The 57,671-nt window shown below is 45.3% G+C and carries 54 protein-coding genes (1 of these 54 running past the window's edge); 18 read left to right on the plus strand and 36 right to left on the minus strand.

Annotated features, from left to right (window positions below):
- On the minus strand, positions 1 to 266 hold a 266-nt coding region (locus DFR44_RS01195), incomplete at its 3' end, for a hypothetical protein (RefSeq protein ID WP_133618890.1).
- Between the two features lie 554 nt (positions 267 to 820).
- On the opposite strand from DFR44_RS01195, the gene DFR44_RS01200 reads away from it, so the two are divergent.
- Complete coding sequence (locus DFR44_RS01200; protein ID WP_133618891.1) at positions 821 to 1,711, plus strand: LysR family transcriptional regulator; 891 nt, start codon at positions 821 to 823, stop codon at positions 1,709 to 1,711.
- Between the two features lie 12 nt (positions 1,712 to 1,723).
- On the opposite strand, the gene DFR44_RS01205 is transcribed toward DFR44_RS01200, so the two are convergent.
- The 5 genes from DFR44_RS01205 to prs all read right to left on the minus strand — a co-directional run bounded on the left by DFR44_RS01205 (position 1,724) and on the right by prs (position 6,785).
- Positions 1,724 to 1,912: a hypothetical protein gene (locus tag DFR44_RS01205; RefSeq protein ID WP_133618892.1), complete on the minus strand. Its 189-nt coding sequence runs from the start codon at positions 1,910 to 1,912 to the stop codon at positions 1,724 to 1,726.
- 162 nt (positions 1,913 to 2,074) lie between these two features.
- Positions 2,075 to 3,562 (minus strand): Rne/Rng family ribonuclease, encoded by a 1,488-nt coding sequence (locus DFR44_RS01210; protein WP_133618893.1) that lies wholly within the window; start codon positions 3,560 to 3,562, stop codon positions 2,075 to 2,077.
- 77 nt (positions 3,563 to 3,639) lie between these two features.
- Entirely contained in the window at positions 3,640 to 4,371 is a 732-nt protein-coding gene (locus DFR44_RS01215) for an NUDIX hydrolase (protein ID WP_133618894.1), read from the minus strand.
- A 50-nt stretch (positions 4,372 to 4,421) separates the two neighbouring features.
- Positions 4,422 to 5,912, minus strand: a complete 1,491-nt coding sequence (locus DFR44_RS01220; protein WP_133618895.1) for a nicotinate phosphoribosyltransferase — start codon at positions 5,910 to 5,912, stop codon at positions 4,422 to 4,424.
- Between the two features lie 9 nt (positions 5,913 to 5,921).
- Positions 5,922 to 6,785: a ribose-phosphate diphosphokinase gene (gene prs / locus DFR44_RS01225; protein ID WP_133618896.1), complete on the minus strand. Its 864-nt coding sequence runs from the start codon at positions 6,783 to 6,785 to the stop codon at positions 5,922 to 5,924.
- Between the two features lie 252 nt (positions 6,786 to 7,037).
- On the opposite strand from prs, the gene DFR44_RS01230 reads away from it, so the two are divergent.
- The 4 genes from DFR44_RS01230 (at position 7,038) to DFR44_RS01245 (ending at position 10,562) form a co-directional block, all read left to right on the plus strand.
- A complete protein-coding gene (locus tag DFR44_RS01230; protein ID WP_133618897.1) occupies positions 7,038 to 7,640 on the plus strand; it encodes a 2-hydroxychromene-2-carboxylate isomerase in 603 nt (200 codons plus the stop codon).
- A 7-nt stretch (positions 7,641 to 7,647) separates the two neighbouring features.
- A complete protein-coding gene (gene nth, locus DFR44_RS01235; RefSeq protein WP_133618898.1) occupies positions 7,648 to 8,277 on the plus strand; it encodes an endonuclease III in 630 nt (209 codons plus the stop codon).
- Positions 8,278 to 8,391: 114 nt separating this feature from the next.
- On the plus strand, positions 8,392 to 9,813 hold the full coding sequence (gene gltX, locus DFR44_RS01240; protein ID WP_133618899.1) for a glutamate--tRNA ligase: 1,422 nt from the start codon (positions 8,392 to 8,394) through the stop codon (positions 9,811 to 9,813).
- Positions 9,814 to 9,959: 146 nt separating this feature from the next.
- Entirely contained in the window at positions 9,960 to 10,562 is a 603-nt protein-coding gene (locus tag DFR44_RS01245; protein WP_133618900.1) for a peroxiredoxin, read from the plus strand.
- Between the two features lie 151 nt (positions 10,563 to 10,713).
- On the opposite strand, the gene DFR44_RS01250 is transcribed toward DFR44_RS01245, so the two are convergent.
- Entirely contained in the window at positions 10,714 to 10,920 is a 207-nt protein-coding gene (locus DFR44_RS01250) for a YgaP family membrane protein (protein WP_133618901.1), read from the minus strand.
- A gap of 302 nt (positions 10,921 to 11,222) precedes the next feature.
- On the opposite strand from DFR44_RS01250, the gene DFR44_RS01255 reads away from it, so the two are divergent.
- Together DFR44_RS01255 and DFR44_RS01260 are read left to right on the plus strand one after the other, a co-directional pair.
- Positions 11,223 to 11,645 (plus strand): CopD family protein, encoded by a 423-nt coding sequence (locus DFR44_RS01255; RefSeq protein WP_133618902.1) that lies wholly within the window; start codon positions 11,223 to 11,225, stop codon positions 11,643 to 11,645.
- Between the two features lie 17 nt (positions 11,646 to 11,662).
- Entirely contained in the window at positions 11,663 to 12,814 is a 1,152-nt protein-coding gene (locus DFR44_RS01260) for a THUMP domain-containing class I SAM-dependent RNA methyltransferase (protein ID WP_133618903.1), read from the plus strand.
- Positions 12,815 to 12,921: 107 nt separating this feature from the next.
- Here DFR44_RS01260 and DFR44_RS01265 read toward each other — a convergent pair whose 3' ends face one another.
- The 12 genes from DFR44_RS01265 to DFR44_RS01320 all read right to left on the minus strand — a co-directional run bounded on the left by DFR44_RS01265 (position 12,922) and on the right by DFR44_RS01320 (position 24,645).
- Positions 12,922 to 13,530 carry an OmpW/AlkL family protein gene (locus DFR44_RS01265; protein ID WP_133618904.1) on the minus strand — a complete coding sequence of 203 codons (609 nt, stop codon included), beginning with the start codon at positions 13,528 to 13,530 and terminating at the stop codon, positions 12,922 to 12,924.
- Between the two features lie 292 nt (positions 13,531 to 13,822).
- Entirely contained in the window at positions 13,823 to 14,593 is a 771-nt protein-coding gene (locus DFR44_RS01270; protein ID WP_133618905.1) for an ABC transporter ATP-binding protein, read from the minus strand.
- Positions 14,590 to 15,621 carry a FecCD family ABC transporter permease gene (locus DFR44_RS01275; RefSeq protein WP_133618906.1) on the minus strand — a complete coding sequence of 344 codons (1,032 nt, stop codon included), beginning with the start codon at positions 15,619 to 15,621 and terminating at the stop codon, positions 14,590 to 14,592. Before DFR44_RS01275 ends, DFR44_RS01270 begins: the two co-directional genes overlap by 4 nt.
- An 82-nt stretch (positions 15,622 to 15,703) precedes the next feature.
- Entirely contained in the window at positions 15,704 to 16,171 is a 468-nt protein-coding gene (locus DFR44_RS01280; RefSeq protein ID WP_133618907.1) for a DUF4149 domain-containing protein, read from the minus strand.
- Positions 16,172 to 16,217: 46 nt separating this feature from the next.
- Positions 16,218 to 16,694 carry a transcription elongation factor GreA gene (gene greA, locus DFR44_RS01285; RefSeq protein WP_133618908.1) on the minus strand — a complete coding sequence of 159 codons (477 nt, stop codon included), beginning with the start codon at positions 16,692 to 16,694 and terminating at the stop codon, positions 16,218 to 16,220.
- Between the two features lie 147 nt (positions 16,695 to 16,841).
- Positions 16,842 to 17,273 carry a preQ(1) synthase gene (gene queF, locus DFR44_RS01290; RefSeq protein ID WP_133618909.1) on the minus strand — a complete coding sequence of 144 codons (432 nt, stop codon included), beginning with the start codon at positions 17,271 to 17,273 and terminating at the stop codon, positions 16,842 to 16,844.
- A 3-nt stretch (positions 17,274 to 17,276) separates the two neighbouring features.
- On the minus strand, positions 17,277 to 17,903 hold the full coding sequence (gene queE, locus DFR44_RS01295; protein ID WP_133618910.1) for a 7-carboxy-7-deazaguanine synthase: 627 nt from the start codon (positions 17,901 to 17,903) through the stop codon (positions 17,277 to 17,279).
- A complete protein-coding gene (locus DFR44_RS11765) occupies positions 17,890 to 18,894 on the minus strand; it encodes a 6-carboxytetrahydropterin synthase (RefSeq protein ID WP_133618911.1) in 1,005 nt (334 codons plus the stop codon). The genes queE and DFR44_RS11765 overlap by 14 nt, the downstream gene beginning before the upstream one ends.
- A gap of 8 nt (positions 18,895 to 18,902) precedes the next feature.
- Entirely contained in the window at positions 18,903 to 19,634 is a 732-nt protein-coding gene (queC, locus tag DFR44_RS01305; RefSeq protein ID WP_425459557.1) for a 7-cyano-7-deazaguanine synthase QueC, read from the minus strand.
- Positions 19,635 to 19,793: 159 nt separating this feature from the next.
- Positions 19,794 to 21,191: a coniferyl aldehyde dehydrogenase gene (locus DFR44_RS01310; protein WP_133618912.1), complete on the minus strand. Its 1,398-nt coding sequence runs from the start codon at positions 21,189 to 21,191 to the stop codon at positions 19,794 to 19,796.
- A 73-nt stretch (positions 21,192 to 21,264) separates the two neighbouring features.
- Positions 21,265 to 23,586 (minus strand): ATP-dependent Clp protease ATP-binding subunit ClpA, encoded by a 2,322-nt coding sequence (gene clpA / locus DFR44_RS01315; protein WP_133618913.1) that lies wholly within the window; start codon positions 23,584 to 23,586, stop codon positions 21,265 to 21,267.
- A 420-nt stretch (positions 23,587 to 24,006) separates the two neighbouring features.
- Entirely contained in the window at positions 24,007 to 24,645 is a 639-nt protein-coding gene (locus tag DFR44_RS01320) for an NAD(P)H-dependent oxidoreductase (protein WP_133618914.1), read from the minus strand.
- A 218-nt stretch (positions 24,646 to 24,863) separates the two neighbouring features.
- Between DFR44_RS01320 and DFR44_RS01325 the strand changes: the two genes are divergently transcribed.
- From DFR44_RS01325 to DFR44_RS01335, 3 genes are all read left to right on the plus strand, one after another.
- The gene (locus tag DFR44_RS01325) at positions 24,864 to 25,226 is read left to right on the plus strand and encodes a DUF1304 domain-containing protein (protein ID WP_133618915.1); all 363 of its coding nucleotides are present in this window, start codon (positions 24,864 to 24,866) and stop codon (positions 25,224 to 25,226) included.
- A gap of 146 nt (positions 25,227 to 25,372) precedes the next feature.
- Positions 25,373 to 26,968, plus strand: coding sequence for a polyhydroxyalkanoate depolymerase (gene phaZ / locus DFR44_RS01330; protein WP_133618916.1), 1,596 nt, complete (start codon positions 25,373 to 25,375; stop codon positions 26,966 to 26,968).
- Positions 26,969 to 27,023: 55 nt separating this feature from the next.
- Positions 27,024 to 27,677, plus strand: a complete 654-nt coding sequence (locus tag DFR44_RS01335) for an RnfABCDGE type electron transport complex subunit B (RefSeq protein ID WP_133618917.1) — start codon at positions 27,024 to 27,026, stop codon at positions 27,675 to 27,677.
- Here DFR44_RS01335 and DFR44_RS01340 read toward each other — a convergent pair.
- The 8 genes from DFR44_RS01340 to xylB form a co-directional block, all read right to left on the minus strand.
- Complete coding sequence (locus DFR44_RS01340; protein ID WP_133618918.1) at positions 27,674 to 29,620, minus strand: beta-galactosidase; 1,947 nt, start codon at positions 29,618 to 29,620, stop codon at positions 27,674 to 27,676. The genes DFR44_RS01335 and DFR44_RS01340 overlap by 4 nt on opposite strands.
- 15 nt (positions 29,621 to 29,635) lie before the next feature.
- A complete protein-coding gene (locus tag DFR44_RS01345; protein ID WP_162845112.1) occupies positions 29,636 to 30,685 on the minus strand; it encodes an aldose epimerase family protein in 1,050 nt (349 codons plus the stop codon).
- 1 nt (position 30,686) lies between these two features.
- On the minus strand, positions 30,687 to 32,186 hold the full coding sequence (locus DFR44_RS01350; protein ID WP_133618920.1) for a UDP-glucose--hexose-1-phosphate uridylyltransferase: 1,500 nt from the start codon (positions 32,184 to 32,186) through the stop codon (positions 30,687 to 30,689).
- A complete protein-coding gene (locus DFR44_RS01355; protein ID WP_133618921.1) occupies positions 32,186 to 33,373 on the minus strand; it encodes a galactokinase in 1,188 nt (395 codons plus the stop codon). Before DFR44_RS01355 ends, DFR44_RS01350 begins: the two co-directional genes overlap by 1 nt.
- A gap of 163 nt (positions 33,374 to 33,536) precedes the next feature.
- On the minus strand, positions 33,537 to 34,568 hold the full coding sequence (gene mglC / locus DFR44_RS01360) for a galactose/methyl galactoside ABC transporter permease MglC (RefSeq protein ID WP_133618922.1): 1,032 nt from the start codon (positions 34,566 to 34,568) through the stop codon (positions 33,537 to 33,539).
- Positions 34,569 to 34,582: 14 nt separating this feature from the next.
- Complete coding sequence (gene mglA, locus DFR44_RS01365) at positions 34,583 to 36,112, minus strand: galactose/methyl galactoside ABC transporter ATP-binding protein MglA (protein ID WP_133618923.1); 1,530 nt, start codon at positions 36,110 to 36,112, stop codon at positions 34,583 to 34,585.
- Between the two features lie 248 nt (positions 36,113 to 36,360).
- The gene (gene mglB, locus DFR44_RS01370) at positions 36,361 to 37,425 is read right to left on the minus strand and encodes a galactose/glucose ABC transporter substrate-binding protein MglB (protein WP_133618924.1); all 1,065 of its coding nucleotides are present in this window, start codon (positions 37,423 to 37,425) and stop codon (positions 36,361 to 36,363) included.
- A gap of 305 nt (positions 37,426 to 37,730) precedes the next feature.
- A complete protein-coding gene (xylB, locus tag DFR44_RS01375) occupies positions 37,731 to 39,182 on the minus strand; it encodes a xylulokinase (protein ID WP_133618925.1) in 1,452 nt (483 codons plus the stop codon).
- Between the two features lie 200 nt (positions 39,183 to 39,382).
- Here xylB and DFR44_RS01380 point away from each other — a divergent pair, with 200 nt between their 5' ends.
- Positions 39,383 to 40,603, plus strand: a complete 1,221-nt coding sequence (locus DFR44_RS01380) for an ROK family protein (RefSeq protein ID WP_133618926.1) — start codon at positions 39,383 to 39,385, stop codon at positions 40,601 to 40,603.
- Between the two features lie 76 nt (positions 40,604 to 40,679).
- Here DFR44_RS01380 and leuA read toward each other — a convergent pair whose 3' ends face one another.
- The 3 genes from leuA to zwf form a co-directional block, all read right to left on the minus strand.
- Positions 40,680 to 42,410, minus strand: coding sequence for a 2-isopropylmalate synthase (gene leuA / locus DFR44_RS01385; RefSeq protein WP_246012013.1), 1,731 nt, complete (start codon positions 42,408 to 42,410; stop codon positions 40,680 to 40,682).
- Between the two features lie 392 nt (positions 42,411 to 42,802).
- Entirely contained in the window at positions 42,803 to 43,633 is an 831-nt protein-coding gene (locus DFR44_RS01390) for an SIS domain-containing protein (RefSeq protein WP_133618927.1), read from the minus strand.
- A gap of 230 nt (positions 43,634 to 43,863) precedes the next feature.
- Positions 43,864 to 45,309: a glucose-6-phosphate dehydrogenase gene (gene zwf, locus DFR44_RS01395; RefSeq protein WP_133618928.1), complete on the minus strand. Its 1,446-nt coding sequence runs from the start codon at positions 45,307 to 45,309 to the stop codon at positions 43,864 to 43,866.
- 347 nt (positions 45,310 to 45,656) lie between these two features.
- Here zwf and edd point away from each other — a divergent pair, with 347 nt between their 5' ends.
- From edd to DFR44_RS01420, 5 genes are all read left to right on the plus strand, one after another.
- A complete protein-coding gene (gene edd, locus DFR44_RS01400) occupies positions 45,657 to 47,480 on the plus strand; it encodes a phosphogluconate dehydratase (RefSeq protein ID WP_133618929.1) in 1,824 nt (607 codons plus the stop codon).
- 91 nt (positions 47,481 to 47,571) lie between these two features.
- Positions 47,572 to 48,204: a bifunctional 4-hydroxy-2-oxoglutarate aldolase/2-dehydro-3-deoxy-phosphogluconate aldolase gene (gene eda, locus DFR44_RS01405; protein WP_133618930.1), complete on the plus strand. Its 633-nt coding sequence runs from the start codon at positions 47,572 to 47,574 to the stop codon at positions 48,202 to 48,204.
- Positions 48,205 to 48,276: 72 nt separating this feature from the next.
- A complete protein-coding gene (locus DFR44_RS01410; RefSeq protein ID WP_211336878.1) occupies positions 48,277 to 48,789 on the plus strand; it encodes a DUF6998 domain-containing protein in 513 nt (170 codons plus the stop codon).
- On the plus strand, positions 48,786 to 49,190 hold the full coding sequence (locus tag DFR44_RS01415) for an ACT domain-containing protein (protein WP_133618931.1): 405 nt from the start codon (positions 48,786 to 48,788) through the stop codon (positions 49,188 to 49,190). Before DFR44_RS01410 ends, DFR44_RS01415 begins: the two co-directional genes overlap by 4 nt.
- On the plus strand, positions 49,187 to 50,158 hold the full coding sequence (locus DFR44_RS01420) for an SMP-30/gluconolactonase/LRE family protein (RefSeq protein ID WP_133618932.1): 972 nt from the start codon (positions 49,187 to 49,189) through the stop codon (positions 50,156 to 50,158). Before DFR44_RS01415 ends, DFR44_RS01420 begins: the two co-directional genes overlap by 4 nt.
- A gap of 42 nt (positions 50,159 to 50,200) precedes the next feature.
- Here DFR44_RS01420 and DFR44_RS01425 read toward each other — a convergent pair whose 3' ends face one another.
- From DFR44_RS01425 to clpS, 4 genes are all read right to left on the minus strand, one after another.
- Positions 50,201 to 51,451 carry a BaiN/RdsA family NAD(P)/FAD-dependent oxidoreductase gene (locus DFR44_RS01425; protein ID WP_133618933.1) on the minus strand — a complete coding sequence of 417 codons (1,251 nt, stop codon included), beginning with the start codon at positions 51,449 to 51,451 and terminating at the stop codon, positions 50,201 to 50,203.
- Positions 51,452 to 51,724: 273 nt separating this feature from the next.
- Positions 51,725 to 52,552: a hypothetical protein gene (locus DFR44_RS01430; RefSeq protein ID WP_133618934.1), complete on the minus strand. Its 828-nt coding sequence runs from the start codon at positions 52,550 to 52,552 to the stop codon at positions 51,725 to 51,727.
- A 178-nt stretch (positions 52,553 to 52,730) separates the two neighbouring features.
- Positions 52,731 to 53,288: a LexA family protein gene (locus tag DFR44_RS01435; RefSeq protein ID WP_133618935.1), complete on the minus strand. Its 558-nt coding sequence runs from the start codon at positions 53,286 to 53,288 to the stop codon at positions 52,731 to 52,733.
- A gap of 214 nt (positions 53,289 to 53,502) precedes the next feature.
- Positions 53,503 to 53,841, minus strand: coding sequence for an ATP-dependent Clp protease adapter ClpS (gene clpS / locus DFR44_RS01440; protein ID WP_133618936.1), 339 nt, complete (start codon positions 53,839 to 53,841; stop codon positions 53,503 to 53,505).
- A 347-nt stretch (positions 53,842 to 54,188) separates the two neighbouring features.
- On the opposite strand from clpS, the gene DFR44_RS01445 reads away from it, so the two are divergent.
- Positions 54,189 to 54,392, plus strand: a complete 204-nt coding sequence (locus DFR44_RS01445; protein ID WP_133618937.1) for a cold-shock protein — start codon at positions 54,189 to 54,191, stop codon at positions 54,390 to 54,392.
- A gap of 462 nt (positions 54,393 to 54,854) precedes the next feature.
- A complete protein-coding gene (locus tag DFR44_RS01450) occupies positions 54,855 to 56,573 on the plus strand; it encodes a DEAD/DEAH box helicase (RefSeq protein ID WP_246012014.1) in 1,719 nt (572 codons plus the stop codon).
- 97 nt (positions 56,574 to 56,670) lie between these two features.
- Here the strand turns inward: DFR44_RS01450 and panC are convergent, their stop codons facing one another.
- The gene (gene panC / locus DFR44_RS01455; protein WP_133618938.1) at positions 56,671 to 57,522 is read right to left on the minus strand and encodes a pantoate--beta-alanine ligase; all 852 of its coding nucleotides are present in this window, start codon (positions 57,520 to 57,522) and stop codon (positions 56,671 to 56,673) included.
- Between the two features lie 125 nt (positions 57,523 to 57,647).
- A protein-coding gene (gene panB, locus DFR44_RS01460) for a 3-methyl-2-oxobutanoate hydroxymethyltransferase (RefSeq protein WP_133618939.1) crosses the window boundary here: on the minus strand, positions 57,648 to 57,671 show its end. Its footprint extends 846 nt past the window's final position; 24 of the gene's 870 nt are visible here — the last part of the coding sequence; its start codon lies beyond the right edge, outside the window; the stop codon is at positions 57,648 to 57,650.

A 57,671-nucleotide genomic window follows, 5' to 3' on the forward strand; every position in this document is an offset into this window, starting at 1 on the left:
ACCCAGACTTTGCCTTTGTTGGGGAGGTTGAGGACTTTGGTGAGCGGTCGGACAACAGCAGGGGCTGCAGGGGCTGCTTGTGCCGTGGCTGCCGCGCCTTTGTCATTCGCTTGCGCAACTAGAATCGCTTCATGGCTTGCCGCCGCTTGCGTTTGTCCCGCTACATCCACACTCCCAGCGACCACTTCTTGCGCGTAACTGGGTAATACTCCCGATGAAATTAATAAACACATCGACAAAGACAATCTTATCCTATCTCGGTACATTTCAAACCTTATAAATTAAAACTAAAAATATGTGGCTAAAATTTACTATTTATAAATCACAGACAACATAAAAAACACTTTTATCAACTAACGAGTTAAAAACATTGCCTCTCCAAGGCAACAAGGCCTTAAATAAACTCGCAAAAAAGTGATTGGAAAGCCCTAGGCAGCATCGTTCTAAGTTACCCTTTTAAACGAACCCCCTCTGCAAACCAGCAGCCGCAACAATCGTGGCAATTGGTCGTGGGCAATAAAAAAATATACAGTGCAATTAACAAAGTAAATATTATTGACATTTGGTAAAATAAAGCCGCTATTAAAGCCGCAAAGCACTACTAAGGACTCGCCTTTCATTTGAAGAGTCTTTAGATAAGGCTACAATAAAAACAAATATTAATCGTCAGATTGCCTGCTTGAGCTTGCAGGTTATCTAAACATCCAACAAATATAGAATTTTTGCTTTTTTCATTTAGATAATAATTTTTAATTTTAATTCATTGAGTGAATAACAATTATGAATTAAAATAATTTAATTTATTCTAAAATGGAATGGTATGAATTTAAAAAACTTGAATGCGTTTATAGCGCTCGTTCAGTGCAAGAGCTTTACTGCAGCGGCAGATGCGTTATGTGTCACACAACCGACCATTAGTAAACAACTTCGTCAGTTAGAAGATGCTTTAGAGGTGAAACTTTTTATACGCCAAGGCCATCACTTAGAATTAACCCCTGCTGGGCAAGTTCTATATGAAAAAGGAGAGGAGATTCTGTATAAGACCAAGCAACTTAAGCTTGAGCTTAACGAGTTCAAAAATCACATAACAGGAAAAATCAAGCTAGGGCTGCCTCCAACAGTGGGAAGCTTTTTCTTTGGGCCGTTATTGGCAAAATTTGGTGTGATGTATCCCGGCATTCAAATTCAGCTTATTGAAGATGGTGCAGAAGCATTGACGAAGCAAGTGTTAGATGGTCATGTAGATGTCGCAGTTGCGATGTTACCAACCCACTCCATGCTTAATTTTCATGAGTTTATTTGTGATGATTTATATTTTATCAGCTTAAAGCCCAGCTCATGGCAGGCTCGCGAAGTGGTTAAACTTGAAGACATCACAGAAGAAGAGTTTGTTTTATTTAATGAAAATTTTATGTTGAGTACTCAGCTTGCGTCGGCTTTTAGTCTACGCAAACGACCATTGAAGGTGAATGCACGAAGCTCCAATTGGCAGTTTTTAGTTGCGCTTGTACAAGCTGGACGTGGTTGTACTGTTTTACCAGATACAATTGCAAAACAACTTGATGACTCAATATTTCACAAAGCATTTTTAGATGAGGATGGACAAAAATGGCATTTGGGCTTAATTTGGTCTCAGCAATCGTTTATTAGCAATGCTCTGATGGCATGGTTGGAGTATTGCAAAATACACCTACCCACTTTATCAAAATAAACAAACTCAGGCTTAAATTGTTTTTTTCATCATGGCATCTACTTTTGCGCGTACATTTTCGACACATTCTTTAAAGTCCAATGGTTGAAATGCTGGCGTAGTTTGCTGCGCTCTTTGCTTAAATGCGTCTACTTTGACTCGAATGTCTTGTACGCACTCTTTAAAATCTAAGGGTGTGAAAATTGTTTGTTTTTGACTCATGACAGTTCCTTTCGAAAATTAATCCGTTTAACCCCGTTGGAGTTCTGTCACCTCAGCACCTCTTATTTTGTTATGTGTGCATTATATTGCATTGCAACAAAAAAGGCACGCTCTTCTATTTCGTTTGTATTTTTTTAGCACTTTTGGTACTTTTAGCTGCTTTTACATCAAAATAATGTCGTATTGCTCTTGAAAGAACATATTTTGTGTTTGTAGAGAAATAGGCTTGGCAATTTGACTCGAGACGGCTGCCAAATGAGGTGCAACCTCATCGAGTAGCATGTCAACCACATCTGGATGAGCGACCACTCGGAATGCCGTGGCATTGAATTGACAGGCCTCTCGGCGAATTTCGCGCAAGATTTCATAGCATATTGTGCGAGTGGTTTTTATGACGCCTCGACCAGAACACATCGGACATGGTTCGCACAACAATTGCGCTAGAGATTCTCTGGTGCGTTTACGCGTAACCTCAATTAAACCCAATGGAGAAAATGGATATACGGCTGTGCGTGTTCGGTCTCGAGCAAATTCTTTTCGCAAAGTGTCCATGACGCTTTCGGCGTGTGTCGGATTACTCATGTCTATAAAGTCTAGAATAATCATACCGCCTAGGTTACGCAAGCGCAGTTGGTGCACTATTTCGCGGGCCGCTTCCAGATTGGTTTTGAGAATGGTGTCGGCAAAGTTTCGCCCTGACACATAAGAACCAGTATTGACATCAATAGTGGTCATGGCTTCCGTGGCTTCAATCACTAAATATCCACCAGACTTTAAGTCAACCCGCAGTTGCAAGGCGAGATTGATTTCTTCTTCCACTTTATAGGCGTCAAACAATGGTCGTTCAATCGGAGCCAACATGAGTTTGCCCGTCACTGAGGGCGTGTATTGTTCAGCGAACTCTTGTAATTCAGCTAAGGTTTGCGCGTCATCGGTGACCACCGATGCGGTATCTGTTGTGACCATGTCCCTTAAAACACGTTGCGCCAAACTCAAATCTTTATGAATTAAGTAAGGTGCGGGGTGTTTTTGCGCCAGTTGTTGAATATTTTTCCATGCGCAGTTTAAGTAGTTGATGTCGTTTTGCCACTCGTCAATCGGTGAGTCGCATGCGGCCGTTCGGATGATGTACCCACCTTGCGCATTGTTCTTATTTGTACCCAATAAATCAATCAAGCGGTTTTTCAAAGCCCAACGTTCTTCGTCATCTTCCACTTTTTGAGTGACGCCAATGCCCTGTTCTTTGGGTAGGTGCACCAAGAGCCGCCCAGCAATGCTGATTTTAGTTGAAAGCCGTGCGCCTTTTGTACCGATGGGGTCTTTGATGACTTGCACGAGTACTGTTTGACCATCAAATAAAATGGTTTCAATCGGCGGCAATGTATTCCCAGTGGAAACCTGACTGGCAGATGGACTGTGCGCGGCAACAACCATGTCCGCCACATGCAAAAACGCGGTACGTTCTAAACCAATTTCGATAAACGCTGATTGCATCCCAGGTAAAACACGGACAACTTTACCCAAGTAAATATTGCCAACCAAACCAAGATTGCTTTGTCGCTCAACATAAACTTCTTCTACACGGCCATCTTCAAGAATCGCAACGCGGGTTTCAGCACTATTGGTGTTAATAAGAATGTCTTGTTTCATGGGCAGCTTTAATATGTTTAATGTGTGAAGCACTTTTAACGGCTTGAATATGTTTTGTGAATTGCGTGGCTTTAGTGTTATAACGCCCTTGGAAACTCGAAGTTTTCTGCCATATCGCCAACTCGATAAAGTTGAGCATCTCGTTTACCACTTCGTTTATAGCATTCGGTGGGTTGTAAAACCCCCGCATCCAGCACTCGGCGACGAAAAGATTTTTTATCTAACTCATGCCCCAAAATAACTTCAAAAATACTTTGCAATTCTGTGAGCGTAAATAATTCAGGCATTAACCCAATGGGCAAGGCTGTGTATCGCGTCTTACTTTTTAACCTTGCGATGGCCTTTAGCAATAATTGGCTATGGTCAAAAGCCAATTGCAATTGAGTTGCCTCGCCAATATCCAGCCACTGCACTTCTGCTTTTGCACCATTTGCTTGATTTATCATGATATCTGAATAATCAATCAATGCAAAATACAAGACCGTCAATGACCAGCCTCTTGGGTCTCGGTGCACATCTCCGACAGTTTGCACCTGCTCAAGATAGGGTGAGCGTATGCCTGTTTTTTCAAAGAGTTTTCGGTGCGCAGTATCATCCAAGGTCTTGTCCTGATTGACATCGATGAAACCGCCAGGCAAAGCCCACTGCCCAAAGCTCGGATGTTCGTTGCGCCGAGTGAGTAAAACATGCAGCTTGTGTTGAATAATGGCAAAAATCACCATATCCACACAAGCCAACGGGATGTCGTAATCATGAATATTGTATTGACTTAAAAATTCAGCTTCACTTTTTAGCACTTCATTTGTCATTACGACTCCGCATTCAATCAAAGCAAATCATGGTTGGTTTGCCTAATCACTTAGACTGACAACAATGTGCGAATCTCGTCTAAACTGACTTCTTTAACCAAGCGACCATTTTCAAAAACAACGTCTAAAGCACCTTGTTTTTCTTGTTCAGCTGTTTGTTGGTCGTGCAGTTCAAATCCGTTCTGATTCGCTTCGACACGCAGCAAGCCTTTTGCCGATTTTTTAGTGCCACTGTCCGTGATGGGGTCTTTAAATAGCTCTCGCCCAACACCTTTAACTTGCCCCCATGTGGCTTTCATAGCGAAGCCAAAACTGTCTCGGGTGTTGTATTGGTAAGTAAAACTGCCTATGCCAAAAACCAAGTTGCTTGAAGCATAGCCCTTTGCTTTCAGACCTGCCAAAATGGCTTGCGCTCTGGACAAAGTAATTGAATCGCCATAAATTAAACCCACCCTTTCATGCAATTGTCTAAACCCTTTATCGGTCATTGTGCCGCCAAAGACTTCCCACAAACATTCAACCGCACCTTTATAAGCAGGACTGCCTTCTGGTGCTTCAGGGTCGCCACAAATAATTTTTACAGGGTCGCCACTGTCGGGACGAAACACTACTTTAGCCAAGCCCAAGGCATTGGGTTGACGATTTAAAATCGTCTGTTTGAGCTCTTTAGCAAAAACGGTGAGCACTTGCCAAAAATCCCACGTATCGGAGACGATGCTCACTATGCCTGACGGGTATAAATCTGTAACCAAACGGCGGAATGTGCTTAACTCATCATCCTGCGTACCCATGCACATGACACTATGCTCGGTTGCGGGGACGGAGACACCGACCACACCCGTGGCGTTGTAGTATTGTTCTGCATAATCAATCGCAGAAACGGCATCTGTGCCTATAAAGCTGGTTAAATGCCCCACTGCTGATTGAGTCGAATCATAAATACCACTCATGCCACGACAACTAAAATCATGGCCTTGCAATGACACAAAATCTAAAGGTGCACCCGTATCTTGCGCGTATTGCGTGAGTAAACGTTTATACTCGTAGGCAATGCTCGCGGTCGTGCATGACTTCCACAACTCCGCGCTCATCACGGTCTCAATGTAATTGGTCAACCAAAAAAAATCAGGATGCGTGTTCACAAGCGTGAGCATCGGCACTTTAACATTCACCCGACTGCCCTCAGGCAACGCTTTGATTTTTAAAGGCAAATAGCCCAAATCATGCAATGCTGCAATGTGGTCTACAGGCACAGCCCCCTCGCCCAATGAAGCATCCATACGCCGTTTGTAAGCGGCAAGCACTTTATCTTTAGGCTGTTTGAAAAACTCATCATTCCAAGTTTCAATTAAAAAATGCTTAATAAACCCCTGTAAACCAAAGAAAACAACCCGACCATCAAAATCGTCAAGCACAGGAGCCAAACGCGCTGAACGTGGGGTTAAATTTGAGTACACGTATTCTGTACCTTCTGGATACTGGCGGCGATGATCAGCTTTATAAAAATCAATGGCGTGAAGAGGATTGATGCGAATACCCATTTACAGCTCCTATTTTTTAAAATTAATATTCTTAAAATTAATAACGGTCAATTTAATTGAAGATTGACTCATGTTATGTGAAAAACTATCTGTCGTGTAAATGCGGTCAATCAAGCCTTCAAATACAGATAAACCTTTACTAAAAATACCGTGAGTGACGTATAAAACAATGTGCGCACAGCCGATTTTACGTAAGGCTTGCGCAATGCCGATAAACGTCATGCCGCCATCACAAATATCATCCGTAATCACCGCCGTTTTACCTGATAAATCATCAGTTAACACGGTTGTTTCTAAAATTTTCCCACTCACGGGGTCTCGCTTTTTTTCACAAAAAACAATTTGCTTTAAGTCAAATGCTCTAGCAATCGCCTCGCTGCGTGGTTTTGCCCCTTTATCTGGACAAATTAAAACGGTATTTGTATCTTGTAAAACGTCGACCAATTCAGGGCTATTACCAATTATTTGCCAAGACTCAATGTTAATTGCATCCAGTAACTGGCTACCAACACTGCTGTGACAATCCCAGACCGTTACACTTTTTTTGGGGCGAAGTCGCAACATTTCCGCCATTAATTGCATTGAAAAAGCCTGCCCTACCGCGCACACTCTATCCTGTCTGGCGTATGGTAAATAAGGAATTTCAAGGTTGATGGCAATGTCTGGATTGTGCTGAAATAAAGCATTTTCAAGCAAGAGATAGTCCATCAAATCATTTGATGAGCGAATATTCGCTTGAATATTCACAGTTTGAATGGGCTGTTCGGGCAAAAGCCCAATTTGTACATGACGCTCACCGCCCGAAAATTCTGAATACTGAACGTCTAAAATGCGGTTATTTTCAGACCATGACACTTTTATGCTTGAGTTCATATCATTTCAACTTTTGCTGTTAATTATTGGAATGTCGATATATTGGCATAAAGCCACTATATAAGTCAAGATTAAAATTTAAAAACTTTTCTGATGCATTGCAGACTAAACAACAAGGTCTTATTTAGTTTTAACAAAACACCAAGAATCTCAAGCCCCGCAAAAACAAACGCAAGCATATACCTCGTACACGCTGGCACTTTATTTTGCTAAAATGCCGCCTCGCATATTGAATATGAACAAAGGTTATACATGGCAAGCGCACTCAATTTTTATTTTGATTTTTCGTCACCTTATGGTTATTTTGCCAGCACACGCATCAATGAATTGGCACAAAAATATGGTCGTCGCGTCGACTGGCACCCATTTGCGGGGGCTCCTCTTAAACCATTAAACAGCGGAACCTCTTTAGTACATAACCCTGCCAAAAAAGCCTACACCGAGAGAGACTACGTGCGAACGGCCGCTTTTCATGCCATTCCATTTAAACTGCCCACTTTATTTCCCCTTGATACACGTTACGCCTCGCGTGCGACCATGTGGGTAGAAAGCACACAAGGCGAGGACAAAGGCATTGAATTTGCCCAAGCCATTTTTAAAGCCTATTATGTGAATGACCTGAATATTGGCGACCCAGCCGTCATCGTCACCATTGGCGAATCCATCGGATTAAACACTGAACAACTGACAGCTGGCATGCATAACTCATTTACCAAAGAACAGTTGCGTGCTGAAATTGATTTGGCCTCGGCCAAAGGCGTCTTTGGTTCACCTTTTGTTTTACTTGATGGTGAGCCCTTTTGGGGATTCGACCGCTTCGACCAACTCGAAGCTGCATTAAAAGCCAAAGCATAAACCGTCTATGAAACCAGCAGCGCGACAAGAGATATTCACTCGCTTTCGGGATTTAAATCCACATCCCACGACAGAACTCGTCTATAAAAGCCCTTTTGAATTGCTCATTGCCGTGGTTTTATCGGCACAAGCCACAGACGTCGGTGTGAATAAAGCCACAGCAAAGCTTTTTCCGATTGCCAATACACCCGAAACTATTTTGGCTCTTGGGGAAGAAGGCTTAATCCCTTTTATCAACACCATTGGGCTGTTTCGCAGCAAAGCCAAACATGTCATCGGCTTGTGCGCCATGCTGATTAACAAGCATAACGGCCAAGTACCCGACGACCGCGCATCACTCGAAGCCCTCCCTGGCGTCGGTCGAAAAACAGCGAATGTCATTCTCAATACAGTTTTTAGACAACCCACCATGGCGGTGGATACGCACATTTTTCGCCTTGGCAATCGAACGGGACTTGCAACGGGTAAAACCGTACTGGACGTTGAAAAAAAACTCCTGAAAAATATTCCCAAAGAATTTTTACTCGATGCGCATCACTGGTTGATTTTGCACGGGCGGTACGTGTGCCAAGCACGTAAGCCCAAATGCGGCGAGTGCATCATTCACGACTTATGTGATTACAAAGCAAAATCTTAATTTTTGCAGCATTAACATCCAAATAAGCCCCTGCTTTTTCACGCCGCCACATGGTGTTCTTGCCCCATGCCCGCTATAATGTCGCCTTACCGACGTTTTTTTGTAAAGGCATTCATGAGCACCTCTACCACTCCCATCCGCACCCGCTTTGCTCCTAGCCCCACTGGTGCTTTGCACATTGGCGGCGCACGCACTGCACTATTCAGCTGGGCTTTGGCCAAACATTTTGGCGGCACATTTGTACTGCGCATTGAAGACACCGATGTTGAACGCTCAACACCTGAAAATGTAGCTGAAATTCTTAATGCTATGAAATGGCTGAATTTGGCGCATGACGACGGCCCTTATTATCAAATGCAACGCATGGATCGTTATCGCGAAGTCATCGCACACATGCTAAAGGATGGTTCAGCATACTATTGCTACACCTCAAAAGAAGAGCTTGAAGCCATGCGCGAAGCACAAAAATTGCGTGGCGAACGTGAAAAATACGACGGCACTTGGCGACCTGAAACAGGAAAACAATTGCCTACGCCACCAGCGGGCGTACAACCTGTTGTTCGATTTAAAAATCCATTAACAGGCAAAACTTCTTGGACGGATGTCGTCAAAGGCGAAATTTCGTTCAACAATGAAGAACTAGACGACCTCATCATCGCCCGTCCCGATGGCACGCCTACTTATAATTTTTGTGTTGTTGTTGATGACTGGGACATGGGCATCACCCACGTCATTCGAGGCGACGACCATGTTAACAATACGCCGAAACAAATCAATATTTTAAAAGCCTTGGGCGCGCCCCTACCCTTTTATGGGCATATCCCAATGATTCTTGCTCCAGACGGCTCTAAATTATCCAAACGCAAAAATGCAACTGCGGTCATGGATTACGAGCGCATGGGATATTTGCCAGAAGCCTTGTGTAATTATTTAGCCCGTCTTGGTTGGGGACATGGCGATGATGAAATTTTTTCACGTGAACAATTCATCGAATGGTTCAGCGTTGAACACCTGTCTTCCTCATCATCTCAATGGGATCCGAAAAAACTCAACTGGATTAACAACCACTATATCAACCAAAAAGACAACGCTGAGTTGACCGACTTAATCGCTCAACGCCTTACCAAACGCTTAGAAAGTCAGGCAGGTACTGTGCCTTTGGACTCTTACTCCTTGGCAGCCATCGTTGAACTATATAAATCACGTTGCGACACTTTAGAGGACGTCACGTCAGCCGCCGAAGGTTTTTATCTCAAATACACGCCCAATGCAGTGCTCATCGCTGAACACGTTAACGATGCGAATCGCCCAGCTTTACTTGACTTCGCTAACAAACTAAAAGAAATTGACTGGAGCAAAGACACCATCAATGCCCTTATCAAGAGCACTTTGGCTGAGCACAATTTAAAAATGCCCGCGTTCGGCGTTCCTTTGCGCGCCATCCTTCTGGGGCAAACACAAAGCCCTTCATTGGATGCGATTGTGCATCTCTTAGGTCGCTCCGAGTGCGTTTCTAGAATTCTGAGCGTTATTTAGTTTAGTCTTAGCATTCAAGTACACCAGCTTTTTCTGACAGCTCAATGGCGGTTCGCACGGTTGTTTAGCAAAGCCTGTACAATGTTAACTCTGTCTATAAAAGGCAGCCCATTTTTATTTATTTTTGATTTACTTTGGAGGTACTTATGGCCGTTTTAGTAGGAAAACCAGCACCAGACTTTACAGTAGCCGCCGTTTTAGGCACAGGTGAAATCGTCAATGACTATACGTTCTCAAAAGCATCCAGTGGCAAATATGCCATGGTTTTTTTCTACCCTCTTGACTTCACTTTTGTTTGCCCTTCAGAACTCATCGCCTTAGACCACAAAATGTCTGAATTTACAGCACGCGGTGTTGAAGTGGTCGCCGTTTCAGTCGATTCAGAATTCACTCATAATGCATGGCGCAACACCCCTATCAACAACGGTGGCATTGGCGCTGTCAAATACACCATGGCTGCGGACATCAAACGCGAAATCCAACAAGCCTATGATGTTGAATCAGCCGATGGCGTGGCATTCCGTGGTGCGTTCATCATTGATAAAAATGGCATCGTGCGCTCACAAATTGTCAATGATTTGCCACTTGGCCGTAGCATGGACGAGCTTTTACGCATTGTTGACGCTTTGCAATTCACCGATGAGCACGGCGAAGTGTGCCCTGCCAACTGGCAAAAAGGCGACAAAGGCATGACGGCCTCTCCAGAAGGCGTGGCGGCTTATTTGTCAGAACATGCTGACAAACTATGATTGAACTGTAATTGTTATGTGTGTTTATCCACACCATTCACAGTGTTACAGATAAAAAATGCAGCCTTGGGCTGCATTTTTTTAACCGACTAAGCGAACAAGAAGTTATTAATAAATTCAAGCTCCCCAAAAAAAGTTTCAAATTGTTGAACTAATCTTTCGGGCAGTTTTTATTCACGCCAAACAATGTGTACACAGGGCAAAACCTCATTAAACCCGTAAACAAAAGGATTATGCCCAGCCAGCCCCACGCACCAATTTGACCAAACATAGCCAGCAAAATCAATACAGCACCCACAACGACTCGCAAGACACGATCTACTCGACCTACATTTGATTTATTTGCATTCGATTCCACGATATTTCTCCCCAAACTAGATTGCTTGACGGCCAACTCGTGATTTTATTTTACACTTTTTTAACAATGAAGCAAGCATTTTTTACGTTGTTCTACTTATATCTTAAAAAATAATTTATGAAATAAAAAAATGCTTTATGAGCGTATTGATTCATCGTCCATTTTTTTAAAAATTTAGACGAACGGCTGTTTTTAACTCAACACCAAAATATCTACAAAGCTTTTCACTCAAACTGCCGTACAATATAGACCTAGCGTAAAAAAACACCCTGATTCAACACCACTTTTGAAAGCTCACGTCTATGCTTTATGCTTGGTTAAAAATATTTCACATCGTCTTTGTCATGTCTTGGTTTGCAGGTTTATTCTATCTACCACGAATTTTTGTGAATTTAGCGCAAGAAACTGAAGCATCGGTACAACAAAGATTAATCTTAATGGCAAATCGACTCTACCGTTTTATGCATATTCTTGCTGTACCTGCCATTGGCTTCGGACTCGCCTTATGGTTGTTGATTGGTTTTAAAGGCGGTTGGATTCACATCAAACTCACACTGGTATTGTTGGCATTAGCTTATCATCTGTTCTGCGGCAAGTTACTCAAAAAATTTAGTCTCAATCGCAATACACACCCTCATGTTTGTTATCGCTGGTTCAATGAAATTCCCGTTATATTGATGCTTGCCATCACGGCATTAGTGGTCATCAAGCCATTTTCCTCATAATTTTTAAAGATTGTTTTATGTCGTTATCATTTTTTGCCCCCTGCCCGCGCGGCTTAGAGCCTTTATTGGTACAAGAATTACAACAACTCAATGCGCAATACATCAAAGCCACACATGGCGGCGTGGCTTTCGCGGGCGATATTGCGCTGATGTATCGCGCCAACTTACACTCACGCATTGCTTCAAGGATATTACTTAAACTTAATCAAGCGGGTTATCGAAACGAGGATGATATTTACAAACTCGCCTCGCGCACACCATGGAGCAGCTACTTTACGCCAGACCACTCGATTAAAGTTGAGGTCAATGCCATCAAGTCGCCTTTGCGTAGTTTAGAATTTATCACCTTGCGCATAAAAGATGCGGTATGTGACTATTTCCGTGACCTCATGGACCGTCGTCCAAGCGTTGATACAGCCTATCCAGACGTTCGCATTTATGCCTTTTTAACAGAGTTTGAAGCCACACTTTATCTTGACACATCAGGAGAGGCCCTTTTTAAACGAGGCTGGCGAGAAGATAAAGGTCGAGCCCCTTTACGCGAAAATTTGGCAGCAGGACTTATTATGCTATCAGGTTGGCAGCCAAACCAACCCCTGTTTGACCCCATGTGCGGTAGCGGGACACTGGTCATAGAAGCGGGACTGATGGCCGCGAATATTCCACCAGGTTGGCAACGTCCTTTTGCTTTTGAGAACTATCACGGTTTTGACAAGACTTTATGGCATAAAATTTTAAATGATGTCAAAATCGACAAAACCCCGCGTGCATTGTATGCGTCCGATATCAGTGCCCACGCTGTAAATGACATTGCGCACAACTTAGAACGAGCGGAGTTGCCTTTCGCTGTTGCTTTTGAACAGCAAAATGTCCTCAATGCCATGCCGCCAGGTGAAAATGGCGTATTGGTCTGCAACCCCCCTTATGGTGAACGAATTGACGTGACAACATCTGAGGAATACTCTGTCTTTTTTAAACAATGGGCCGATCACTTGAAAGCGCATTTTTCAGGCTGGAATGCCTATATTTTAACGTCAGATCGCGACACACCAAAGTACATGCGTTTATCGCCATCGAAAAAAACACCGCTATTTAATGGTGCTTTGGATTGCCGTTTGTTTGAATTCAAGATGGTTCAAGGTAGCGCGCGTAAAGAAAAACCAAATTAACCACTCTAAACATGTACTGTATATAAACCGTTACTAAAATTTTTTAAAATAAAAAGCCCACATATTTTGCTATGTGGGCTTTTTTACAAACGTCACTTACGTGATTTTTAGAACGAAAAACGACGTCCGATACCTACACCAAAGACCAAAGGATTGACTTTTAAGCTACCTAAATTAGTAGAACCAATGTTGGCATTGGTACGAATATTCAAATACTTAACGTCAAAGTTAACAAAATATTTATCATTTAACATGACATCCGTACCTGCTTGAAATGCCAAGCCAAAGCTATTGTTATTAATTGAAACAGGCGTGCCTGCAACATTCAAGTCATTGTTGTAAAAATGTGTATAGTTGATACCTGCGCCAATGTATGGACGTATTTTGGCATCAGGTGAAAAGTGGTATTGCACGGTCAAAGTTGGTGGCAACACACTAACTTTACCCAAGCCACCCAAGTCACTAGACAAACTGTGGCGTGACGTGCCTAAAATCAACTCTGCACCAATATTTTTGGTTACCATATAAGTGAAGTCAAGCTCTGGCACTACTTTTGTATCTACAGAAGCATTAACAGTCGACAAAACACCCGCAGTACTATCTTGCGGCGCAACGGTGATGACACGCCCACGCACAATCAAATCACCTTGATCCGCCATCACGGTCGGTGCAAACAAGGCCAATGCTGACAAACCAGCGAGTACCGATTTTTTCATAACACACTCCAAAAATATTGAAAATAAACCGAAAAACAACTCTTATAAACAGCGTTTTTCAATGGCGAGTGTAAACACATAAACCACTTCAACCATGTGGTTATTATGCATCATTTCCACATAAATGATTTATGTTTTTTTAAACATTTCAGAAATTAGTGAAATAAACCAGGTGGTTTTGTACGGTTCACGTTAAAAATGAGACATAAAAAATACACTCGTGATTGCTATGAAACGATGGAATTGATGAATTTAATTTTTAATAATGAAAAACAATGCCATACCGCAGTATTTATGATTCGACTTGCCACCAGCAGCCTTGCTCTGCTTGAAGATAATTAAGTTGAACACCATACGCTTGACTCAAGATATCAATCTGCATAACTTCATCCAAAGTACCCGCTTTAATGACCTGAGCGGATTGATTGACGTTTTTTTTGATTAATAAAACGTGCGTTGCAAATTGTGAAACCTGATTCAAATCATGTACAGCAGCGATTACTGCGCATGGCGCACTATCCAAATACTTTAATAATGTGTCCTGCCAAGCCAAATCTTGCGCGGCAAAAGGCTCGTCCAATAACCATAGTTGTGTCTTTGCAGTCAACCGTGCCGCGCTCATTGCCCATGTTAAACGCTGCCGCTCCCCGCCAGACAAAGTGTGCACCCAGTGGTGAGCACGCTCAAATAGGCCATATTGTTTTAATATCAAGTCTGCAGCTTCTTGGTTCAAATCATCCGTCATGCAATTTAAAGCTTGCGCCACAGTTAGCGTAAAAGGCTCTTCATAACGCTGAGGCACCCACATCCTTAACTCGGCCTGCTGGCGTACTGACATTGTGTTTAGTTTGTGCCCATTCAATCGAATTTTTTGGGCTGATGGCGCATGAATACCTAATAAAGCATGCAAAATGCTGGTTTTACCTGCACCATTGGCACCTAAGATAGCCCAACGCTCACCCGTTTGTACGACCCAGTCAAAAGGTTCTAATATCATTTGTGCACCATGTTGAATGGATAACTGCTCAACCTGCAACAATGGCGAATCGCTGATTAAATTCATACCGCCCCACTTTCACGCGCCCGAATAATCAATTGCCATGCTAAAAAAGGAGCCCCCAACAATACGGTAAACAATCCCACAGGTAATTGTGTAGGGGCAAATAACAATCGAGCCACCACATCTGCCAACACCAACAAAATCCCGCCCCACAAAACGCATAACGGTAAAATCAAGCGCATGTTTGCACCAAAAAAACGCCCGCCCAAAGACTTGACCATATGCGGCACAAGTAAACCGACAAAACCAATAGCGCCCGCCTCCATTACCGCGACAGCGGTTGCCAAACCTGCCAACAACAAAAGCTGCCAACGTAATCGCGTCACGTCAACACCGACACTATGAGCCATCACAGCACCGCGCATCAAAACCGCCATTGGTCGCGCCAACCCCAAGGCCAATGCCAAAATCAACCAAACGCTACACCATGCAACATAATGAGAACCTGCGCCCGCTAAATCGCCCATCATCCAAAACAACGCGCTGCGTACATTGCGATCGGGCAAGACCAATAAAACTCCGCTGACCAAAGCATTAAGCAAAGCAGATAACACAATCCCCAATAATAACAACACCGTGACATCACCTTCTAAACGCGAATAGCGACGTAGAACCCACAACATCAGCCCTAAAGCAACCAAAGCCCCAAACAAAGCCAAACTTTGTTGCAGCCACCAAGAACCGCCCATTAACATGCCCAATAATACGCAAAACGATGCCCCAGAAGCCGCACCCAGCATGTATGGCTCAGCCAAAGGATTGCGTAATAGCACTTGCAACATCAAGCCCGCTAGAGCAAGCAACCCACCCACGCCAAATGATGCCAAGACACGGGGTAAGCGCAGCTGCCAAAAAACAGCCTCTGATAAATCAAGCGCTCCCGCCGTCAGCCCCAATACAATCACCGATATGGCAATCAATATGGACACAAACAGCACCACACCCGTACGGGCGTATGGTGGTGGTTTGATAAAATTAGAGTGATGAGAGTGGTCTGTAGGGCGCATTGGATAGAAAAGAAATATCAACAAATTCAGTCATTCATCCTCACCGAACCATCATGACAGAAAATAAAAAAATAGTGGGCATAGCCCACTTTACGACCTTAAAGGCTTATTTTGGACGCGACAATCGCCGCCATAACAAAAACACCAAGATGCTACTTTGTAGCAAGTAAATCACTTGTGAAACGGCATGTAATCGCCCGAATGAAGCCATCGCATACGCATCTGGAAATAAAATTTTAAGGGCTGCCATTTTTGGGGCAAGTCCTACATACTGAACCAAGACTAAAAACACCAAGCCAAGCAGCCACCATACTTCAGGTTGGTGGTGCAACCGTTGACTGAAACGCAGGCGTAAATCCAGCACCACCACCATGGCACAAGCCAACCCCATGACATTCACGGCTTTGAACATGACACCTGCCGCTTCACCCGCCAAAGCCGTTGGGAAAGATGCAAATAAAGCTGGGGCAAACACATAACCCGCCCCCCAAGTGGCTCCCGCCCACAACACCAGTGCAAAATGAGCGACAAGACTTAAAGCACCTTGGATTCGACTGGTTGTGGTTTCTTTCATTGTTCAGCACCCATTTTGATGGTAAAACAAATCCGTATTAAAAGTATTAAACGTATAAAACATCAATGATTTCATACTCACGTTTGCCAGATGGTGCTTGAAACTCAACCTCATCGCCTGCGTACTTGCCAATTAAGGCACGAGCAATCGGTGAGCTGATGGATATTTTACTCAGTTTAATATCGGCTTCATCGTCACCAACGATTTGATAACGCACTTCTGCGCTGTTATCCAAATCCTCAAGCACCACCGTCGCGCCAAAAACCACACGTCCTTCGGCATCCAACTCACTTGGGTCGATAATTTGGCAGTTGGACAACTTTGACTCCAACTCTAAAATTCGCCCCTCTACGAAGGCTTGCTTTTCTTTAGCCGCGTCGTAATCTGCATTTTCAGATAAGTCGCCCTGCGCACGCGCTTCTGCAATCGCATTAATCACCCAAGGGCGTTGCACAGATTTCAAATCGTGTAACTCATCTTTTAGCATTTGTGCACCGAGTTTGGTAATCGGAATGGCTGCCATATCTAATCCTTTAAATCTTGTTTCTGAACTTTAAATATACTCTAAAAAAAGCACCGCAGCCCTATGGGTTGCGGTGTGCATGTGATGGTGTATTGTACACAATTTTGCGCGAAAGGCTCAAGTGGATTACAAATTTTCAAATGCACGTTACGGTTGACGATATTCTGCTGACGGCCATAGTGGAATGCCACCGCGCGCGGTAAAACGCCCTTCAACTTTAATCCATTTGGGCTGTAACAATGTCACCAAGTCATTGCAAATACGACAAATACAAGATTCATGAAACTCGCCATGCATGCGAAACGAGCCTAAATATAATTTCAAAGATTTGGACTCAACACACCATTGGTCAGGTTGCATATCAATCACGATGGTTGCAAAATCAGGTTGACCCGTCACAGGGCAAAGACTGGTGAATTCAGGACATACCATATTTAAAGTCCCTGTCACACCATTTGGATTGATGTTGGCGTGAGCAAAAGGATTGGGAAAACGTTCGAGTAAAGAGGCATCTGGCTCGTCATAACGATATTGAGTCTTTTTATTGCCCAGCGATTGTAAATTTGCGTGTAGTTCCATGATTTATCGTATTCCTGTTAATTTGTGGGTCTGTAAAGAGAGCTGCCATTGGGGATGCGCCATGCAGTACTCAATACAAACTTGAGTATTATTAATGCCCGCTCTGTCATCAAGTGGCTGAATATAAAAGTGCTTAAAATCCAAATTTTCGAATAACTCAGGTTGAGCATTGAGTTGTGGATACACCAATTTCAGTTCTTGCCCTGAAGTTTGTACAAGTTTGGCGCTTCCTTTCGGGCTGACACACAACCAATCAATGCCTGTGGGCGCTGCTATCGTGCCATTGCTTTCAACACCAACTTCAAAACCCATGCCATGCATAAGTTCAATCAAAGCCTTGTCTAATTGCAACAACGGCTCTCCACCCGTAAACACCACATAAGGCACACCGCCCTCACCTTTCCACGTCGAACCAATACGAGAAGCTAAAGCCTCTGCTGTAGCGAACTTCCCGCCATCTTGTCCTGTGCCTATAAAATCAGTATCACAAAATGTGCATAGGGAAATAAGTCGGTCATCTTCGCGACCATTCCATAAGTTGCAACCTGAAAAACGACAAAATACCGCTGCTCGTCCTGCCTGTGCGCCTTCGCCTTGCAAGGTATAAAAAATTTCCTTAACAGTGTACATCGCAGCTCCTCTGCACATAAGCGGCCGCTCCGCGTTGCTCACTTTCAAAAACTTCTACCGCCCTCAGCTCAGGCAAAGTATCGTTCAATTGACCCACCAGCCATGCGGCCAAACTGCCGTTGTCATAAGTAGACAAATCGGAAATACAATCCAGCGCATAATGGTCCAGTTGCTGATAAATAGGCTTGAATATTGCTTTCACCTCAGCAAAATCCCTCAACCAGCCCGCATGCACATCCAGTTGCGAACCATGCAAGTACAAACGAGTCAAATAGCTGTGACCTGTATAACGTCCTGCATCATCAAACGGGCAAGCCGCTTCAAATCTCAACTCTTTCCAAATCGTAAAGCCAGAAGCATCACGACGAGAACCCGCTGTCGATGTTTCAAACACTTCCACGGCTCGCATCGGCAGCGCAGCACCTAAACGTTGCCATAGCCACTCTGTTAAATGTTCACTTGTTGGATTTTCAAGCCCTTCGATGTGGTTTAAGTAGGCATGGTGTAACTGCGCGCGCACATCCAACCATGCTTTTTCTAAAGCACTGGCATCCGATAAACGTGCATCGGCCCACAGTTTCACTTTAAAACCATGCCCATGCAAACGACCACATTGATGTCCCTCAGGTACATTGGGTAAGTAATGCGCTGCAGAAAAAGATGCGGTCAAGCCGTGAAAAATGGCATTTTCTGTACAAGCAACCCACACGTCAGGCGATGAACGCAACTCGACCTTCACAACTTGCCCCAACTGTTGCTGTAGCGTATCTGCAATGTGTTGTGCAATCAGAACGTCTGTCGGATTTGAAAAAAATGCATTTAAATCTTGCATCTGCCACGGCTGACAAACATCAGCCAAGGATTGTTCAAGCACATCTTGCTCAACACGGGCACGCGCCGTCACCTTAAAACTGTGACCATGTGTCGACGCAACGGATGAGAGCGTGCGTGCAGCTTCAAAATTGAAGCAACAAATAGATTCAATCGTCATGGGCACACTCAGCACAAAGTCAATTGATTGACAGTCTCATCGGCACGAGCCCGCCCCGTGCGTTCAATCAATGGGTCTATCGCCCCCGCTTGAGCAAAGCCTTGTGCACGCAACAAACAGGCAGCGCACTCACCACAAGGTGGCACCGCTCCGTTGTAACAAGTATGGCTCAATGCCAAAGCAGACATTGCCCCCACATCCTGCGCCAAGTGAACTGTTTGTGCTTTCGTCAGAAACATCAACGGCGTGTGCAAAGTCACGCGACTGTCCATGCCTAAGCGCAAAGCAAGTTCTAATGATTTAAGTGTGTTTTCACGACAATCGGGATAACCTGAATAATCGGTTTGTGCCACACCCGTTACAACGTGGGCAAGGCCTTTTTGATAAGCAAACGCAGCCGCGAATGTTAAAAAGATAAGGTTCCGTCCAGGAACAAAAGTATTGGGTAAGGCTGCATCATCGTCAGCACGAACCCCAGACTCAGGGATGATGTCGTCCGTCAAGGCGTTGCCACCCATACGTGCGAAAGTATCAATCGGCAATACCGTCTGACGCACGCCTGCCAACTCGGCGATAGCGCGGGCAGAGTCCAACTCAACGCGATGCCGCTGCCCGTAGTCAAAAGTCAAGGCTTGAACACGCTCTCGCCCCCAACGTTGAATGGCCCAGTACAAACATGTGGTTGAGTCCTGACCACCAGACAAGACCACCAGCGCGCCTTCATCTGGCGCGTTTTTAATTAAATTCATCATATGTCCTCGAAAACAGTCGAAGTAAAAAAACACGCCACCACTCAAGTTATCGCGGGGCGCGCAGGCGGATTATAAAACAAAAGACAAATCAATTTTGTTTATTGTTCATCATAATAAACAAGCAAAGCCTTAATCTAGGTCAACACATCAACGCAGCAAAAATTTAATAATCAACTCAAACCGCTTCCCGTAAGGCGGCATCATCCATTTAATCCCCGAAAAAGCAGGTTGTCGATAAATTGGGCGCAATTTAGAAAAAGTCATAAACCCCTCCTTGCCATGGTAATGCCCCATACCACTGGCGCCCACGCCACCAAATGGCATATCGTGCTGCGCCACATGAAACAAAGCATCATTTACCGTCACCCCGCCAGACATGATTCGAGAAATCAAAAAACGAATGGCTTTGTCATTGTTTGAAAATGGATAAAACGCTAAAGGACGGGGACGCGCATTAATGTAATGCACAACATCATTGATATTCTCAAAACCCCGAATGGGCAAAATCGGACCAAAAATCTCTCGCTGCATCAGCTCGCAATCCTCTGGGGCATTTAAAACAATGTGTGGCGCAATTTTACGATGCTCAGTATTCCAAGGCTCACCCTCAGTCAACTGTATCAAGGTGGCACCTCTATCTTTCGCCTCTTCTAAAGCCTGAATCAGTCGCGTAAAAGATTTGTCATCAATGATTGAGGTGTAGTCTGGCGATGCGATACTAGGGTAACGTTGAGAAACAATCTCTTTCGCCAAAGTCACAAACGCGTCAATGCTCTGGCTGGGTAAACATAAATAGTCAACGGTTGTGCAGATTTGCCCTGCATTCAAGTACTTAACAAATAAAATTCGTTCCGCCGCCTTGCGCAAGGAATAGTCCTCCAACACCACAGCAGGCGACTTCCCCCCTAACTCTAAAGTCACAGGGCATAGGTTTTTCGCCGCAGCGGCCATCACTGCCTGCCCTGTTTGCCCTGAACCTGTAAACAAAAGGTGGTCAAAAGGCAATTGTGAAAAAGCGATGCCAACATGCCCTGTTTCTTCAAAAATTTGTAATTTTTCAGGTGAAAAATAAGCGGGCAATTTATCAATCAGCAACCTTGCCAAAACACCAGAGTTTTCCGACATTTTAACCATCGCCCTATTGCCCGCAGCAAAAATAGAAATGAGGGGGACAAACGTTAAAAAAACTGGGAAATTCCAAGGCACAATCACACCCACCACGCCTAAAGGTTGTGGCACTGCTATGTTACGCCCACCAAAAAACATCTTAAAATCAACAGCTCGTCGTTGTACTTTCATCCATTTTTTTAGCTGTCTTTTGGCATATTTAATCCCCTCCAATATCGGCACAATTTCAGCAAATAAGGTCTCATGACGAGAGCGATGACCATAGTCTTGGCTCATTGCCAGCACAAGGTCATTTTGATTTTCTCTGATTAAACGTTCTAAGGTTTTTAAGTCCGCCATGCGCTGAATATAACTGGGCTCAGGCTGCTCAAAATAAGCCGCTCGTTGTAACGCCAATGCTTCTGTCAATTGTTGCATATCTACACCTCACGTCACCGATTCTTTCATATAAAAAAACACCACCAAAAAAATGGCGGTGTTTTTAAATTTTTTAAGCATCAGCATCAATCGTTTCAAGTTTTTCACTGGCTTTTTTTCGTGAAGATTTGATGCTCAACTTCACCGCCCGTGCCTCACCATCATAATCTACAGTGACAACACCGCCGTGCACCAGCTTACCAAACAACAACTCATCAGCCAAGGCTCGCCGCACCGTATCTTGAATCAAGCGCGACATTGGACGTGCCCCCATAAGCGGATCAAAACCTGCTTGAGCCAAATGCTTGCGCAAGCCCTCCGTGAAATGAATATCGACTTTTTTCTCATGCAATTGTTGCTCAAGCTGCATGAGAAACTTATCAACCACTTGCATGATGATTGTTTCGTCCAAGGCTGCAAATGGTACAACGGCATCCAAACGATTACGGAACTCGGGACTAAACGCCCGTTTGATTTCTTCACCATCGTCTTGGCTCACGCTTGACTTAGTGAAACCCAAACTGTGTTTCTGTGTTGCACTCGCCCCCGCATTGGTCGTCATGATTAAAATCACATTACGAAAATCAGCTTTGCGCCCATTGTTGTCGGTCAACGAGCCATGATCCATAACTTGTAAAAGGACATTAAAGATATCTGGATGGGCTTTTTCAATTTCATCCAATAAAAGAACCGCATGTGGCTTCTTAGTCACAGCATCGGTCAATAAGCCGCCTTGATCAAAACCGACATAACCTGGTGGCGCACCAATTAAACGGCTAACGGCGTGCCGCTCCATGTACTCCGACATATCAAAACGAATCAGCTCAATTCCCAAAACGAATGCCAATTGTTTAGCCAACTCAGTTTTACCCACGCCCGTTGGACCGCTGAATAAGAATGAACCAATCGGGCGGTCAACTTTACCCAAGCCTGCCCGACTCATTTTAATTGCGGCTGCAACTGCACTGATGGCTTTATCTTGACCAAACACGGTCGACTTGAGGTCGCGCTCCAAATGCTTCAATTGGGTGCGGTCATCTGAATTGATGTTTTTCGGCGGAATACGGGCAATTTTTGCAATCAACTCCTCAATATCAACCTTAGTGATACTTTTTTTACGCTGCGCTTCAGGCAATACACGTTGCGCAGCGCCCGCCTCATCAATCAAATCAATCGCTTTATCTGGCAAAAAGCGGTCATTCATATATTTCGCCGACAATTCAGCGGCCGCCACAATGGCAGAAGGCGCGTATTTGATGTGATGATGGCTCTCAAATTGTGATTTAAGTCCTTTCAAAATCGTAATCGTCTGCGCCACCGTTGGCTCTACAACATCGATTTTATGGAATCGACGCGCAAGAGCAGCATCTTTTTCAAACACACGGCGATATTCATCAAAAGTGGTCGCTCCAATACAACGTAAAGCTCCTGTCGCCAACGCAGGTTTAAGCAAATTACCCGCATCCATCGCACTGTTGCCTGTCGCCCCCGCACCGATGAGCATGTGAATTTCGTCAATGAAAAGAATCGCATCCTTCATCTCGCTCAGTTCGTCCACTAAGTCTTTTAAACGTTGTTCAAAATCTCCTCGATACTTCGTACCCGCCATTAATGCGCCCATATCAAGGGCATACACTCGCGCTTCTTTCAAGACGTCTGGGACTTCTTGCTTAACTATTTTCCACGCCAACCCTTCAGCAATCGCGGTTTTACCCACACCCGCCTCACCAACCAACACGGGATTATTTTTGCGGCGACGAGACAAAACTTGAACGGTGCGGATAATTTCAGCCTCGCGCCCGACCAGCGGGTCTAGTTTCCCTTCCTGCGCCATGCGATTTAAATTTAAAGCATATTTACCCAATGCCGTATTCGCCTCTTGGGCACGCGCCATCTCAGCCAGTTTTTCAGGGCTGGCCTCTTCTTTTGAACCATCAAAAAACTCTTCTTGCTTAGGTTCTTTACGGATGCCATGCGCAATGTATTGAGTCACATCCACACGTTCAATGCCTTGTTTACTCAAAAAATAAACCGCATGAGAATCTTTTTCACCAAAAATAGCCACTAAAGCATCAACGCCCGTAACCTCTTTTTTGTCATTCCCACCCGATTGAACATGCATAATCGCACGCTGCATCACACGCTGGAAACCAAGGGTCGGCTGCGTATCCACATCCGCTGAACCATCAGCCATAGGGATATTTTGAGCGATAAATCGCGACAACTCCTGCTTGAGCTCAGAGATACTTGCTCCACATGCCCTCAAAACATCAGAAGCCAGTGGATTATCAAGCAAGGCCAACAATAAATGCTCTAAAGTCAAATATTCATGTCGCGCTTGCCGCGCCTCAACAAAAGCCAAATTTAAAGTTACTTCTAAATCTTGGGCAATCATATAGATATCCCTATAAAATCATATATTTACAATAAAAATCAATCTACAAACATTACAAATCAGCATCTCTACAACCCAGTACTGGCCTGTGCTTCGTAACTTTTGCAGAACAAAATCATCACTTTTTTTCTATTGTAACGCATATCGTGACAAGGCATAAATTTGACATTAATGTATCTATTTAAACGCCATACAATACTTATAAATTATGCTTGGAACTAGCGATAATTCGACATCAACTCATCATCGTATGAGTTAAGTCGGTTGGCACAAATGGTAAGGCAAAAAATGTCAAAAAGATGTCATTACTTTGTTTTCTATGGCATACCATTCTTGGGCAGATTCTACTTTTATCTATAAAGGATTACATAAAAGCACCTTGCTTACCATCAGAAAAAAACTGAACCAGCCATTTAACGATTAAGACAATTCCGAGATAAATTGCTCACGCGAGCGACGGACCTTTTTCAAATTGACCAGCCAATCATTTTCGCTCTCTCGGTATCCTAAAGGCAAAATCACAACACTTCTCAAACCACGGCTGCGCAAATCTAAAATTTCATCCAATGCCTCGGCATCAAAGCCCTCCATCGGTGTGCTATCAACTTCAAGTTCAGCTGCCGCGAGCAACGCTGTTCCCAAACCAATATAAGCTTGACGCGCTGCATGTTGGAAATTATCCGCTGCGTCTCGCTGAGGATACGTGCTTAACAATTTTTGGCGATACGCCTCCCACCCTTCATTCTTCATTTGACGCTCTTCATTCACAAGGTCAAACATCATGTTAATGCGCTGCTCTGTGTAATCATCCCATGCGGCAAAAACCAATAGATGTGAACCTTCTGTAATTTGCGACTGATTCCAAGCAATGGCGCGAATTTTTTCACGTACTTCAGGTTGTGTCACCACAATGATTTCATACGGTTGTAAACCGCTTGAGCTGGCGGTCATGCGAACTGTTTCAAGAATGTATTCTACTTTTTCAGCAGGCACAGGACTGTTTGGGTTCATTTTTTTGGTGGCATAACGCCATTTAAGCAAATCAAGTAGTTTTTTCATATTTCTCACTTTAAAATATTATTTTTAATCAAAAAACACAATACACAATACACAAACAACTGTAGCAGTTCATTGGCATTCAATAATTATAGCAGCCTTTAAATCTACCCACTTTAGACTAAATTTTTACGCTACAACGATTTGAGCCTCCACTCAAAGCCAACATCGCTCGATAAGGTCTGCTATCATCAAGCTCTCATAAAAAACACTGGAAAACCATGTCTACTCTCAGCATTTTTATTATTACGCTCATCGCACTCTTACATATCTATATTCTTGTTTTAGAAATGTTTTGGTGGAACACACCCAAAGGACAAAAAGCCTTTAATGTCAGCCCAGAAATGGCGGCACAAACCACCGTTTTAGCTGCCAATCAAGGGTTGTACAATGGTTTTCTCTCCGCGGGCTTGTTTTGGTCGTTATTTCACCCCAACCCGATGTTTGCAAAACAAATTGCGATTTTTTTCTTACTCTGTGTTGCTATCGCTGGAATTTACGGAGGATTAACCGCCGCAAAAAAAATCATTTATATTCAAACAGTTCCAGCTATTTTAGGGCTAACAGCTATTCTTTTTGGATAGTTTTGCGCAAAAACGCAATTTTTTGTGCAAGGCAACAACAAAAACGGCATAATAAGAAAACCATCTTTATACTAGATTGACCAAAGACAGCGCAATTCGCTAAGATTAACATCGCTTTTGCATATCTTTACTAAGGAATATCAATCATGCTTTATCAAGTTCGTGAATGGCAACGTGCCTTCCTAAAACCACTGACCAATGCTGCCCATCATGTGGCGCAATTTGCCTCAAACCCTCTCAATCCTTGGGCTTACACCACAGCGGGTCAACACATTTATGCTGGTTTTGAATTACTGCATCGACTTGGTAAAGATTATCAAAAACCAGCTTTTGGCATTGATTCCGTCGAAGTTAACGGTAAAACAGTGGCGATTCACGAGCGCGTGGCTTTGTCACACCCCTTCTGTCACTTGATTGAATTTTCACGCGATGTACCTGAGAACGTAGCTAAAAACAGTCCAACGATTTTAGTTTGCGCACCATTGTCTGGGCATCACTCCACTTTATTGCGCGATACGGTGCGCACCTTGTTGCAAGACCACAATGTATTTATCACCGACTGGATTGATGCACGAATGGTGCCTCTCGCACAAGGCTCTTTTGGCTTAAACGATTACATTCATTACATTCAAGACTTTATTCGTCACATTGGTAACCGTAAAGTGCATTTGTTGTCCGTATGTCAGCCAACGGTTCCCGTTTTAGCCGCAGTATCATTGATGGCGAGCAATAAAGAATACTTGCCTTTATCCATGACGATGATGGGTGGCCCGATAGATACTCGCCAAAGCCCGACTGAGGTCAACGATTTAGCCACTGAACGCCCACTGTCTTGGTTTCAAACCAACGTCATTTATACCGTTCCTGCGAAATACCCTGGCTACATGCGCCATGTCTACCCTGGTTTTTTACAACATGCGGGTTTTGTGGCCATGAACCCCGGCCGTCATGCAAGTTCTCATTGGGATTATTATCTCAACCTGCTCAAGGGCGACGATGAAGACACCGAGCAGCACCGCCGTTTTTATGATGAATACAACGCAGTCTTGGATTTACCTGCTGAATTTTATTTAGATACGATTCAAATTGTATTCCAAGAACACGCATTGCCACGAGGCACTTGGCACGTCAATGGTCAACGCGTTGCGCCCGAAGATATTCAAGGCGTCGGCTTATTGACCGTTGAGGGGGAGTTGGATGACATTTCAGGACCAGGTCAAACCAAAGCCGCGTTGGACTTGTGCAAAGGCATCAGCAAAACAGACAAGCGTCACTACACCGCAAAAGGTGCGGGTCATTATGGTATTTTCTCGGGTCGTCGTTGGCGTGAGCAGGTTTACCCTGAAATACGCTCTTTTATTGCGACATTTGAGCAAAAATCGAATGGCTCAAACGCCACAACAAGCGGTGCTAAGACTCCCCGAGCACAAACGCCCGCAAAACAAATCACAAGCAAAATCAACGCTAAAAAAGACGCTTCAGACACAATTAAAACGGCACAGCTGAAGCCGACACAACCTCTCTCAACGCAAAAAACGACTCAAAAAGCCGCTTCGCTGGCAGTACAGTCTAAAAACAAACCCGAATCAAAAACAGCTCAAATCAGCAAGCCTGCACCAGTCAAAACGAAAGCCGCTGCGAGCGTCAACAAAAAAGCGTCCCCAGCACCTGCTAAATCTGCTGTTAAAATAGATTACGCCGCTATTGCAAACATCAAAGAAGAAACAAAACCGAAGAAGTAAATTGTTTTAAAATCGTAGCTCTGCACATATTCACGTGCAGAGCTATTTTACTGCCATGCACACACACGACCTCGAAGAACTCTCAGCCCGCATCAATGATGTCCTGCCACAAACCCAATGTACGCAATGCGGGTTTTCAGGTTGTGCGCCCTATGCGCGCGCCATCGCTTTTGATAACACGCCGATTAATCAATGCCCACCTGGTGGAACCGCGGGCATCAAATTATTGGCTCAAATCACTGGGCGAGACTTTGTGCCATTGAACCCTGAGAATGGATTGGAAATACCTCGGCATGAAGCCAAAATTATTGAAGCGGACTGTATCGGTTGCACCAAGTGCATCCAAGCCTGCCCAGTGGATGCCATTATTGGCACATCAAAGCACATGCACACTGTGCTTAGCGACCTGTGTACAGGTTGCGGGCTTTGCCTGCCGCCCTGCCCTGTGGATTGCATCGACATGATACTGGCGCAAGACTCTGGTTGGAGTCAAGAACAAGCCCTGCAAGCCCGTCAGCAATTTGAATTCCGAAACATGCGTCTACAGCGCGAGAAAAATGAGCTGAACGAACAACGCATTAAAAAGTCTCAAGCCAAACACGCCCAACTATCCGCACAAAGTGGGCATGTTGATGAAGACACAGCTCGCAAGCTGTCGATTGTCGAAGCGGCCCTAGCAAGAGCGCGGGCGCGCCGACAATCTATTTAAGCGGACACATAACGTGTTTCAAAAGCACTGAGTGTTTGACCCAAAGCCTCTTGTTCGATTGGATGATGATTGAGCATGATGCGTTTGTCTTGGCGTTCAATCAACTCAACACCCGCTGGCGTGTCCAAAGCAGCTATGCCTTGCTCTTTTAACACCTGCGCCATCAAGTCAAACAAGACGGCTTCATCCACACCTGCCCCGACAACATAAGCGTGTCCCGAGCCAAATACATTGCGTGCAATGCACGTCTTGTCCTGATAAAAAGCATCGGCGTAATGATACAAAGGCGTTGCTGTCGTCACGTCCAGCATGTCTCGCCAGACGCTCACAACACCATTTTTGCCCGCATATTCGCCCGCGCCAACGATACCGACGGTGCTATCAACCAAAGCTTCGCCTTCATGTGCCGTCACACCCAAGACCTGCCCAATCAGCGCAGGGGCTGACGTTAATAAATGTAAATTATTATCACGATTTTTAATCGCCGTTCTGAAACCTGTGACCAACGTGCCGCCTTGCTCAACAAAATCTATCAATCGAGCCGCGAACTCCTCGTCCATGATTTGCATCGCAGGCAACACAAGCACTTTATAGCCAGAAAAATCTTTATCAATACTCAACACATCCGTCATGACATTGTGCGCGTGAAACGGCGCGTACAAACGCATGAACTCTTGCGTAAAGTCAAAACGAGCGGATTGCTGCTGAATCGCCCACGATTGAATATTGTCATAGTCGTACAAGAGCGCAACTTGCGCTTGAATAGGGCTGTGTAACACGCTCTCTTGAGACTTGGTTTCAGAGATGAATGCTTGAACCTCGGAGAGTTTTCGATTGTCTTGATTATCCATATCCAAAATACCCAAGCAAAACTGCTCTGCGCCACGATCCATGCCGCGCCAACGGAAGAACAGCATGTGTTCGCAACCGCGCGCCATCGCCTGATGCGCCCAAAGTTTGGCCTGATTAGGACGTGGTAAAAAACCAATGTGGTTGTGCCCTTGCGCCCCCATGAGCTCTTCAACAATCCAAAAATTCTTCTGTTTCAGACCCCGTATATAATCCAAAGTCATGGCAATGTGTGCAGGCGCAATCGGTTGAGTCAGCCCCCCCCAGACAGGGTAGTTGTCATAGGATACAAAATCGAGTTCTTTCGCCATGACATTTTGGTCATACGCCACATTAAAAAAACCACCAAAAAAATTATGTGTCACTTGTTGATGCGCACCGCGTAATGATTTGACGGTGGAGATTTGAATGTTGGCAAAATCATTCAGGCTTTGCGAACGAAACCGCGCCCAATCTAAGCGCAACGCAGGGTTGTGCGTGGTAATGGTCGCTGTGGGCATGGGGATTTCGATGAAATCATTATATGTTTGTCCCCAAAAAATACTGCCATAGGCTGCATTTAAAGACCGAATATCGTGATTGAATTTGTCACGCAAAAAGGCTTGAAACGAGCGATGACACTGGTTGCAATAACACTGGTCAGAACCTTCATGACCAATTTCGTTATCAATTTGCCAAGCAATAACGGCAGGTTCGTCTGCGTAATGCGCCACCAAGCGTTTCACTATACGCCGTGTGTATTCGCGATACACAGGCGAGTTAAAACAATATTCACGCCGACCACCAAATGCGTGAGTTTGACCTTGGGCATTGGTTGATAAAATGGACGGATGCGCTTTTGCCAACCACGCAGGAAAGGTCGCCGTAGGCGTACCAAACATCACGGATAAACCATGCTTTTTCGCCTGTTTAATCACGCCATCAAAAAAAGAAAAATCAAACTGCCCTTCTTTAGGCTCCATCAGATGCCACGCAAACTCGCCAATTCGGATGATATTCATGCCCGCTGCTCGCATACGCGCCATGTCTTCATCAATGATGTGTTCGCCCAAATGCACCCAATGTTCAGGGTAATAATCAACGCCTAAATACATATAATTCCATCACTTTTAAAAATGTTCAAAACAAAATGTCGTGTTTTGTTGATATGTTTGCTCAGGATAAAGCGCAAACGCATGATTGCCGTTGTCCGATTTTTTGTGAGGCAATTGCTGTGTTTCAATACACAACGCATCGTGCATTTGACCGATACCGCCATGACGCAACGCTTCTTGTCCTGCATAGTTATGAGCATACAGCACCACCGATGGTTGATCGGTAAAAACCCGCACCCGTCGTCCACTGATTTTATCTGACAATACAATCTGCGGCTCAGCCTCTTGGGCTGCATTTAAAATAAAATAATGGTCTAACCCACACGCCAGTTGAATACGCTCATCGGCACTCCGCAAAGCAGGGGCAAGTGGTCGCGCCACTCGAAAATCAAAATCACTGCCCGCCACATGCCATTCATCGCCTGAAACCAATAAATCTTCATCCATCGCGCACAAACGCTCCGCTTGAACTTGTAACTCATGCTCATGAATCGTTCGCTGCACGTTACCCGACAAATTAAAATACACATGATGGGTCAAATTGCACAGCGTTGGCGCATCCGTGTTTGCGCGATAAGCAATATGCAAGCGATTTTCGGCATCCAAAGAATAAGTGACCGAGACACAGAGCCGTCCTGGATACCCGTTTTCACCAGCATGGCTGTCATAAGTGAACTCGACCTTATCGACGCCACCCGTAGACTCAACCGCCGTCACCAGCCATAGCCGATGACTCATGGCCTGCGAACCACCATGCAAGTGATGCGCTCCTTGATTGATCGGCAGTTGATAATCACGCCCAGCCAAATGAAAACGACCATGAGCAATGCGCCCCGCCACACGCCCCACTATGCAACCAAAGTATGGGGCATTGTCAGCGTAGCGGTCTAAATCTGCATGCGCCAAGGTGATGCTTTGACTGACTCCTGCACGGTCGGGCATTTGAATGTCCAACACGCTCGCGCCCCAATTGCTCAATTCGACCACGCCGCCTTTCGCATTTTGCAATACAAAAAGCTGCGCCTGCTGCCCCGCAATATGGATGCTAGATTGAGTGATGCTCATTTTAAAACTCATTTCCCAAAAAACGTTTAAATGCGGTCACACCTGTAGGCGTTGTTTTGAAAACCCCCGCGTGCATTAAAACCTGCTCGAACACACGCCCAACTTCCGTGCGCAAAAATACTTGGGCCGATGTATTTGGCTGATAACCTTGTCGAATATGCTCAAACCACTCCGCGTGAGCCGAAAGCTCTGGATACGCATTCAAATCTTGTTGATTCTCTAAGCACGTCTGCATCACGTTTAACGCTGTGGCCAAGCGGTCTGGCAAAACCGCTAAACCCATAACTTCAATCAAGCCGATGTTCTCTTTTTTGATATGGTGCAATTCACGGTGCGGATGAAAAATGCCCAATGGGTGCTCGACAGATGTACGGTTATTGCGCAAGACTAAATCCAACTCAAAAACGCCGTCTCGTTGACGTGCAATCGGTGTGATGGTGTTATGCGGCGTATCGCCTGTAAAAGCGTGAATATCTACCGACTCATCGCTGTAGTTGCGCCAGTGGTGAAGCAGTTGGCTGGCGACGGTCTTAATGCCCTCTTGATTTGCACTGCTCAAACGCACGACGGATAGTGGCCAATGCAATATCTGCACAGTCAAATCGCTGTATTGACTGGATATTTGACTGTGAATCACGCGCGCATTGGCCATAGCGAACGTATGACGTCCGCCTTGAAAATGGTCATGACTTAAAATAGAGCCGCCCACAATCGGTAAATCGGCATTTGAACCCATAAAATAATGCGGATATTGCGATACAAACGACAATAACCGCTCAAAGGTCAATTCAGAAATGGTCATCGGTTCATGTGTTGCTTTCAAAACAATGCAATGCTCGTTGTAATATTCGTAAGGTGAATATTGCAAAAACCACGGTTCATCATTCAAAGACAGAGGCATTAAACGCAAGTTGTGCCGTGCAGGATGATTCACGCGCCCCGCATAGCCTTCATTTTCTCGACACAACACACACTGCGGATAGTTTTCGCTCGCCTTCGCGCCTTCGGCAACAATCGCTTTAGGGTCTTTTTCGGGCTTGGATAAATTAATCGTGATGTCCAAATCGCCGAATTCGCTTGGATAAGTCCATCTTAAATTTTTAGCCACCCGCGCCACGCGCACATAATTACTCGCCCGTGAGTGTTGATAGAATTCGCTGGTCGCTTGCACGGGTGACTGTTGATAATTCGATGCAAATCGTGCTTGTACAACCGAAGGCGGCGGCAGTAAACAATCCATCAAAGCGGTATCAAACAAATCTTTTTGTGTAATACCATCATTGGGCAACACCTGATGCTCGACAGCGTAAGTCAACAATCGGTCGAGAACCTGTTGTATTTGCCCAAAAGCAGGTGTATCGACAGAAGCCATCGACTCAACCCATGTGTCAATTTTTAACAGACTCATCAAACGATGCCGCACATAAAACACATCACTTGGCTGACACAAATTCTGCGCCACACCATAGTTCACCAACCGCGCAATGTCATCACAGACCATCAAACTGCTCCCAAAAACCGTGCACCTTCACCAATACTGACATCGTAAAATGTTGCGCTTAAACCCGTTTTAGCTTGGTAATCTGAATTCACTTGTGCTTTAAATGTGTGAAGCGCATGGGTTTTAACAATCATGACGGTACAGCCGCCAAACCCCGCTCCCGTCATGCGAGCACCAACAGCGCCATGTGTCCAAGCGGCATCCACCAACGCATCCAAATGCTCACCCGTCACTTCATATAAGTCACGCAAAGACACATGCGACGCATTCATCAAACGACCAAAAGCCGCTATGTCACCGCTTTTAAGCACGTTGACGGCCTCTAATGTGCGTTGATTTTCAGCCACAGCATGTAAAGCACGTTGGCGTTGCGTGGTATTTGTCATTACATCGGCATGATGTTCAAACTGCTGGAGGCTCAATTCACACAAGGCTTTAATCGGTAAAACGGTTTGCAGAGCAGCCAAGGCAGCATCGCATTCAGCACGGCGTTCATTGTATTTTGAATCGCTTAACTCACGCCGTTTGTTGGTGTTGGCAATCAATAACGTATGTTCCGCCCCCAAATCAAGGGGCACGTATTGGAAGTCCAAAGTATGTGTGTTCAATTGCATCGCATGCATCGCTCGCCCCATGCCGCTGGCGAATTGATCCATGATGCCGCAGTTCATGCCATTGAATTGATTTTCAGCCCGTTGAGACAATTTAACCAGCTCAATTTGCGGCCAATTCAGCTCAAACATATGATTGACCAGTACCGCAGTCACCAATTCAATTGAGGCCGATGAAGACAAACCCGCACCATTCGGAATGTCACCAAAAAATAAAATGTCTAGGCCATGCTCAATCGGCGCACCATCATCTAGCATCATTTTAAACACACCCGCTGGATAATTGGCCCAATCATTTTTTTCATCATACAGCAACGCATTGAGTGGCAAATCAAGCACACCTAACGCTGAAAAATTATCCGAATACATCCGCAAGCGCTTATCTTCTCTGACACGCACCAGCGCGTATGTACCGACATTCAGCGCACATGGAAAGACGTGACCGCCATTGTAATCAATGTGTTCGCCAATCAAATTCACACGGCCTGGCGCAAAGAACGCATGCGTCGCCTTTGCATCAAATTGCTGTTGAAATATTGATTGAAGGTGCTGTAAAAGGTTTTCCGAGTTTTTCATAATTTTTTCAAAAAAAGAAGGCGTTGATGTCTGCACCAACGCCTTATGGCGACCCACAATCATACACTTGCTTGTTAGACTTAAAGGGCTTTTAAGAAAAAGCCCTTTGTCGTCAAATCAGATTCGATTGCAGATAACAAACCTGATTTGCCTCATCTATGTTTTAGTTTTTCTTCAAATACTTGCGCGTATCAATCGCTACCGCTGCAATGATAATCAAACCTTTGATAATGTACTGCCAATAAGGGCTGACGCTAGAGAAGTTCAAACCATAGCTGATAATTTGAAACATTAAAACACCAATAATAACGCCACCAATTTTACCAATACCGCCTGTAAAAGACACGCCGCCGACCACACAAGCCGCAATCGCGTCTAATTCATACATATTGCCCGTATTATTGGTCGCTGTGCCAATGCGAGCCGCTTCTAAAGTACCCGCGAAACCATACAATACGCCAGCCAAAGTGTACACACCAATCAATGTCTTTTTAATATTTACACCTGAAACAATCGCTGCTTCAGGATTACCACCCACGGCAAACATATTTTTACCAAACCGTGTTTTATTCCAAACAATCCACATCACGATGGTGGTGAGTACCGCATACACCAACAAATAAGGCAGACGGAAACCACCTAAGTCAATGCCGCCCTGAGCAAACTCAGTAAAACTGGGAATAAAGCCGCCAATCGGTTGAGCGCCATTGGGTTCTCTATCAACGTACATTGATGACAAACCATATACAATCGTCATTGAACCCAGCGTGGCAATGAACGGCGTGACTTTTAAATGCGCAACAACAACACCATTTAAAAACCCTAAGAAGCCGCAGACGATACACGCGATAATTAACGCCACAATAATGAACTGGCTGGATAACACGGGCGGAAGACTTTGATACATGCGGCTCACGTTCTCAGGTGACTGCAACAATGACGCTGAAATCACCGCCGCCAATCCGACTTGGCGACCTGCCGACAAGTCCGTGCCTTGTGTGACAATCAAACCCGCAACACCAAGGGCGATGATGATATTGGTTGAAGCTTGAGACAAAATATTGCTGACATTGGTCAAAGATAAGAATGCAGGATCTTTAATCACAAAGCCAATTAATAACACCAACATCACTAAGATAATCGCATTATCCATCAATAACTGACTGGTACTTTTGCGTGTTAAATCTCTACTCATTTTATTCTCCTGAGTTATAAATATTTGGCGGATAAAGCCATGATTTCTTCTTGGTTGGTTTTTGCTGTTTCAACAATACCCGCCACACGACCATTGCTCATGACAAGAATGCGGTCGGTTGTACCAATTAATTCAGGCATTTCTGATGAAATCATAATAATGCCTTTACCCTTACTGGCCAAATCATTCATCAACTGATAAATTTCATATTTAGCACCAACATCAATCCCACGCGTCGGCTCGTCAAGCATCAACACTTCAGGCTCGGTCAATAACCAGCGGCCCAAAATAACCTTCTGCTGATTACCACCAGAAAGCGAACCAATCGCGGTTTTTTGCGTGGGTGTTTTTACGCTCATGGAATCAATGACCCATTTGGTATCTTTACCGCGCTGTGAATCATTGAGCAAGCCAAACTTGCCAATGTATGAATTGAGGTTGGCAATGGTGGCGTTAAATGCAATGTCCAAAATCCCAAAAATACCAGTTTGACGACGTTCTTCTGTCACTAACGCCAGTCCATTGGCAATTGCTTCTTGTGTGTTGCGGTTGGCAACCACCTTGCCATGCACTTTAATTTCACCCGCCGCATAAGGACGTAGGCCAAACAAGGTTTCCACAATCTCTGTGCGTTTTGAACCCACTAGACCTGCGATACCCAGAATCTCACCTTTATGCAAATTGAAACTCACATCGTTAATCGATGGTTGATTCACCGCCGTTAAACCCTTAACCTCCAAAATGGTTTCACCAATATTGTTATTTTTAGGCGGGTATCTATCCGTTAAATCACGCCCCACCATCAAATTAATGATACGGTCCATCGTCAACGCTTTGGCAGGCTCAGTGGCCACCCATTTGCCATCGCGCATAATCGTCACATCGTCAGAGATTTTTAAAATCTCTTCCATTTTGTGAGAGATATAAATCACGCCTACGCCACGGGCTTTGAGCGTATCAATAATTTTAAACAGATGATTAACTTCTTTTTCAGTAAGGGACGAAGTGGGCTCATCCATCACTAAAACTTTTGAGTTGAACGACACCGCTTTAGCGATTTCGACCATTTGCATTTCCGACACCGATAGTTTTTCGACTTTGGTTCTCGGGTCGATATTGATGTCTAACGACTCAAAAATTGTCTTGGTGTCGTTATAGGCTTTCACTTCGTCTGTAAAAAGCCCTTTTTTTGGAAAACGTCCCAGCCAAATATTGTCCAAAATACTGGCTTGGCGCACTTGGTTCAACTCTTGATGCACCATTGCCACGCCTTGCTCAAGCGCTTGTTTGGCTGAGATGAACTTGATGGGTTGACCCTCTAAAAAAATTTCGCCTTCGTCTGGATGATACATCCCGAACAGGCTTTTCATGAGTGTGGATTTTCCTGCACCATTTTCGCCCATCAGCGCATGCACCGTACCAGCACGCACGGTCAAGCTGACTTTATCAAGGGCTTTAACGCCAGGAAAGGATTTTGAAATATTGCGCATTTCAAGCAACTGCGCTTTTTTATCGCCAGCATGCTGGCTGCTGTTTTGGCTCATCAGACACTCCTCATTCCACGCTCTATCTTTGTTTATTTTTTTATAAAAACAACACACGCAGATTAGTGACAACAGAATCCGTACAAAAACAGGGAGCCTCAAGTACTCACGCTCATCAATCGGCTATCATTGACAACCAAGCATCTCAAACTCATCTTTAACTAAGCTTTAAACGAGCCATGCTGCCATGCTGTACGGATGACGAAAAAGAGGATGCATTGACTGCATCCTCTAATTCTTGACACAAACTAATTGTAAGCGTCTTCTGCTACTTTCAAATTGTCTTTATTAATCAAAACATAAGGCACACGAACTGATTTTTTATCATCAAATTTCCAAGTCGTGCCATCCAATGGGTCTTTGCCGTTGGCTGCATTCAAAGCCAATTGGAATGTCGCCAAACCTTGATTTTTTGCATCGTTCAGTACAGAACCGACCATCACGCCTTCTTTGATTTTTGCCAAAGCATCTGGAATGGCATCCACGCCAACCACGGGCATGAATTTCTTAGGATCTTTAAAGTAGCCTTTGCCTTGCAATGCATTGATTGCGCCCAAAGCCATACCATCATTGTTGGCAATCACGTATTCAATTTTATCGCCATGTTTAGCCAACCAAGCATCCATCAAGTTATTTGCTTTAGCCGTATCCCACATGCCTGTTTGCAATTCGAGCTGCTCTGTTTGAACGCCTTCTTTGTTCAGCTCATCAATGACAAATTTTGTACGCGCTTCAGCATCTGGGTGGCCTGGCTCACCTTTTAACAGTACAAATTGAATTTTACCGTCTTTATTTTTATCCCACTCTGGGTGAGCTTTCCAAGACTCGGCAATCAATTTACCTTGCATAATGCCTGACTCAGACGAAGTCGTACCAACATACCAACATTTTTCACAAGACTTCAACACATCAGCCATTGGTTCTTTATTAAAGAAAACCACAGGAATTTTTGCTGCTGATGCTTTGCTCACAATGGTTGCTGCCGCTTGTGGGTCAACCAAATTAATCGCCAATACTTTTGCACCTTTAGCAATCAAAGCGTCCACTTGACCGTTTTGTTTGCCTTGATCATTTTGAGAGTCTTGCATTGATAATTCTGCTTTGCCGCCAGCAGCACCTTCAATCGCACGACGCACGAACGACATGAAGTTATCATCGTATTTATAGATGGTCACGCCCACCAAAGGCATTCCAGCTGCAGCGGGCGCACCTGCTGCAGGTGCTGCATCTGCTTTTTTCTCTGGTGTTTTTTGACATGCCATCAAAGTCACTGCACTTGCCACTGCCAAACCCATTGCTAACATTTTTTTCATCATAGTCTCCATTGTTACAATCAAAAATAAAACAGACAACACCATCCTTTGACGCATGCCACCAGTTGCACAGCAGCTGATAGGCAGAACAGTAAAGCCTCAATCATTATGGGTACAACTGTTTTTTTATGCAACAAAATCATTCCACAATGTGTGAGAATGATTTTGTATTGAGTCTCGTTGTCGCAGGCAAGCTTGTAAAACAGCCACACAAGCGGCTAACGATGGCGTATTAAGCAACAGCTTCATTCATCTTGTCAACATTTAATTGCTGAAAAATACAAATTTTTTACGCTTTTGTTCATCTATTTAAACAGCGGATAAAGTGCTTGGTATATCTTTTTATACTTATCATAACGCGCCAATAACCCGTCTGAGCGAGAGCGGTGTTTATAGGTATTGGCAATCGGAGGTTTTTGACACATCTGCGCCTCTGAACACCCAGCAGCCATCGCCCCCAAACGTGCAGCCCCTAAAGCTCCTCCCGCTTCGCCTCCAACATGCGTATGAATCGTCACTTGCAGGACATCTGCAAGCAATTGCGCCCAATACGCGCTGCGTGCACCACCCCCAACCAAAGACAATTCGCTAACGGTCGTACCCGCTGCACGTAAAGCATTTAAGCCATCGAGCAAACCAAAAGCCACGCCTTCAAGCACAGCGTAACCCATATGTGCCTGTGTACAATCATGGCTCAAACCAAAAAACACACCCTGCGCGTGTGGGTCGTTATGCGGCGTGCGCTCACCCGATAAATAAGGCAAAAATATCGGCGCAGCACTTAAATCTACAGTGTGTTCAATATCCGACAGCAACTCGGTTTCATGTAAATTCACTGTTTTACAAAACCACCTCAACGCACTCGCGGCGGACAGCATGACTGTCATTTGATGCCAACGGTTCGGTAAGGCGTGACAAAAAGCATGCACCGCATCATTAGGATTCGGTGAGTAACGCTCATTGACAACAAACATCACGCCCGATGTGCCTAGTGAGATAAAGCCATCGCCATCATTAACCGCTCCGATACCAACGGCACTGGTGGCATTATCTCCCCCGCCCCCTGCGACAATGATGCGCGCCGACAAGCCCAACTCCGAAGCGACGGCGGGACTAAGCTGCGCCGAGGGTTGATTGCCTTCAACCAACCGAGGCATATTTGCCCGCGTCAAGCCACACGCCCCCAATAACTCATCGGACCAATCTCTTTTCGCGACATCAAGCCATAAAGTACCTGCCGCATCAGACATGTCACTCACGGCCTCACCCGTCATGCAGTAACGAATATAATCTTTAGGCAGGAGTACTTTATCAATACGGGCATACAGTTCGGGTTCATGTTTTTTGAGCCATAATATCTTGGGCGCGGTGAAACCTGGCATCGCTAGATTGCCAGTTATGTCCAAAAAATTAGGAATTGAACGCGCCAGTTCTTCGCATTCGTCGAAGCTGCGCACATCGTTCCATAAAATCGCTGGGCGCAGCACTTGCCCGTGTTTATCTAACAACACCGCACCGTGCATTTGCCCAGATAATCCAATGGCACGTGCCTGTTTATACGCGATAGGTGACTGTTCTGATAATTTGGCTAAAGACGCTCGCATGGCCTGCCACCAATCAGCTGGATTTTGTTCAGACCACATGGGCTGAGGCCTCGACACGCTCAACGGCACACCACAACTGGCCTCAATCTGCCCATTTTCATTCATTAATAACGTTTTTACTTCTGACGTCCCAAAATCAATACCTATAAACATGACAAGCCCCTCGATTCATTTAATGATTTAATTTTATGATGGATGCAGCCTCAATGCACTCCTAAATTATAGGGCATTCAAGGCTTTAAATAACCGCTCATCGCTTCATGTCTAAAAATAATCAATTGATAATAAATAGTTTATATTGACAATTAATTGGTTTAGAATCAAAAACAAATACAAAAAAAGAGACAAATATCATGGCCTTCACCAGCAACCACAGCGATTTAAAACACATCAATCGACTTGCCGTCATTAACTTGGTTAAAACCCAACCAGGTTTATCGCGCGCAAGCATTGCCAAGCAAACAGGGTTAAACAAATCAACCATTGGCAAACTGGTACAAGACTTACTTGATGAACACTGGCTGGAGGAAGAAAATACGCCAACACCGCTTGATGGTGCAGGCCGCCGTCCAACAGGATTAAAACTCAAGAATAAAGTCCTAGCGCTCATTGGGGCTGAAATTGGCGTTGATTTTTTGACGGTGTTGGCCTGTACCATCACTGGAGAAATTCTGTTTAACAGGACAGTCCCTTATGTGCACATCGACACAAGCGACACGCTCAATCAATTAACAAGCCTACTTGATGAGGCTTGGGGCATCATGGACGACACTGGGCATCACGTATTGGGCTTAGGGGTCGCCGTGCCAGGGCTCGTCAATGCGACCGATGAAAAAATCATTACATTGCCCAATCTCAATTGGCACGATTTGAATTTAACAGCATCAATTGAACAACACTTGCATGATAAAAATCGACCGCCCATCCCTGTCAGCATCATCAATGATGCGAATGCAGCCGCATTATCTGAATTCGTTTTCGGGCACAGCCAGTATCGACGGCATGCACTGATTTACTTCACCATCGGCGTCGGTTTTGGCGCAGGCATCATCACCGATAAGGGACTATACAAAGGTCACGACGGCTGCGCGGGGGAAATTGGGCATTCAACCTTACAACCCATCGGAGGCCGACAATGCGCCTGCGGTCAATTTGGCTGCGTTGAAACATTGGTCTCTCAACGCGCCCTTAGCCATGCAGCCACAGATGATAATCAAATACTGTCAATAGACAATTTGCAGCAACGACTCGCCCAAGGCGATGAAAAAGTTCAGCAAGGCTTAGAGCAAGTGGCATTTTTTTTGGGCATCGTCATGCGCAATATCGCCAATATTTTAAATCCGAAAACGATTGTCATTGGCGGCCCCATGAGTCAATTTGGTAATCAACTCATCCATCCCGCGATTGAAAGTCTCAAACAACACACGGGGCGCAATCTTGGCTTGCCGAATGTGCAATTGTGTGAATTTGGCATCAACGCGGCCGCCCTCGGTGCGGCCGCCGCTGTCCTCAATCAATTATTAGAACCAATTGGCACGCCAACGCACTTAAGTCACAAAGGTTTAATGAGATAAAAAAAGAAAAGCATTCAGCTTTTCTTTTTTTGACGCTCTTAGCGACCTATCAACCAACTATCAACTATCAACGAGTTTAACGGTCTATCAGCACACCACTGCGATTCATAGCCGATACCACCGCCAATAGCGACGCAGTGACAATATTTTCATGAATCCCCACGCCATACGCGGGCGCAAAATCAGCATGCGCAACCTGAACATAGCACGCTGCCTGAGCATCCTCACCCGTTTGGTCACTGTGAATATCATGTTCAGAATAATGCGCGACAGAAAACTTAGTGCCCAATTTTTGGTTCAAAGCATGTACAAACGCAGACAAAGGCCCATTGCCCGTCCCCTCAATCACAGTGCTTTCACCCTTAATTTCAATCTGTGCCCGTAAAGTTTCAACACCCGTGTGATGCGAGATGGTGTGGTCAATGTATTGGATGGGCGTAGCGCGCTCGACGAACTCATCCACAAACACTTGATGAATCTGCTCACTATTTAACTCTTTACCCGTTTCATCAGCCAACACCTGTACAGCGCGTGCCACATCGACCTGCAAAATACGGGGCAGCGTCAACCCATAATCACGCTCAAGTAAATAAGCCATCCCGCCCTTGCCTGATTGCGCATTAACACGAATGACAGCTTCATAACTGCGACCCAAATCAGCTGGATCAATCGGCAAATACGGCACTTCCCACATGATGGTCTCACCATTGGCAGATTGTTCACGGTCTTTTTGGCGCGTTAAACCTTTTTTGATGGCGTCCTGATGCGAACCTGAAAAAGCAGTGAAGACCAATTCGCCCGCCCAAGGATGACGCGCACCAACAGGCAACTGCGTGCATTCTTCGGCGATGCGAATCACCTCATTAATATTGGAATAATCCACCCCTGGATGAATGCCTTGAGACCACAAATTCACCGCCAAATTAACCAAACACACATTGCCTGTGCGCTCGCCATTGCCAAACAAACAACCTTCCACTCGATCCGCGCCCGCCAAAATGGCCAACTCTGCACAAGCCGTTCCCGTGCCACGGTCATTGTGTGGATGCACACTGATAATCGCTGACTCACGGTTGTCCAAATGCCGATGCATCCATTCGACCTGATCTGCAAAGACATTCGGCGTGGCCACCTCAATCGTGGTGGGCAAGTTCAAAATCACTTGATTCTCAGGCGTCGCTCCCCACTCTTGCATGACGGCTTCACAAATTTCTTTAGCAAAATCAAGCTCAGTCATGCTGAAAGTCTCGGGTGAGTACTCTAAACGCCAGTTTGTCTGTGCTCGCACATCCGCTGGCAATGCCGCCAATGCTGCTTTAATGTCTTTAATGCCATTGACTGCAATTTCGATTGTTTCAGCTTTGCTTTTGTTATACACCACTTCTCGAAACAAAGGGCTCGTTGCATTGTAAACATGCACGATGGCGTTTTTAGCACCCACCAACGATTCAACCGTACGATTAATTAAATCCGTGCGAGCTTGCGTCAATGCTTGGATGCTCACGTCCTCTGGAATACGGTTTTCTTCGATAAGTCTGCGCACAAAATCAAACTCGATTTGTGACGCCGATGGAAAACCAACTTCAATTTCTTTGTAACCCAACTGCACCAACAAATCAAACATTTTGAGTTTTTTATCAATATCCATCGGGTCAATCAGAGACTGATTACCATCGCGTAAATCGGTACTCAACCAAATCGGCGGCTTGACGAGCACATTATCGGGCCATTGACGATTGGGCAAATCAATTTGTGGATATGGACGGTATTTTTTGGATGGGTCCATTGTTTTGAAGGTGGTATTCATCGAAAATCCTTAGATTTACAGTGCTTGCTAGGGGTGTCCTCGCAAAACAGTTATCAATCAAAAACAACAGGTCTTGTTGCTCTTGAACCAAAACAAATGCATAAAACAAAAAACCTCGGCACAGCATTTGCTGAATTAAGCCGAGGTTTGATGCTAAACGGTAAAACTTACACAGTGGGTTTCACGAGCGCAAACAACGGCTGGCTGCTTAGTAATAAAGCAGCCAGCGAAAGTAGTAAAGCGAATGTGTTCATCACCGTTATCATGGGCTTCACTATAAATCAGAACTTCATAAATTTCAAGCTTTTATGTTCATCTGCTCGTTTTCGTTTAAAAATCACGCTTCGATGACAGTTTGAACGTACATGTTTAAAAAATGGGTGCTTTAAACTTTAAACTGGGCGCCCCATAGTCAAGCCAACTGACAACACATCAATCAACGCCAACTGCAAAATTCGTGTCAGCATGGCGGGCTTGGTTTGCCGCTCCTCATCCGTGTTAATGACGATGACTGCATCCGACTTACGCGCCAAAGGGGTTTTAGCAGGAGCAAGCGATAAAATTGTTGCCCCTTCTGCTTTAGCGAGATTCGCTGCCTCAATCAACTCGGGGGTTTGCCCTGATCTCGATATAAACATCGCCACATCTTCCCGCCCTAAGCGAGCTGCGCATAGACTCATCATGTAAGCATCGGTTCGCGCCGATGCGTTGATACCTGCACGAATCAGCTTATATTGGGCATCATCCGCGACAGAGGATGAGCTACCTAAAGCAAACACATCGACTCGGCGTGCAGTTTTTAGTATGTCAATGGCTTTTTCAAGCGAGCTCGGATTGATTTCTTCACGCAAGCTGAGTAAGGCATTGGCGGTATTACCCAACACCTTTTCACTGATGCTGCCGATGCTGTCGTCTTGTTCAACCTGTGTAAAGCTGATGGTTGAATCCGCATTTAATGTACCTGAAAGCTTCAACTTAAAATCATGCAAACCCTCACAGCCCAAACTGCGACAAAATCGAATCACGGTCGGCTGGCTGACTTGAGCCGCTTTAGCTATTTCAGTGATTGGGCTACTGACAAACAGGCGCGGGTCTTTTAAAACCAACTCGGCCACTTGTGCTTCGGAGCGGCTTAAGTGCAAACGTGCACTTTGAATGCGCATCAACATGGCGCCCGCGTTAGTCACAACGCCTATTTCAGGATGTTTTTGTACACGTGTCATACCGTTATCTCTCTTTTTTTGTTGTGTAATCACTGCGCATACTGCCCATGCTGCCACTGCTAATGAAAACAATCAGAAGTTTATTCTAATTGTGTTTAATTCAGTTTTTTGGTGCGAACATATTGTATCGCCTGACTTAAAAAAAGTGAATCCAATGAAAATAATATATTTTTAATTTTATTTATAAAAAACCTGTGCAAAAACACAGGTTTTTTAATCCAATTTTAAACTTAAAGCTCTTCATGCCAGTTAAAACCGTCACGGGCAACTAAAGCATTGGCAGCGGGCGGCCCCCAAGTACCTGCCATATAAGTTTTTGGAATCACATTCAAATCCTGCCACGCATTGATAATCGGCTCAACCCAACGCCACGCCTGCTCTTGCTCATCGCGGCGCACAAACAAACCAAGCTGACCATTAATCGCATCCAGTAACAAACGCTCATAACCGTCCATGCGACGCTCTGAGAAAAAGTCCTCGGAATCCATATCCAAATGAACGGGGGCTAAACGCATTTGATTTCCTGGGCGTTTTGATAAGAAATACATTCTTAAAGACTCCTCAGGTTGCAACTGAATCACCAAGCGGTTGGAGCCAGCAGGCACACCACCTAACAACTCATAAGGTACAGGCTTAAATTGCACGACGATTTCCGCCATGCGTTTTGGCATGCGTTTGCCTGTACGCAAGTAAAAAGGCACCCCAGCAAAGCGCCAACTATTTATTTCGGCTTTTAATGCCACGTACGTTTCCGTCGTGCTGCCTTTTTTAATACCCTCTTCTCCTACATACGCTGGAACTTCTTTACCACCAACTGTGCCTGTGGTGTACTGACCGCGCACCACATTGTGCAACACCTCATCTGGCGTCATTGGCTTAAGCGAACGCAACACAGCGAGCTTGGCATCACGAATCGCGTTTGCATCCATAGATGCAGGTGGCTCCATCGCCACAATACACAACAATTGCAATAAATGATTTTGTACCATGTCGCGAATGGCACCTGTTTCATCATAAAAATCGCCACGTTTTTCGATGCCCAATTCTTCAGAAATGGTAATTTGCACATTTGCAATTCGCTCACGCCGCCAAATCGGTTCAAAAAAACTGTTGCCAAAACGCAAAGCCATCAAGTTTTGTACCGACTCTTTGCCTAAATAATGGTCAATACGGTAGATTTGATTTTCTTCGAACGCACGACCAATCACATCATTGATTTCTTGGCAAGACTGCAAATCATGCCCAAGCGGCTTTTCAACCACGATGCGCGCGTTTTGATTCAAGCCATGATGAGCCAAACCTTGACAAATCGGCTCAAAAATCGAAGGCGCAGTGGCAAGGTAATACACGCGCTCATCGTTGTTTTCGTCCAGTTTGGTTTTTAGTGGGATGAAACTATCTAAGTTATTGGCATCTAGCTTCAGATAATGAATGCGCGTCAAAAAAGCCGCCCACTGCGCGTCATCTAAGCGTTCTTTAACGTACCCTTTTACATTGTCGTTCATCCATGCGCGATAGGAGTCATCCGAAAACTCACTGCGCGCGACACAAATCACACGGCTGCTGGGTTTAAAACCACCATCCACGTAACTTTGATACAACGCTGGCAACAGTTTGCGCATCGTCAAGTCACCTGTTCCACCAAACAAAACCAATGAAAATGCGGGAGTATTCATAAAAAACCCTTTCTAATTTCCTTTTATTAACGCGCTATAAATGTCTCGTGAACAGAAATATGCCGCAAAATGTAGGAAAAGTAAATATATTTTGACAATTTTTTTTAGTTTTACTACAATCATCTTCACCGTTAGCAGCAGATGCATTAACACGCATCATATAACGATTTGAATTCACTCACTCACGCCCTTTTAACGAAAAAAGGACAACATTTTTTTAAATGTATTGATAATATCGCTCAATCGCTCATAATCAACAAGCCAGCAAACACCGCGATTAAGACTCAATACATGACATACACTATCCGAGATAGTGCCATATAGCATTCCCAAGAGGAGAGGACGACATGACCCAACCACTACATCCCGCCATCGCCCGCATCACCACGCGACTTGCTGAACGCTCGAAAGACAGCCGCGCACGTTACCTCTCTCGCATCGCCACCAGCGGCCAGCTCAAACCCTCTCGCGAGCAGATGGGTTGTGCCAACCTTGCACATGCCTACGCGGCGGCGGGCAAAGACCAGTTGCGCTTGCGCGTTGAACGCCAACCCAATATTGGCATCATCACCGCGTACAACGACATGCTATCGGCGCATCAGCCTTACGCCCAATACCCTGACCGCATCAAAACCAAGGCTCGCGCCCTCGGTGCAACCGCGCAAGTCGCAGGTGGCGTACCCGCGATGTGCGACGGCATCACTCAAGGCTATGCGGGCATGGAGCTGTCTTTATTTTCACGCGACGTGATTGCCCAAGCCACAGCAATAGGTCTGTCACATCAGGTATTTGATGCTGCCTTAATGCTCGGTGTATGTGACAAAATTGTGCCTGGTTTACTCATGGGTGCTGCTGCATTTGGGCATTTACCTGCGATTTTTGTACCCGCAGGACCAATGACCACGGGCATTGCCAATGATGCCAAAGCCAAAGTGCGCCAACGTTATGCCACAGGCGACGCAACCCGCGAGGAGTTACTTGAGTCCGAGTTGAAAGCCTATCATTCTGAAGGCACCTGCACGTTTTATGGCACGGCCAACTCCAACCAGATGATGCTTGAATTTATGGGCTTGATGTTGCCAGGCAGTGCATTTATCAACCCAAACACACCTTTACGCGCCGCCTTGGACGATGCCGCCGTCGCGCAAGCGCTCGCCATCAGCGGCAAACCCGAGTACAGCATGGCGCAGTTGCTCAATGAAAAATCCATCATCAATGGTGTGATTGGTCTGCTCGCCACAGGCGGCTCAACCAACCACACCTTACACATCGTTGCCATCGCCCGCGCCGCAGGCATCGAACTGCGCTGGGAAGACATGGACGAACTCGGCCAAGTGATTCCATTGCTCGCACGGGTATATCCAAATGGTTCAGCCGATGTCAATCAATTTCATGCCGCTGGCGGCTTAGGCTACGTCATCGACCAACTGCGCCAACAAGGCTTACTGCATGACGACGTCAACACCGTGGTCGGTCACGGCATGGCGGCCTATACACAAGAGCCTTATTTAGCCAACGGCACACTCGCTTGGCGCGCGGGCACAGACAAGAGCCTCGACGAAAACATTATCCGTCCCATCGGCAACCCTTTCGCTCCTGACGGAGGCTTAAAATTACTACAAGGCAACCTCGGTCGTGGCGTGATAAAAACCTCTGCGGTTAAAGCCGAACACCGAATCATTCACGCCCCCGCCAAAGTATTTGAAAGCCAAGCCGCCATGCAAGAGGCGTTTAAAAATGGCGAATTGGACAACCAAGATTTTGTTGCCGTTGTGCGTTTTCAAGGGCCCAAAGCCCTCGGCATGCCCGAATTACACAAACTCACACCGCCACTTGGTGTACTACAAGACCGCGGGCAAAAAGTCGCCCTCATCACCGATGGCCGCATGTCGGGCGCATCAGGCAAAGTCCCATCCGCCATTCACCTCTCACCCGAAGCTTTGGACGGTGGCTTGATTGCCAAAGTCATGGACGGCGATATGATTACGCTTGATGCAGTTACAGGCGTAGTCAATTTAGAAGTGGATGCCGCCACCCTCGCCGCCCGCCCCAATGCCACGCGACCACACGTTGAAAGTGAAAACTGGTTGGATATGTTCGCTGTCGCCCGCGACAATGTGGGACGTGCGGAATTGGGCGCGACGTGGTTAATAAAAGATAGCGACATTTAAACTCGTAGGGTGGGCACTACCCACCACTCATGAAAGCACCAAACAATATTATCGGTGGGCAATGCCCACCCTACATCACAAAGGAGACATCATGCAACAACTCAAAGCCGGACTCGCCCAATGCAAAATCGTTCCCGTCGTCGTCGTTAAAGACCTCGCCCACGCAGTACCACTCGCCAACGCACTCGCCAACGGCGGCTTAACCGTGGTTGAAGTGACCATGCGCACGCCTGCGGCGCTTGACGTCATCAGCGCGATGGTTAAGGCACGCCCAGACCTCGTCACTGGTGCAGGCACGGTGCTCAACGCGCAGCACTTGCAACAAGCGCGAGACGCAGGGGCGAACTTTGGTGTTTCGCCCGGCACCAGCCCTGCCTTGCGCGATGCCATTCTCGCTTCAGGTTGGAACTTTATCCCTGGCTGCGCCACGCCGTCCGAAGCCATGACTTTGGCGGATGCGGGTTTTGAAGTGGTGAAACTATTCCCCGCCGAAGTGGTCGGCGGCTTAAACATGCTCAAATCACTCGCCGCGCCATTGCCACACATCAAATTCATGCCCACTGGCGGCGTGCGTCTCGAAAAAGTCGCGGAATACGTTGCACAACCCAACGTCGCTGCACTCGGTGGCACATGGATTGTGCCGCCCGCGTTGCTCGAAGCGGGAGACTTCGCGGGAATTGAGAAACTCGCGCGTGAGGCGTATGAGGCGGCTAGCCAAAACTAAGCCAAAAAAACATAGGCAGAAATCAATCTTTCCACTTATGCTTCTCGTCTACATGCACAAACTATCTTGGCTATGAGAAACGACATACATTTAGATCAGCTATCTACACTTGAACTGCTCAAACTACAAACACAGGCTATTCAAGAGCTACGTAAGCGAAACATTGTGCGAACAAAAAACAACCCCATCGGTGATTATGCCGAATGGTTGGTTGCGCATACGTTTAAGTTAACTCTAGTTAACAATTCCACATCTGGGTTTGACGCATTTGAGTTCGATACAAATGGCCATCAACGCAAAATTCAAATCAAAGCACGACGCATCACATCTGAGAGCCCCTCTCGGCAACTCAGTGCCATTCGAAACCTAGGTGCAAATGACTTTGATGAACTCTATGCTTTAATCTTTGATGAGGATTTTGAATTGTTAGAGGCCTATGCCATTCCACATCACATTATTCAAGAATATGCCAAACATAATAAACATACCAATTCACACATCCTACACTTAAAAGGGACTTTATTGAGAGACTCGAGAATAAAAGACATATCAGCATCACTGCAAAAAGAACATCAATCAGCATGACACAACCCATCTCAAACCTCCCCACCCTGCTGCGCAGCATGTCCCCGACACTCCATGATGACGTATACGCGTATTGCGCCGCACCTCATGATTTTGACCTTCGGACGATTAATTTTGTCGGCGTATTTCGTGAAGTCGAAGGTCTGACTTTGATTGTGAGCGAGGCAGAGGCGATGCGCTTAGAGTTGCCCATTGTGTTTCGTTGCGCATGGATTTCACTTACCGTCCATTCTGATTTACAGGCAGTCGGTCTTACAGCGGCTTTTGCTGCGGCTTTGGGCAAGGCGGGCATCAGTTGTAATGTGGTGGCGGGCGTGTATCATGACCATATTTTTGTGCCTTACGCGCTGGCCGATGCGGCGATGGAGGCACTCTATCATTTGCAAAAGGACTCTTCATGACGTTTACTTCAATTTATGGACAAGCCCCTGAAACACGCTCAGGTTTAGCCGAGTCGCCCGTTTGGGATGACCACGCATTGTGTTGGTATTGGATTGACATTCCTAAGCGGTTGATACATCGACATGATTTGAATCATGCGCACACCGTCTGGCAACTCCCCCAAAACGAGGCACATGACCCAGGGGCTTTGTGCATCGCTGAAGATGGTCAATTAATGTTAGCGTTACGAGCAGGATTAGCATTGTTTGATACCGCTGCGCCCCAAGGTTTGATTGAACCGAAGATTTTCATTGAAGCCCCTTACGATACGAGCACCATGCGCTTTAACGATGGCGGTGTGGATGCACAAGGGCGATTCTGGCTAGGCACGTTGTTTTCACCGAAGACCCATGCGGGCGCATCGTTGTTTTGTCTCGACAAAGGCAGGTTACACGCGGTGCTGGGTGAACACGCGAATGATGCGCCCTACACCGATTGGGGCGTGACCACATCGAATGGCTGGGCGATGTCATTGGATGGAAGCCACATGTTCCATGCCGACACTCAAGCGCATGCGGTGTACCGTTACGATGTCAACCCAGAAGCCCCCATCACTCACGCCTTATCGAATCGCACGGTGTTTTACCATACGCCCAACCAACAGGCCTCGAGCGAAGCAGGTATCGCTTACCAAGGTCGCCCAGACGGGGCCGCAGTGGACCGCGAGGGGATGTATTGGAATGCGCAATTCGAGGGCGGACACATTTTGAAATTTTCACCCAGTGGCGATATTTTAGAACGCATAGCCCTGCCCGCTCGTTGCCCAACAATGCTGTGCTTCGGTGGCGAAGACCTTAAAACCATTCTCATCACAACCACAGGTAATCGGCCTGAAGCGGAGCTGGCCGAGTACCCGAGTAATGGTTTGATTTTAACCATGCGCAGTGAAATTGCAGGCTTACCGACACGACGATACCAATTTCGCTGATAAAAAATACTGTGGAGTGCTGCTCAGTGGCATTCCACCTTTTTAAAGTCGCTCGCTCACCGCACGTCCTGCTGCAACACCACTCGACCATGCCCATTGAAAGTTATATCCCCCCAACCAGCCTGTGACATCGACGACTTCACCGACAAAATACAAACCATCGCATAGTTTCGATGCCATTGTGCCATTGTGCAGCTCTTTGACGCTCACGCCGCCGCGCGTGACTTCGGCTTTTTTATAACCTTCTGTGCCACTGGGCATCAATGTCCAATGGTTAAAATGCTGCGCCAGTTGTCGCAAAACTTTATCCGATACGTCGGCCCATTTATGTTTAGCATATTTTTCAAATTCAGGTCGAGTCAAGATGTGGTTCAAAAGCCGTTTAGGTACGTTGGGCAATAATTGAGACAACGCCGTATCCAATTGAATTTTGGCACCCAGTTTACCATCGCATAAAAGCTGCTCGAGATGAGCATCCGATTGTATATTAAGGGCGATGCTCGTATTGGCTTGCCAATAACTGGAAATTTGCAAAACAGCAGGCCCTGTTAAGCCTTTATGACTGAACAAAATGTCTTCATCAAAAGACATGATTTTTTTACCCTCACCCGTACTGATACGAACAGGCAAAGACAAACCTGCCAATTCAGCCCAGCCATTTTTTGACCACTCAGCAAAAGTCAAAGGCACGAGTGCGGGCGCAGTAGGCACGATGGTGTGTTTAAACTGCTCCGCCAGAGCATAGCCAAAACCACTTGCACCTATCGCGGGAATTGACAAACCACCCGTAGCAATAATGAGATTGGCACAACGCCAAGTACCCGCCGTGCTGGTGTCCAGCTCAAAGCGCATGCCCAAGCTGTCATTTATCATTCGCACACCCGTCACCGAACAACTGGTTCGCCATTGGACATGCCCTTTATCGCATTCGACCCGCAGCACATCAATAATATTCTGCGCAGAATCATCACAGAACAACTGCCCCTTGTGCTTCTCGTGATAACGCACCCGATGCGCTCGTAAGATATGCATAAAGTCTTGTGCCGTGTATGCAGACATGGCAGGACGAACAAAACGCGGATTTTGTGACACAAAAAACGGCGAAGCATCGCTGCCATCTAAAGCCATATTGGTGAAATTACAGCGCCCCCCGCCAGAGATTCGGATTTTTTCCCCGATTTTAGCCGCATGGTCAATCAGCAAAACTTTAGCCCCACGCTGCCCAGCAACCGCCGCAGCCATCATGCCCGCTGCGCCTGCACCGATGATGATGGTGTGAATGGATTGTTTCATTAGACACCAAGTATTAAAAATAATCTGAGCATTCTACAGTAAAGCCTAGCCTGATATGACGTGAAGATGAGTGTAATCCCGATTCTCAGCACCATGTCAAAGTAGAATTTAAACTACTTCAATCATGTGCCTTGGCGAAAAAGTAGCGATGGCAAAATGAGGTCTCACCTTGTTGTAAATTCAAAACCACAGTGTCGCCAAGTGTTTGGTTCGGGAATTTTTTTATGTTACTTTTATTTTTTAGCGCTGCATCAGGATAAACTTTCGCAAATATTAATGCAGATGTACGGCTTCACATACTTGTCGACTCATGCCTTTCAAAGGGACTTGTTTGAAACTTTTAAGCTGCTCTAAACTAATCTTGCAGTCCATTCCTTCAATTTCATTGGTGCTGTCTCTTATGATTATTGCGTGCTCAAACAGTTTAAGATAATCGCTCATGGCTTGTTCCAAAAGCAGGTTTGAAGGGTATTGTTCACGCGAATAACAGCTCAGCAGACTCAACCATTTTTCTTTAGTTTTTTCACCAACAGCACTTACAAATATTTTCCCTGTATCTGGTCCCAGTTTAACTTTATCCCAAGCATAAACATCTTTGCTTCCATTGTAACTTTTAAGATACTCAATTCTACATGCTTTAGGTACGAAGCTTAGCATTCGGCCAGTCTTATTTGATTTAGAATCAGTCGGTATCTTGGATAACTTACAATAATCTTTTCCATAGCTTGATAATGCTTGATACAGCTTCTCTAGGCTAGGCGAATCAAGAAAATAATTCTTTTTTGTCATTTGCTGGATAAGACATCCACTGTATCCCCAAGACCAAGGCTCATCACCAGACTCACCGAACCATGGCGAATATGCTGAGAAATTACTGAATAAACCGATATTACGCAGAATTTTTTCTCTAAACTCACTGTATTGCTCCTTCACCTCAATTTCATTCGGAGGACTGCTACTAGCGTAATTTTTGTCATAAAAATGATAATGTGACAACACGTCGATTACATAACTAGGTTCAGGTTGTTTTGACATAACAGTTTGGGGTAAAAGCAAAATCGAGCCAATCAAACCAATGAGCCAAATTTTTAGCATAAACATATTTAACCCCTGTTAAAAATATGAGAAGTCAGCTGAAATATCTGCTTCAGTACTATGCTCAAATAAATCTTTCTCGTTATTTTAATGACAGGCTGGTTGCGCAAACTCGGCTAATAAGCACCGTCGCAAGACGCATCAAAGCAATTGCCATCGATGAGAGCAAACATAAATTTGTGCTTTATTTAAACTTTTTAATGACGCTCATCACCACACCCACTACGGTAATGATGCTGCCATAGCCAGGGCGTAGAATCGGAAAGTCGTCGTTTTCAGGGTGAAGCTCAACACCTGTGGCCGTGCGCACCAAACGCTTAACAGTGAACTCCCCATCCAGTTCAGCGACCACAATATCGCTATGTAAAGCCTCAACTGAGCGGTCAACAATGAGAATATCGCCCTCATCGATACCCATTTTAATCATAGATTGACCTTTGACGCGGACAAGTATGGTTGCGGCCTCATTGCTGATGAGATACTCATTCAAGTCGATATAATCGTCGAGGTAAGGCGCGGCTGGCGACGGGAAGCCCGCTTGCACGCCCTCAGTGGCTAGGGGTATTTGCATGTGTGTTTTAGCCATGACGTGCATGACATCGGCGGGCAAGTTGCCTTTATACGTCGCTATCACTTTGTCGATATGGTCGACCAGTTTGATGGGTACACGTTTTACAATTGTGTCCTCGCCCTTTTTGCGCCCTGCGCCTTTGCGTGCGCCGCCATGTTTATTCTCGGACATTTTCACCACCTTTGAAATATGTTTTGCTTTTCAAGAGTATAGTCAAAGTCGTTTCAAAATGACAATTGTTTTATTAATATTTATTTTTGCGACAACTTACCAATCAGATTGATTCAACGAATAAAGGTGTCAAATACCGCGCACCATTTTTTAGAATCACTGTGCGCCAGCCCTTTGTAGTTAGACAGCGTGCCATTATTACTGCTATTTCCAATCATACCCCCTCCATCACGCATTGTAAGGGGTGACCATGCGCACGCGAATATCGCGCAACACGCATCACCTTGGTTTCCGCAACATCACGCGGATATTCGCCACACACGGCTTTACCTTCATGATGCACTTTCAGCATAATCTGCTCTGCTTCTTCAGCATTTTTGTAAAAAAAATCAGTCAACACCTCAACCACAAAATCCATTGGGGTGTAGTCATCATTAAGCAACCAAACTTTGTATAAAGGAGGCGGCTCAACTGCCACCGTCCGCTCAAGTTCCAAAACATCGCCATGTCCTTGACTTTGCTGTTCTCGTGTTACATTTTCATTACTACTCATACAGCCTCTTGTACCGTGTTTGACATTTTATGCACACTGAGGTGCAATTCAACAATCTAAATTGGACTCATGTTAACTCAAAAATAATATTTTTGCTCCAAACCAAAAACAAAAACGCATTCAAACCCGCATATTTTTCGGCTATTTCTTACGAATAAGAATTAAATAACGGGAAACCTGCATAATTTCAACGTTTTGACTTGACAAGACTGATAAAAGCGTCAACAATCATAACATGCGTGAACAAAAGGCACGCAGAAGTGGTTCTCAAGGCTTGACAGATGGGTATTTCCTAAAGTTGGCGGAGGATGTTTAATTGGTTTTTTTTAAAGGGATGGCTACGTATTATGGCTACCGGTACAGTAAAATGGTTCAACAATAGCAAGGGTTTTGGCTTCATTACTCCTGATGGCGGCGGCGAAGATTTGTTCGCTCACTTTTCTTCAATCACAATGGATGGCTACAAAACATTGCGCGAAGAACAACGTGTAACTTTTGACATCGTTGATGGTCCAAAAGGTAAACAAGCTGCAAACATCAAAGAAGCGTAATTTTTACGGTTTTTGTAAAACGTCTGAAGTTATTTTCAGGCGTTTTTTTATATCTTGTCCAAACTCAACACTAACAATATAATAACTTGAAACTGTGAAACTGCTTAAAAAACATCACTTAGACAAAAATACTTACCACCAAGTGTAAAAATCACCACCAACTTAGCAAACTTGTGTAATAATGCTCGCTGTTGTCTCGACAACATTCGTTTCATCGTCCCCAGTTTTTGCTTTGCGCTTATTATATTGAGTTTTACAGCATGTGCAAATTTAAGTTTGCATTTATATAAGCCCACATCTTATACTTTCTCATTTTGAAGAGAAGAGTTCCTTATTCTGACGGTCGATGTATTTTTTGATTCGTCAGTGCGTCTACCACCGCATTTTGTTCGCTTTATTGATGTTTATATCATAAACATTGATGTTTTTTGCGTGCGTGACAAATTTATAAGGTCACTTATTGTGTCAAATACTTCTTTTTCAAAACCTTCTTCTGAAGCCATTACGACAACAGCCCCAACAATCACTACTTTTGCTGAAATGAACTTGGCACAGCCATTTTTAGATGCAATTAATGTATTGGGTTTTACCGCACCAACGCCCGTACAAGCACACGTTGTACCTGCAGCCTTATCTGGCGGGGACTGGATTGTGGCTTCGCAAACAGGCAGTGGTAAAACTGCAGCATTTTTACTCCCGACCTTACAACAGACTTGGAATGCCCTACGCAGCGGTACAAACAACCCTTCTGACGCTCCTTACACACTGATTTTATGCCCAACGCGTGAGTTGGCTCAACAAGTTGCAGCGGATGCAATTAATTTTGTCAAACAAACAAAAGGTATTCGCATCGCGACCGTTGTTGGTGGCACACCGTATCATAAACAACGCAGTGCACTCAAAGGTGCTCATTTGGTCGTAGCAACCCCAGGTCGCTTGCTCGACTGGATTCAACAAGGTGGCATCAACTTATCTCGTTTACACACTTTAGTGTTAGATGAGGCCGACCGCATGTTGGATTTGGGCTTCATGGACGAAATCACATCGATTCACGAAGCGTGCGAACATCGTCAACAAACTTTGATGTTCTCAGCAACCTTCACCGCTCGTGAAACTCGCTTGGCGGGTGCTTTAATGGCTGAGCCTCAACGAATCACGTTGGCGACCGCTCAAGAAAAACACACAAATATCACTCAACATTTACAGTGGGCGGACAATAGCCATCACCAACATCAATTGTTGATGCACTGGTTGGCACAAGATGACTTGACTCAAGCCGTTGTTTTCGCTTCGACTCAAGTCGAAACAGACCGCTTGGCTGATGAATTGGTTGCTCAAGGCATCTCCGCCTCCTCTTTGCATGGCGCCATGCCGCAGGTTTTACGCAATCGCCGTTTAGACGCATTGCGTAATGGTCGCACTAAAATTTTAGTGGCCACGGATGTTGCAGCACGCGGCATTGACGTACCGAATATCAGTCACGTTTTCAATTTTGGTTTACCCATGAAAGCTGAAGATTATGTGCATCGTATTGGCCGTACAGGTCGCGCGGGTCGTGAAGGTGTATCTGTTACCTTTGCACAACGCCAAGACACCCATAAAATTCGCGCCATTGAGCGTTACATCAACCGCTCTATTAACGTCACCACAGTTGCGGGTTTAGAACCACAAGTTTCGGCAGAAGAATACCGCGCACGCCAAGGGCGAGGCAAACCGCAACGTGGGCGTAGTGGTGCAAACTCTCGTGGACACTTCAACGACCGTAACGAGCGCAGTTATAGCCGCCCGTATGATGCAAAACCTCGTGGTGATTTTGGTGCGCCCCGCCGTGAGTTTGACTCAAAACCACGCGGCGAGTTTGGAGCACCCCGCTCTGAGCGCGCGGATCGTCCACATTCAGATCGTTTTGAACGACGCGCCCCTCATGCGGGTGAGCCGCGCCGTGCATTTGGTGGCGATAGCGCACCTCGGACTGAACGTGCTCCTCGTCGTGATTTCGATAAACCTCGCAGCAGCTTTGGTGATGCACCTCGCCGTGAGTTTGACAAGCCTCGTCGTGATTTTAGTGCGCCCCGTACAGACCGCCCTGCTGCAGACCGTCGCCCTTCTTTTGGCGATAAACCTCGCAGTAATGAAGGCGGCTATGGCAAGCCACGTGCTGCACGTAAATCATCGTACTAAATTAAAACCCATACCATCATCATGTTTTTATGGCGATGGTACCCAAAATAAAAAGCCCTTGATGGGCTTTTTATTTTGATGATTGATTAGAGGCTTTTTACACTTCTAAATTATCAATCAAACGCGTCACGCCCAATCGAGCCGCGGCCAAAATTACCAAAGGCTCATTAGCCAATACTTCTTGTGCTGTAGGCGCAAGCAAATCTTTTTGACGACGAATGGTCATATAATCAGGCGCCCAGCCATGCTCAGCTAAATGTTGCATGGCTGTATCTTCCAATTGCCTTAAATTTTGAGCCACTTGCTCTCGATTGGCGATTATTTGTGCGCGCATTTGATTCAACTGTGCGTATAAACGAGGGGCTTCTGCTCGTTCTTCACTCGATAAGTATTGATTCCTTGAAGATAAAGCCAAACCGTCTGCATCACGCACAGTTTCAGCCGCGATAATTTCCACAGGTAAAGCCAGTTGACGACACATGGCTCGAATAATCATCAGCTGCTGATAGTCTTTTTTGCCAAAGACAGCGACACGAGGCTGTACACATGAGAACAACTTAAGAACGACTGTGCACACGCCTTGAAAAAACCCAGGACGAAACTCGCCCTCTAAAATATCACCCAACTGTGTTGGGGGTTGAATGCGATATGTTTGTGGTTCTGGATATAAATCTTGTTCAGTTGGGGCAAACAAGGCGTAAACATGCTCCTTTTCCAAACGCATTGCATCCGATTGAAACGTACGAGGGTATTTGTCAAAATCCTCATTTGGCCCAAACTGCAATCGATTGACAAAAATACTGGCAACGACAGGGTCTCCATGTTTAGCGGCGAGGCGCATCAATGATAAATGACCTTCATGCAAATTGCCCATGGTCGGCACAAACGCAATGCGAGTTTGCCCACTCAGTTGAGCTCGAAGGTCTTCAATATGAGAAATAATGCGCATGTACATCCTTATAAAAACATGAATACAATTTGACTGTATTTAGCTACAGTACATTTGTTAGACACGGAACTGAAAACGTACCGCAACGTGCAACCTTGTCGCGGATAAAACTCGACAAATAAATTTTAAGCCCCTGTAAAGCCATGTTC

Origin of the sequence: Hydromonas duriensis, assembly GCF_004363775.1 — a bacterium.
Taxonomy (GTDB): domain Bacteria; phylum Pseudomonadota; class Gammaproteobacteria; order Burkholderiales; family Burkholderiaceae; genus Hydromonas; species Hydromonas duriensis.

Excerpts from the sequence above, each read along its gene's own strand:
- nth (WP_133618898.1), top strand. The coding sequence starts at position 7,648 with ATGAAACCAGCAGCGCGACAAGAGATATTCACTCGCTTTCGGGATTTA.
- DFR44_RS01380 (WP_133618926.1), top strand. The coding sequence starts at position 39,383 with ATGGCCTTCACCAGCAACCACAGCGATTTAAAACACATCAATCGACTT.
- eda (WP_133618930.1), top strand. The coding sequence starts at position 47,572 with ATGCAACAACTCAAAGCCGGACTCGCCCAATGCAAAATCGTTCCCGTC.
- DFR44_RS01205 (WP_133618892.1), bottom strand. The coding sequence starts at position 1,912 with ATGAGTCAAAAACAAACAATTTTCACACCCTTAGATTTTAAAGAGTGC.
- DFR44_RS01355 (WP_133618921.1), bottom strand. The coding sequence starts at position 33,373 with ATGAAAAACTCGGAAAACCTTTTACAGCACCTTCAATCAATATTTCAA.
- DFR44_RS01220 (WP_133618895.1), bottom strand. The coding sequence starts at position 5,912 with ATGGGTATTCGCATCAATCCTCTTCACGCCATTGATTTTTATAAAGCT.
- prs (WP_133618896.1), bottom strand. The coding sequence starts at position 6,785 with ATGAACTCAAGCATAAAAGTGTCATGGTCTGAAAATAACCGCATTTTA.
- DFR44_RS01325 (WP_133618915.1), top strand. The coding sequence starts at position 24,864 with ATGTCTACTCTCAGCATTTTTATTATTACGCTCATCGCACTCTTACAT.
- DFR44_RS01200 (WP_133618891.1), top strand. The coding sequence starts at position 821 with ATGAATTTAAAAAACTTGAATGCGTTTATAGCGCTCGTTCAGTGCAAG.
- DFR44_RS01435 (WP_133618935.1), bottom strand. The coding sequence starts at position 53,288 with ATGTCCGAGAATAAACATGGCGGCGCACGCAAAGGCGCAGGGCGCAAA.
- DFR44_RS01390 (WP_133618927.1), bottom strand. The coding sequence starts at position 43,633 with ATGACACGTGTACAAAAACATCCTGAAATAGGCGTTGTGACTAACGCG.
- clpS (WP_133618936.1), bottom strand. The coding sequence starts at position 53,841 with ATGAGTAGTAATGAAAATGTAACACGAGAACAGCAAAGTCAAGGACAT.
- DFR44_RS01260 (WP_133618903.1), top strand. The coding sequence starts at position 11,663 with ATGTCGTTATCATTTTTTGCCCCCTGCCCGCGCGGCTTAGAGCCTTTA.
- DFR44_RS01255 (WP_133618902.1), top strand. The coding sequence starts at position 11,223 with ATGCTTTATGCTTGGTTAAAAATATTTCACATCGTCTTTGTCATGTCT.
- DFR44_RS01430 (WP_133618934.1), bottom strand. The coding sequence starts at position 52,552 with ATGTTTATGCTAAAAATTTGGCTCATTGGTTTGATTGGCTCGATTTTG.
- DFR44_RS01270 (WP_133618905.1), bottom strand. The coding sequence starts at position 14,593 with ATGAATTTAATCAGCGATTCGCCATTGTTGCAGGTTGAGCAGTTATCC.
- DFR44_RS01320 (WP_133618914.1), bottom strand. The coding sequence starts at position 24,645 with ATGAAAAAACTACTTGATTTGCTTAAATGGCGTTATGCCACCAAAAAA.
- DFR44_RS01340 (WP_133618918.1), bottom strand. The coding sequence starts at position 29,620 with ATGTATTTAGGCGTTGATTATTACCCTGAACATTGGGTGCATTTGGGC.
- DFR44_RS01215 (WP_133618894.1), bottom strand. The coding sequence starts at position 4,371 with ATGACAAATGAAGTGCTAAAAAGTGAAGCTGAATTTTTAAGTCAATAC.
- DFR44_RS01230 (WP_133618897.1), top strand. The coding sequence starts at position 7,038 with ATGGCAAGCGCACTCAATTTTTATTTTGATTTTTCGTCACCTTATGGT.
- greA (WP_133618908.1), bottom strand. The coding sequence starts at position 16,694 with ATGGCAGCCATTCCGATTACCAAACTCGGTGCACAAATGCTAAAAGAT.
- DFR44_RS01345 (WP_162845112.1), bottom strand. The coding sequence starts at position 30,685 with ATGAGCATCACTCAATCTAGCATCCATATTGCGGGGCAGCAGGCGCAG.
- mglA (WP_133618923.1), bottom strand. The coding sequence starts at position 36,112 with ATGAGCCAAAACAGCAGCCAGCATGCTGGCGATAAAAAAGCGCAGTTG.
- DFR44_RS01210 (WP_133618893.1), bottom strand. The coding sequence starts at position 3,562 with ATGAAACAAGACATTCTTATTAACACCAATAGTGCTGAAACCCGCGTT.
- panC (WP_133618938.1), bottom strand. The coding sequence starts at position 57,522 with ATGCGCATTATTTCTCATATTGAAGACCTTCGAGCTCAACTGAGTGGG.
- DFR44_RS01350 (WP_133618920.1), bottom strand. The coding sequence starts at position 32,186 with ATGGTCTGTGATGACATTGCGCGGTTGGTGAACTATGGTGTGGCGCAG.
- DFR44_RS01245 (WP_133618900.1), top strand. The coding sequence starts at position 9,960 with ATGGCCGTTTTAGTAGGAAAACCAGCACCAGACTTTACAGTAGCCGCC.
- edd (WP_133618929.1), top strand. The coding sequence starts at position 45,657 with ATGACCCAACCACTACATCCCGCCATCGCCCGCATCACCACGCGACTT.
- DFR44_RS01415 (WP_133618931.1), top strand. The coding sequence starts at position 48,786 with ATGACACAACCCATCTCAAACCTCCCCACCCTGCTGCGCAGCATGTCC.
- phaZ (WP_133618916.1), top strand. The coding sequence starts at position 25,373 with ATGCTTTATCAAGTTCGTGAATGGCAACGTGCCTTCCTAAAACCACTG.
- mglC (WP_133618922.1), bottom strand. The coding sequence starts at position 34,568 with ATGAGTAGAGATTTAACACGCAAAAGTACCAGTCAGTTATTGATGGAT.
- DFR44_RS01410 (WP_211336878.1), top strand. The coding sequence starts at position 48,277 with ATGAGAAACGACATACATTTAGATCAGCTATCTACACTTGAACTGCTC.
- gltX (WP_133618899.1), top strand. The coding sequence starts at position 8,392 with ATGAGCACCTCTACCACTCCCATCCGCACCCGCTTTGCTCCTAGCCCC.
- clpA (WP_133618913.1), bottom strand. The coding sequence starts at position 23,586 with ATGATTGCCCAAGATTTAGAAGTAACTTTAAATTTGGCTTTTGTTGAG.
- xylB (WP_133618925.1), bottom strand. The coding sequence starts at position 39,182 with ATGTTTATAGGTATTGATTTTGGGACGTCAGAAGTAAAAACGTTATTA.
- DFR44_RS01445 (WP_133618937.1), top strand. The coding sequence starts at position 54,189 with ATGGCTACCGGTACAGTAAAATGGTTCAACAATAGCAAGGGTTTTGGC.
- DFR44_RS01310 (WP_133618912.1), bottom strand. The coding sequence starts at position 21,191 with ATGCAACAATTGACAGAAGCATTGGCGTTACAACGAGCGGCTTATTTT.
- DFR44_RS01265 (WP_133618904.1), bottom strand. The coding sequence starts at position 13,530 with ATGAAAAAATCGGTACTCGCTGGTTTGTCAGCATTGGCCTTGTTTGCA.
- DFR44_RS01425 (WP_133618933.1), bottom strand. The coding sequence starts at position 51,451 with ATGAAACAATCCATTCACACCATCATCATCGGTGCAGGCGCAGCGGGC.
- queE (WP_133618910.1), bottom strand. The coding sequence starts at position 17,903 with ATGTACACTGTTAAGGAAATTTTTTATACCTTGCAAGGCGAAGGCGCA.
- DFR44_RS01335 (WP_133618917.1), top strand. The coding sequence starts at position 27,024 with ATGCACACACACGACCTCGAAGAACTCTCAGCCCGCATCAATGATGTC.
- DFR44_RS11765 (WP_133618911.1), bottom strand. The coding sequence starts at position 18,894 with ATGACGATTGAATCTATTTGTTGCTTCAATTTTGAAGCTGCACGCACG.
- zwf (WP_133618928.1), bottom strand. The coding sequence starts at position 45,309 with ATGAATACTCCCGCATTTTCATTGGTTTTGTTTGGTGGAACAGGTGAC.
- DFR44_RS01280 (WP_133618907.1), bottom strand. The coding sequence starts at position 16,171 with ATGAAAGAAACCACAACCAGTCGAATCCAAGGTGCTTTAAGTCTTGTC.
- queF (WP_133618909.1), bottom strand. The coding sequence starts at position 17,273 with ATGGAACTACACGCAAATTTACAATCGCTGGGCAATAAAAAGACTCAA.
- mglB (WP_133618924.1), bottom strand. The coding sequence starts at position 37,425 with ATGAAAAAAATGTTAGCAATGGGTTTGGCAGTGGCAAGTGCAGTGACT.
- leuA (WP_246012013.1), bottom strand. The coding sequence starts at position 42,410 with ATGAATACCACCTTCAAAACAATGGACCCATCCAAAAAATACCGTCCA.
- DFR44_RS01420 (WP_133618932.1), top strand. The coding sequence starts at position 49,187 with ATGACGTTTACTTCAATTTATGGACAAGCCCCTGAAACACGCTCAGGT.